Here is a 57671-nt window from a genome sequence, read left to right on the forward strand (position 1 = left end):
GCGTTCCTCCCCGCCGACCACGCCGGTCTCCCCCAGCAGCAACGCCGTGGCGGTGGCACCCAGCCCGGCCGCGTCCGAACCGGCGCGGCCCGCCAGCCCGAGCAGCGCCGCCCCGACCGACAGGATCGAGCGGTCCGCGCCGTCGAACCGCGCGACCCGGCCGACCACGACCAGATGCGACGCCGTCGCCTGCGGGTACACCGGCTGCGCGACGACGGGCGTGCCGTCGGCCAGTTCCGTCGTCGCGCTGCGGATCCCCCGGCCCGCCCGCAGCGTGGCGACGAGTTCCCGGACCTCGGCGGGCAGCGGCGACGGCGCCCCGTGCTCGGCGGCGAGGACGTCGCCGACGCCGACCAGCGCCACCCAGGCCCCCAGCCGCCCGGCCAGCGCGCTCGCCAGTTCGCCGAGTCCGTCACCGGCCGCCCTGGTCAGCGCCTCGCGCGCGACCGCGATCCGCCGCTGTTCCCGCTGCCCGGCCTCGGCGAGCGCGACCGACACCGCCCGGCTGATCGCCAGGAACGGTGTCCGCGGCTGGACGATCAGCAGCGGGAGGCCGTGCCGGGCACACGCGGTCCGCAGCGAAGACGGCAACGTCTCGTAGGCGCCGGGGGTGAGCCCGAACCCCAGCGCGGAGATCCCGCTGCCGGCCAGCCGCCGGACGTAGAGGTCGACTTCGGAAGGCTCCGAGGGCAGGTTCACCCCGGCGGTGAGCAGCAGTTCCGCCCCGAGGAGGTACGGCGCTGGGTCCCGCAGCTCGCTGACGTGCGCCCAGCGCACCGGGGCGTCGAGCGCGCCCGGGCGCAGGGTCTCCACGACCGGGTCGAGTGCCAGTTCCGGGTTGCCGACCACGGCCCGTAACGGGACATTCACATCCGAGTCGAGCGGATCGTGGGTTCGGGTCATTCCATCCTCATTCGCGCCGGAGTTCGGATGGATCATCCCATGTCGTTCAAGGTGCGAACGAACCTACGGTGGCCCGAAGCGAACAAAGCCCCAAGTCAAGGAGGACACCGTGGCCGGTGACTACGCGGTGATCGCGCTCTACATAGCGGGCATGATCGGGGTCGGCTGGTTCGGGCTGCGGCTCGCCAAGACCAAGTCCGACTACCTGGTCGCGGGCCGTCGCCTCGGCTGGTTCATGTACTCGGGCACGATGTCCGCGGTGGTCCTCGGCGGCGCTTCGACGGTCGGCGGCGTGAAGCTCGGCTACACCTACGGCATCTCCGGCGCCTGGCTCGTGATCGCGATCGGCGTCGGCATCCTGGTCCTCCACACGCTGTTCGCGCGACGGCTGGTGAAGCTGCGCGTCTACACCGTCGGCGAGATGCTCGACCTGCGCTACGGCGGCTCCACGAGCGCCATCTCCGGCGTCGTCATGTGGGGCTACACGCTGATGCTGACCGTCACCTCGACGCTGGCGTTCGCCACCATCTTCAAGGTCCTCTTCACCGTGCCGAGCTGGGCGGGCATCGCCATCGGCGGGTCGATCGTGGTGCTCTACTCGGTGCTCGGCGGCATGTGGTCGATCACGCTGACCGACATCGTCCAGTTCGTCATCAAGACCATCGGCATCCTGCTGATCCTGCTGCCGGTCTCGATCGTCTCGGCCGGTGGCTTCGACGGGATGGCCGCACGGCTGGACGAGAGCTACTTCGAGCTGACCGCCATCGGCGGCGACACGATCTTCACCTACTTCCTCATCTACAGCTTCGGGCTTCTGATCGGCCAGGACATCTGGCAGCGCGTGTTCACCGCCCGCACGCCCGGCATCGCCACCGGCGGCGGCGTCATCTCCGGCGTCTACTGCCTGGTCTACGGCCTCGCCGGCGCGCTGATCGGCACCGCGGCCAAGGCGCTGTACCCGAACCTCGCCAGCGCGCAGGACGCGTTCGCGACCATCGTCGAAGACCAGCTGCCCGCCGGGATCCGCGGCCTGGTGCTCGCGGCGGCGCTGTCGGCGATGATGTCGACCGCGAGCGGCGCGCTCATCGCCTGCTCCACGGTCAGCACGTCGGACCTGCTTTCCAAGCTGGGCCTCAAAAAAGCGGTCAACGAGGTCGCGCGGAACCGGGTCACCACGCTGGTCCTCGGCCTCGTCGCGATCGGCATCGCGATGATCGTGGACGACGTCGTCAACGCGCTGACCATCGCCTACGACATCCTCGTCGGCGGCCTGCTGGTCGCGATCATCGGCGGACTGGCGTGGAAACGCGGCACCCGTCAAGGCGCGCTCGCGTCGATGGTCGTCGGTACCGTCGTGGTCATCACGTTCATGTTCGTCGACGGCGTCGAGGCCAACAGCCCGATCTACTGGGGCCTCGGCTCGAGCCTGGCGGTGTACCTGGTGGTCAGCTTCCTCACCCCGCGCACCTCGGACGAAATCCTCACCGTGTGGACCCGCCGCCTGAACGGCAGCGCGGTCGCCGAAGAAGAAGAGGCGAAACTCGCCGCTTCGAAGTCCTGAAACCATCCAAAGGAGAAACAGTGGCTGAGCAAAGCCCGATCGGACCCGTCGACTCTTCGAGGGTGCCCCGGTTCGCCGGTTTCGCGACCTTCGCGAGGCTGCCGCGGCTCGATCAGGTCGAGCACGCGGACGTCGCCGTCGTCGGGGTGCCGTTCGACGCCGGGGTGTCCTACCGCCCCGGCGCGCGCTTCGGCCCCGCCGCGCTCCGTGAGGCCAGCCGGCTCCTTCGCCCGTATCACCCGGAACTCGACGTTTCGCCGTTCGCCGAAACGCAGGTCGTCGACGCCGGGGACATCGCGCTCAACCCGTTCAACATCGGCGAGGCGATCGAGACCCTGCAGGACGAGGCCGAGGCGCTGACCGCGGGCGGGACGCGGCTGGTGACCGTCGGCGGCGACCACACGATCGCGCTGCCGCTGCTGCGGGCGGCGGCGAAGAAGCACGGACCGGTGGCGCTGCTGCACTTCGACGCGCACCTCGACACCTGGGACACCTACTTCGGCGAGCCGTACACGCACGGCACCCCGTTCCGGCGGGCGTCCGAGGAAGGCCTCCTCGACACCGAAGCGCTGTCCCACGTCGGCACGCGCGGCCCGCTGTACGGCAAGCGGGATCTGGAAGAGGACCGCCGTCTCGGATTCGGCATCGTCACCTCCGGCGACGTCATGCGCCGCGGGGTCGCCGAGACCGTCGACGCGCTGCGCCAGCGCATCGGCGGCCGCCCGCTCTACATCTCGGTCGACATCGACGTGCTCGACCCGGCGCACGCGCCGGGTACCGGCACCCCCGAAGCGGGCGGGATGACCAGCCGCGAACTGCTGGAGATCCTGCGCGGGCTGCGGGACTGCAACCTCGTCGGAGCGGATGTCGTCGAGCTGGCCCCGGCTTACGATCATGCCGAGATCACCGCCATCGCGGCTTCCCACGTCGCCTACGACCTGGTGAGCCTGCTCAGTTTGGGGAAGGGCGCATGACCAGCACTGAACGGATAGGCGGCGACGTAGTCGTCGAAACCCTCCACGCGCTCGGCGCGGACACCGTGTTCGGCCTGCCCGGCCAGCACGCGCTCGGCCTGTTCGAAGCGTTGCGGCGCACGGACGACCTGCGTGTCATCAGCTCGCGGGTGGAGAACAACCTGGCGTTCGCGGCCGACGGGCACGCTCGTGCCCGGCTCGCGGCGGACCCCGAGGGCCCGGTCCCGGTGACGCCGATGATCGTGTCGACCGGCCCCGGCGCGCTGCTGACTTTGGCTTCACTGCAGGAATCCCGGGCGGCGTCGGTCCCGGTGCTCGGGATCTCCAGCCAGATCCCGGTCGCCGGGCTCGGCGGCGGACGGCACGGGTACCTGCACGAATTGCCCGATCAGCAGGCCAGTTTCCGCGATGTGGTGAAGTCGGTGCACGTAGTGCGCACCGTCAGCCAGATCCCGACGGCGTTGCGCGAGGCGTGGGAATCGGCGGCGACAGCGCCGTACGGCCCGGTGTGGGTCGAAATCCCGCAGGACATCCTGCTGGCGACGACGGATCTGCCGCAGATCACCTCGGTGACGGCGCGGCCCGCTCCGCTCGCCCCGTTGCCGGAACTCGTCACCGAAGCCGCGAATCTTCTTGGCGCGGCGAAGAATCCGGTGATCCTCGCCGGTGGCGGCGCCCTGCGCTCGGGCGCGAGGGCGGAGCTGAAGGCGCTCGCGGAGGCCTTGCGCGCGCCGGTGCTGTCGACGTTCGGCGGCAAGGGCGTCTTCGGCTGGGACCACGAACTTTCCGGGCGGTCCTGGCTTGAGGACTGGCACAGCACCGAGTTCCTCTCGGACGCGGATGTGCTGCTGGTGCTGGGTTCCGGGCTCGGCGAGCTGTCCAGCAACTATCGCGAGTTCGCCCCGCGCGGCCGGATGATCCAGGTCGAGGCCGATCTCGGGAAGCTGGAGTCGAACTACCCGGCGCTGGGCATCCACGCCGACGTCCGGCTCGCCCTGCATGCGCTGCTGGAGCAGGTGCCGTTCCGCCAGTCCGACGGCGTCGCCGAAAAGGCGGTGGCGGACCTGCTGGCCAAGGTGCGCGAACGCCTCGACGGCCAGCCACTCGAAGTCGAGCGCAAGCTGATCGACGACATCCGCGCGGCGGTGCCCGAAGGCACGCAGACGTTCTGGGACATGACGATCGCGGCCTACTGGGCCTGGTCGGCGTGGAACCCCGAGGGCGCGCCGATCCACACCGCCCAAGGCGCGGGCGGGCTCGGCTACGGCCTGCCCGGCGCGCTCGGCGGCGCCGCGGCGACCGGCGGCCCGGCGCTCGCGGTGTCCGGTGACGGCGGCGCGATGTACGGCGTCGCGGAACTGGCCACGGCGGTCCAGCACGGGCTGAACGTCACGTGGCTCGTCATCGACGACGGCGGTTACGGCATCCTGCGCGAGTACCTGACCGGCGCTTTCGGCCAGTCCACCGCCACCGAACTCGCCCGTCCCGATTTCGCCGCCCTGGCGAAGTCTTTCGGCGTCAGCGCCACCGAGTCCTCTTTGGACACCGTCGGGAAGGACCTGGCCGAAGCACTGGGCACCCCCGGTCCGTCGGTGGTCGTCCTCCCCGCCCTCCTGAAGATGTTCGAGCCGACCCACCTGGAGAAGAAATGACTCAGGTCCTCAATTTCGTCGACGGCGCCGAGGTCCCGGCGGCGGGCTCCCGGACGCTCGACCTGACGAACCCCGCCACCGGCGAGATCTTCGGCACCAGCGTCCTGTCCGAGCAGTCCGATGTGGACGCCGCACTGGAGGCCGCCGGACGCGCGTTCAAGGTGTGGCGCAAGAGCACACCCGCGCAGCGGCAGCTCGCGCTGCTGAAGATCGCCGACGCCGTGGAGACCCGCGCGGAGGAGTTCGCCGAGCTCGAAATCCGCGAGACCGGCAAGATCCGCGCCGTCGTGCTGGAGGAGGAGATCCCGGAGTGCGTCAGCGCGCTGCGGTTCTTCGCCGGCGCGGCGCGGCAGCTCGAAGGCACCGCGTCCGGGGAGTACCTGCCGGGGCACAGCTCGGCGATCCGCCGCGAACCGGTCGGCGTGTGCGCGCAGATCGCGCCGTGGAACTACCCGCTGATGATGGGTGTCTGGAAGATCGCCCCGGCGCTGGCGGCGGGCAACACCGTCGTGCTGAAGCCCGCGGAGACCACGCCGTCGACGGCCGTCCTGCTGGCGAAGGTCGCGGCGGAATTCCTGCCGCAGGGCGCTTTCAACGTGCTGTGCGGCGACCGCGACACCGGCCGCGCGCTGGTGAAGCACCCGATCACCGAACTGGTGTCGATCACCGGATCGACCCGCGCGGGCATCGACGTCGCCACCGTCGCGGCGGCCGACCTCAAGCGCACGCATCTGGAACTCGGCGGGAACGCGCCGCTGCTGGTCTTCGGCGACGTGAACCTCGCCGAGGCGGCCGAGGGCATCGTCGGCGCGGCGTTCTACAACGCCGGGCAGGACTGCACCGCGGGGAGCCGGGTACTGGTGGACGCGGCGATCCACGACGAGTTCGTCACGGAGCTGACCAAGGCCGCCGCCGCGCAGAAGCCCGGCGCGGACTTCGGCCCGCTCAACAGCGAGGCGCAGTTCGGCCGGGTCCGCGGGCTCGTCGAGCGGCTGCCGTCGCACGCCCGCGTGGAGACCGGCGGCACCCCCGCCGGTGACCGCGGATTCTTCTTCTCCCCCACCGTGATCTCGGGCCTGAAGCAGGACGACGAGATCGTGCAGGAGGAGATCTTCGGCCCGGTGATCACCGTCCAGTCCTTCGCGGACGAGGACGAGTCGGTGCGCCTGGCCAACGGCGTCCCCTACGGGCTGGCGTCGTCGATCTGGACTCACGACCTGTCACGCGCGACCCGCGTTTCGGGCGAACTCGACTTCGGCTGCGTCTGGGTCAACACCCACGGGCCGCTGGTCTCGGAAATGCCCCATGGCGGCTTCGGGCACTCAGGCCACGGGAAGGACCTCTCGTCCTACTCCTTCGCCGAGTACACCCGCGTCAAGCACGTCATGACCCGCTTCGCCTGACCGCGTTTCGTCCTCTGAACGCGGTAGTTGGCAGTACGAACCACCGCATTCAGAGGACGAAACGCGCACTTGGAGGTCCCCATGGGTGACAAGGTCACCGAAGTCGAGCAGCACGGCATCGCGCCGATCCCGCCCGAGGAACAGACTTCGCGTCCGCGCGACCTGTTCCGCATGGCGTTCGGCGGCGCGAACACCTTCGCCACCATCATCCTCGGGACCCTCCCGATCGCCTTCGGCCTGAGTTTCCGGGCGGCGGTGGCCGCCACCGTCGCGGGCGTGGTCGCCGGCGCGCTGGTGCTCTCGCCGATGTCGTTGTTCGGCCCGCTCACCCGGACCAACAACGCGGTCTCCTCCGGCGCGCACTTCGGCGTCGTCGGCCGCTGTGTCGGCTCCTTCCTCTCCCTGCTGACGGCGATCACCTTCTTCGCCATCTCGGTCTGGGTGAGCGGCGACGCCGTCGCCGGTGCGGCGCAACGGCTTTTCGGCTTCGACGGCGGCGAAGTGCTGCGCGGTGTCGCGTACGGCGTCATCGCGATCGCGACGCTGGTGGTGTGCATCTACGGCTACCGGTTCATGCTGCTGGTGAACCGGGTCGCCGTGGTGCTGGGCACGGCGATCATGCTGCTCGGGATCATCGCCTACGGCGGCACGTTCGACCCCGGGTTCGCCGGCACCGGCACGTACGCGCTCGGGGACTTCTGGCCGACCTGGATCCTCGCCGCGCTCACCACGATGGCGAACCCGATCTCGTTCGGCGCCTTCCTCGGCGACTGGACGCGCTACATCCCCGCGCGCCACAGCCGCCGTTCCCTGCTGGCGGCGCCGTTCCTGGCGCAGGTGGCGACGCTGCTGCCGTTCGGGTTCGGCATCGCCACCGCGACCCTGGTCGCGGATCCGGCCGACTACATCACCGGCCTGACCGCGATCTCCCCGCTCTGGTACGCGATCCCGCTGATCGTGGTCGCGCTGATCGGCGGGCTGTCCACCGGCACGACGTCGCTCTACGGGACCGGTCTCGACTTCAGCTCGATCTTCGTGAAGCTGAGCCGGGTCCAGGCGACCCTGCTGATCGGCTCGCTCAGTGTCGTGTTCATCTTCGTCGGCAATTTCGTGCTGGACATGGTGTCCAGCATCAACGCCTTCGCCACGCTGATCGTGCTGTGCACCTCGCCGTGGATGGTGATCATGATGATCGGGTTCGTGCTGCGGCGCGGGTTCTACGACCCGGACGACCTCCAGGTGTTCAACCAGGGCCGCAAGGGCGGGCGCTACTGGTTCACCCGCGGGGTGAACTGGCGCGCGATGGCCGCGTGGATCCCGGCGACGACGCTGGGCCTGCTGACCGCCAACACGCCGATGATCGCCGGGCCGCTCAAGGACGTCGCGGGCGGCGTCGACATCAGCATGGTCGTGACGCTGTGCACGGCGGCGATCGCGTATCCGGTGCTGGTGAAGCTCTTCCCCGAGCCCCGCGAGGTCTACCGGCCCGGGAACGCCGCGGAGCCCGCGCCCGGGCCGGACCTGGAACCTCAGCCGCAGTCGGCCGCCTGACGCGGATCGGCCGGGTACCGCAAGGAGTTCCGGCCGACCGCGCCGGTCAGGTTGTCCCAGAACCGTCCCGCGGTGAGCGGGGCGCGGACCGAGTCCAGCATCTCGCGTACTTCGGGGCACTGGACGGCCTTGCGCGCCGCGAGGATGTCTTCGGCGGCGAACCCGTTGGCGTCGCCGGTCGCGTCGACCTCCGTCCTGCCCGCCTCGCCGATCGCCCACGTCGGGCTGATGTCCTTCTCGTGTCCGCTGCGGCTGGCGAAGACGAGCGTGGTGTGGGAGGCGATCGAGTTCACCAGTCCGTACCCGTCGTGCACACGGACGTCCCGCGGCATGACGAGCCCGAAGGCGCCGATGCTGCCGGAGAACACCGTGCTGTACGGCTTGTCGGAGGCGTACTGACGCCAGGCCCCGGCGCGATACACCAGCACCGAGGGGCCGGGCAGGTTCCGGACGGCCGCCATCGCGACGGGGAGGTCCAGGTCCGGCGACCGCATGTAGTCCTCGATGGTCACCGGATGCTCGTGCCGGGTGACGGCGGACCAGTAGCCGCGCTCGTCCGCGATGCCGGAGGCCTTGTTGTACGCCTTGGGGGCGTCCTCGTACGGCACCCGCAGCCAGCCCAGCGCGACGACACCCCAGACGCCCACCCCGGCGAGGACGACGGCCGTCCAGCGGGTGAACGGCAGGGCCATGACCGGGAGCAGGGCCGCGAACAACGCGGGCAGCAGCATGCGGCCGTGCATGAAGTCCCCGCCGAGCCGGATGACGTACAGCGCCAGCGCCAGCCCGGAGAGCAGCGGGAACGCGATGAGCGCCCACAGCGCCCGGTTCCGCGGCACCCGGCGCAGCAGCAGCACCAGCCCGGCCGCCAGCAGCAGCACCGGTACCCAGAGGTAATACGGGGAGACGAGATCGGCGAGGTACCGCCAGCCACGGCCCCAGTGCGCGGAGGACGCTTCCTTGGCCAGCGCAGTGTTCGGCGTGAGCAGCCCGTAGTAACCCATGCGGAAGATCTGGTACGCCACCGGCAACGCGCCCGCGACCGCGAGGAGGCCGAGCAGATGCTTCCAGCCCCGCCACCCGGCGACCATCATCCCGATGAACGCGAGCGCGCTGAACAGCGCGAGGTCCGGGCGAACCAGCGGGCCGAGCCCGATCACGAGCGCGACCGGCCAGGCCCGCACCGTGTCCCCGTCGAGGGCGAGCCGGACGACGAGCCACCACGTGAGGCCGAGCCAGAACGTGATGAGCCCGGTTTCCAGCCCGGAGGTGGCGAAATCACGGAAGGGCGGCAGCACGCAGACCAGCAGGGCGCCCGCCGGGACGGCCAGCCCCGATCCGGTGGGCCGGTGGAACCTCCGCGCGCCGTCCATGGCGAACCAGAGACCCGCGACGGCCAGCACCAGCCCGGAGAGCACGGCGGCCCATTCCAGCTTGATCCCGAGCAGCCCGAGCCCGGCCACGATGAACGTCCACAGCGTGCTGGTGTTCGCCTCGACCCGCTCGCCGGCGTTGAACACCGGTCCGTCGCCTTCGAGGAGGTTCCGGACCGTCCGCAGCACGATGAGGCCGTCGTCGCTCATCCACCGGCGGCGCCAGGCCAGTTCGGCGAACACCACCGCGGCCAGACCGAAGAGAATCCAGGTCCATACGCGCGGCCTGCGATACCAAGCCCGGGTCACGTCGGATTCCGCCTCGAGCAGGCCCGTAGTCGACACTGGTCGTCCCCTTCTCGGCCGGTGAAACGGCCACGTCAAAACCAGGGGATCACCCTATTGGGCGGGCAGGTGACGGCGGAGCCCGACCCTAGGCGAAGCGTCGCAGCACTCCGAGGAACAGCGCGTCGAAGGCGCGGTCCGGGAGCACCCGGCGCACGAACAGGATCGGCTTCGCCCCGAGACCCGCGGCATAGCGGGTCTTCGGGCGCCGGGCCCGGACCGCCTTCAGGACGACGTCGGCGATCACCTTCGGGTGGGAGCCTCGCTCGGCCTGGCCGAAGAACTTCGCCAGCGCCTTGGCCTGTGGCGCGTAGGCGGTTTCCCCCGAGGTCTTGAGCAGGTTCTCGACGGCGATGCCGCCCCATTCGGTCTTGATGGCGCCGGGTTCGATCACCACGACGTCGACGCCGAACGGCTTGAGCTCCAACCTCAGCGAGTCGCTCAGTCCTTCGACCGCGAACTTGGTCGAGTGGTACCAGCCGCCGAGTGGTTCGTAGATCTTGCCGCCGATCGACGAGACGTTCACGATCTTGCCCGAGCCTTGGGCGCGCATATGCGGCGTGGTCAGCTGGACGAGCCGCGCGAGACCGAACAGGTTGACCTCGAACTGGTACTTCCCCTCCGAGAGCGGCACGTCCTCGAAGGCGCCGTACGAGCCGTAGCCCGCGTTGTTGACCAGGACGTCGATGCGGCCGGACTCCTCGATGATCTTTTCGATGCCCGCGACCATCGACGCGTCGTCGGTGACGTCCATCGCGAGGACCTTGACCCCGCGTTCGGCGAGCCCGGTCATCCGCTCGACGCGCCGCGCGGCGCCGTAGACGGTGTAGCCCGCGTCGCGCAGAGCGAGGGCGGTGGCTTCGCCGATTCCCGCGGAAGCGCCAGTGACCAGTGCGACCTTCATGTCCCGCTCCTAACTAACTGGTTGGTTGCAAATTCAGGCTGCCACGGCCCCCGCTAGCTGTCAACCAACCAGTTAGTTAGACTGGGTCACATGGTCAGGGACAAGGAAGCGACCAAGCGGAAGCTGCTGGACGCGGCGACGACCGAGTTCGCCACGTACGGCATCGCGGGCGCGCGGGTGGACCGCATCGCGAAGAACGCCGGCGCCAACAAGGCGCTGATCTACGCCTACTTCTGCAGCAAGGAGCACCTGTTCGAGACCGTCGTGCAGGAGCAGGTGGACGCGGCGATCAAGGCGGTCCCGATCACCCCCGACGACCTGCCCGGCTACGCGGGACGGCTGTTCGACCGGTACCTGGAGCATCCCGAAGTCCTGCGGCTCATGGGCTGGCTGCGGCTGGAGAACGGCTTCGACGCCGTTCCGGAAGCGGAGGTTCGGGCACACGCGGACAAGGTGGCCGCGATCCGGGCCGCGCAGCGTTCGGGTTCCGTGCCGGGCCACTTCGACGCCGAGGAACTGCTGAGCCTCGTCCTGCACCTGTCGTTCCTGAGCTTTTCCTCCCCCGCCGCGACCCGCGACCTCGTCGTCCGCTCGGTCGCCCGGCTCACGGGAACCTGAGGCGGTTTTCGCGCGACCACTGGGTTACATCACCTGGGAGGTCGTCTTGCAACGCCGAACTTTTCTGCGTGCTTCAGCTTTGTCCGCCGGTCTGGCGGGCGTGGCCGCGCCCGCCGCTTCCGCCGCCACCCCGTTGCGGGTGCAGATCCTGATGTACGACGGCGTGGAGGAACAGGACTTCATCGCACCCGTCGAAGTACTCGGCCTGGCGGGGAAGCTCACCGGCGGGGCCGTGGTCTCGTCACTCGTGGGGCTACGGCCGGGTCCGGTGCGCTGCACCTACGGCACCGTCGTCGAGGTCCCGCGCGGCTGGTCGCCGGGCGAGGCCGACGTTCTCGTGGTGCCCGGTGGCGGCTACACCGACCGGAACGGCCCCGGCGTCCACCGGCTCAACGCGGATCAGGGTTTCCTGCGCCGCCTCGCCGCTTCGCGGGCGCTGCCGGTCGGGATCTGCACCGGAACGATGGTGCTGTCCGCGGCGGGCCTGACGAAGGGCCGGAACGCGACGACGCACAACGGCGCGAAGGCGGATCTGGCCGCTCAGGGCGCGAAGGTGATCGACGCGCGTGTCGTCGACGACGGCGACCTGATCACCGGCGGCGGGATCACCGCGGGGCTCGAGGTCTCGCTCTGGCTCGTGGAGCGCTTCTTGGGCGCGAAGGCTGCTCAGCGGGCCGAGGTGGTGCTGGAGTACGAGCGCGGGGCACCGTCTGGCGGGCCTGACGCGTGCAATGAAAGGCCCCTTCATTGCAAATTTTGCAATGAAGGGGCCTTTCATAGCGCTTGTCAGGTAGCCGGACGCCTACCCTGGTCCCGGAGTGGGGGTGTGTGGAAATAGGGACGTTGAGTGTCCCTGTTTCCACACACCCCTCCGGATCTGGTCGTGACCGGGGCAATTTCACGAGCCCGGTCGCCACCCCGGGCTCGCGCGATGACGCGGCTCACGATCGACGGTCGCTGACGTGACACGCGTGCTTGTCAGCGGTGCGTGTCCTCCGGAGCGGGCGTCCGGCTCGCCAGGTTCGCCGACCACTCGGTCACCCGTCGCGCCACGTCCTGCGCGGTCAGCCCGACCCGGGCCAGCACCTCCTCGCGCGAACCGTGGTCGTGGAACACCTGCGGCACCGCGAGGTCCCGCAGCGGGACGTCGCATTCGGCGTCGCGGAACAGCGCGGCCAGCGCGGACCCGAAGCCACCGTGGCGGCCGCTGTCCTCGACGGTCACGACGAGTTTGTGCTGCTCGGCCAGCGCGACCAGTTCGGCGGGCGCCGGGACGACCCAGCGCGGGTCCACCACGGTCACACCGATGCCCTGGTCGGCCAGCCGGTCCGCGGCGGCGAGCCCGAGCATGGCGAACGCGCCCACCGCGACGAGCAGGACGTCGGCGTCGCCGGTGGGTTTGCGCAGCACGTCCACCACGCCGACACGCTCGACGGCGGGCACGGAGTCGATCACGCCGCCCTTGGAGAACCGCAGTGCCGTCGGCCCGTCCTCGACCGCGACGGCCTCGCGCAGTTCCTCGCGCAGCGTGCCGGCGTCGCGCGGCGCGGCGACCCGCATGCCCGGCACCATGCCCAGCAGCGACAGGTCCCACATGCCGTGGTGGCTCGGCCCGTCCGGTCCGGTGATGCCCGCCCGGTCCAGCACCAGCGTCACCGGCTGACGGTGCAGCGCGACGTCCATCAGGACCTGGTCGAACGCCCGGTTCAGGAAGGTCGAGTAGACGGCGACGACGGGATGCTTGCCGCCCATCGCGAGACCGGCGGCCGAGGTCACCGCGTGCTGCTCGGCGATCCCGACGTCGTACCAGCGGTCCGGGTACGCCTCGGCGAACTTGTGCAGCCCCGTCGAGCGCAGCATGGCCGCGGTGATCGCGACGACGTCCTCGCGGTCGGCGCCGATCTTGACCAGTTCGTCGGCGAAGACGCCGGTCCAGCTCGGGCCCTTGACCGGCGGCAGGCCGGTCTCCGGGTCGATCGGATCGGTCTGGTGCATCTGGTCGGCCTGGTTGGTGACCGCGGGCTCGTAGCCGTGGCCCTTCTCGGTGACCACGTGCACGATGACCGCGCCGCCGAAGTCACGAGCGCTCTGGAAAGCCTTCTCCAGCGCGACGAGGTCGTGCCCGTCGACCGGGCCGAGGTACTTGAGGCCGAGGTCGGAGAACATCATCTGCGGGCTCAGCGCGTCCTTGAGGCCCGCCTTCGCCGCGTGCAGCGCCGCGTAGATCGGCTTGCCGACGATGGGCGTGTGCCGCAGCAACTCCTTGCCGCGGTCCAGAACGCGCTCGTAGCCCGGCTTGAGCCGCAGCGAAGCGAGGTGGTCCGCGACGCCGCCGATGGTCGGCGAGTAGGAGCGGCCGTTGTCGTTGATGACGATGACGACCGGGCGGCGCGGGTTCGCGGCGATGTTGTTGAGCGCCTCCCAGCACATGCCGCCGGTCAGCGCGCCGTCGCCGACGACCGCGATCGCGTGCCTGCCGCCACCGCCGAGTTCGAACGCCTTCGCCAGACCGTCCACATAGGACAACGCTGTCGACGCGTGGCTGTTCTCGACGAGGTCGTGCTCGCTCTCGCCGCGCGCCGGGTAGCCGGTGAGGCCGCCGAGCTGGCGCAGCTTGCCGAAGCCGTCATGACGGCCTGTGACGATCTTGTGCACGTACGCCTGGTGACCGACGTCCCACACGATGGCGTCGCTCGGCGAGTCGAAGACCCGGTGCAGCGCCATCGTCAGCTCGACCACACCCAGGTTCGGGCCCAGGTGACCACCGGCGAGCCGCACCTTCTCGACCAGGAAGTCGCGGATCTCCGCGGCCAGCTCGCCGAGCTGCTCCTGGTCCATCCGCTTCAAGTCGGCCGGTCCGTGCACGGACTCGAGCAACGTCACTCTCCCACCTCGCCTGGTTCCTCTTCCGCCGTTCCGGCCAGTCTACGGAGGGCGGCTGAGAGTCTTCCGTCCCCCGCGTCACGGGTCACATGTCAGAAAATCACCACACCACACCCGACGGTGTGAACATGGTCTCTTTTGCCAAGTAGCGGTCACGTCGGGTGCCCGCGATAATCCGAAATCGACGGTTGAGCAGGAGCCGGTTTCGGAGGGCTTGATGGCGGACTTTTTCATCGGTGGCGAATGGGTCGACGCGGTCGGCGGTGGTCGCCGGGAGATCCGCTGCCCCGCGGACGGGTCACTGGTCGCGGAAGTCGCCGAAGGCACCCGCGAGGACACCGAAGCGGCCATCGCCGCCGCGAGGAAGGCGTTCGACACCGGCCCGTGGCCCGCCACTCCCGCTCCCGAACGCGGTGACCTGCTGCTGAAGGCCGCCGACCTGCTCGACCGCGACGCCGGGGCGTTCGCCCGCGCCGAGTCGCTCGACACCGGGAAACGGCTGGTCGAGAGCGAATACGACATGGCCGACATCGCCGCGTGCCTGCGTTACTTCGGCAAGCTCGCCGCGAACGACGCCGGCCGCGTGGTCGACACCGGCAACCCGGACGCGTTCAGCCGCATCGTGCACGAGCCGGTCGGCGTCTGCGGGCTGATCACGCCGTGGAACTACCCGCTCCTGCAGACCATCTGGAAGGTCGCCCCCGCGCTCGCGGCGGGCAACACCTTCGTCCTCAAGCCCAGCGAGCTGACCCCGCACACCTCGATCATGCTGATGAAGCTGCTGACCGAGGCCGGGCTCCCCGGCGGCGTCGCGAACCTGGTGCTCGGCGCCGGCGCGCAGGCCGGGGCGCCGCTGTCCGAACACCCGGACGTCGACCTCGCCTCGTTCACCGGTGGCCTGGCGACCGGGAAGATCATCGCCGCCTCCGCCGCGTCCACCATCAAGAAGGTCGCGCTGGAACTGGGCGGCAAGAACCCGAACGTCGTCTTCGCGGACTCGGACTTCGACACCGCCGTCGACTACGCGCTGACCGCGGTCTTCCTGCACTCCGGGCAGGTCTGCTCGGCGGGCGCGCGGCTGATCGTCCAGGAGGAGTGGCACGACGACTTCGTCGCCGAACTCGTCCGGCGCGCGGAGTTGATCCGACTGGGTGGACCTTTCGACCCGAAGGCTGAAACCGGTCCTTTGATCTCCGCAGCCCATTTGGAAAAGATCGAACGATACGTCGCCAGGGCGCTGGAAGAGGGCGCTGTCCTGCGCACCGGCGGCAAACGCCCGGACGATCGCGAACTCGCGAAGGGGCACTACTACCTGCCGACCATCCTCGACAACGTGAAGCAGGGCAGCAGCGCCGTCGTCGACGAATCGTTCGGCCCGGTGCTCACCGTCGAGACCTTCACCGACGAGGACGACGCGGTCCGCATCGCCAACGACACGCACTACGGCCTCGCGGGCGCGGTCTTCACCTCGGACGCCTCCCGCGCCCAGCGGGTCGCGAACCGGTTGCGGCACGGCACGATCTGGATCAACGACTTCCACCCGTACCTGCCGCAGGCCGAGTGGGGCGGCTACAAGCAGTCCGGCTTCGGGCGCGAGCTCGGCCCGACCGGATTGGCCGAGTACGTGGAGGCGAAGCACATCTACCAGAACCTCCGGCCCGCACCACAGCGCTGGTTCTCCGGGGAGCCTGCCGCATCCAACTGAAGACGGGAAACTGCCGATGAGCACTCCTTCCGATGACGGCCTGGCCGGTTTCGGCTACAAACAGGAACTCGAAAGAACACTCGGCAACTTCCACACCTTCGCCGCCGGGATCAGCTACATCTCGATCCTGACCGGCACCTTCCAGCTGTTCTACTTCGGCTTCAGCTTCGGCGGCCCGGCCTACTGGTGGTCGTGGCCGATGGTGTTCGCCGGCCAGCTGATGGTCGCGCTGTCGTTCGCCGAACTGGCGGCGCACTACCCGGTGGCGGGCTCGATCTACAACTGGTCGAAACGGCTCGGCAGCCCGCATGTGGCGTGGCTGGCGGGCTGGATGATGCTCACCGCGTCGATCGTCAGCATCGCGGCCGTCGCGCTGGCGTACCAGATCACGCTCCCCCAGATCTCGTCGTTCTTCTCCTTCTCCGGCGACAGCGCGGTGAACGCGGTCATCCTCGGCACCGTCCTGATCCTGTTCACCACGCTGGTGAACGCGTGGGGCGTCAAGCTGATGGCGCGGATCAACAGCGCCGGAGTGTTCATCGAACTGGTAGCCGCGGTCTTGCTGATCGTGGCGCTCGCGGTGAACATCACGCGCGGGCCCGAGGTCGTCATGCAGACCAACGACACCGGCGCCGACCAGCCGTGGGGCTATTTCGGGGCGTTCCTGGTCGCCTCGCTCGCGTCGACCTACGTCATGTACGGCTTCGACACCGCCAGCTCGCTCGGCGAGGAGAGCCACGACCCGCGCAAGAACGCGCCCAAGGCGATCCTGCGCGCGCTGATCGCGTCGTTCGTCATCGGCGGGCTGATCCTGATCCTGGCGCTGATGGCCGTCGGTGACATCGACGACCCCCAGATCGCCACGGGTGGCCTCCAGTTCATCGTCCTCGACGTCCTGGGCAGCACGATCGGCACGATCTTCCTGCTGGCGGTCGTCATCGCCATCACGGTGTGCAACCTGGCCGTCCAGTCGGCGTCGATCCGGATGATGTTCGCGATGGGCCGCGACAACAACCTGCCCGCCGGGAAGCATCTCGCGCGAGTGTCGCCGAAGACGAAGACGCCGGTGATTCCCGCGATCGTGTCCGGGGTCATCGCGGTGCTGATCCTGGTGGTCAACGTCGGGCAGCCGCAGATCTTCACGGTGATCACCAGCATCGGCATCATCATGATCTACCTGGCTTACCTGCTGGTCACCATCCCGATGCTGGTCAAGCGTCTGCGCGGGCAGTGGCCGCCGCCGAAGGTGGAGGGCGCCAAATACTTCTCCCTCGGCAAACTGGGGCTGCCGGTGAACATCCTCGGCGTGCTCTGGGGCGGCGCGATCGTGGTGAACCTGGCTTGGCCGCGGCGCGAGGTCTACAACGCGACCGAGCCGTATCACTGGTACCTCGAATGGGGGGCCGTGCTGTTCGTCGGCGCGGTGGCGGTCGTCGGTTTCGCGTATTACTGGTTCGTCCTGCGGCACAAGAGCGGCGTCCTGGCCGATCACGCCGCGGAAGCACATCCCGAGGAGGCAGCACAGTGACCGGAGAGTTCGACTACATCGTCGTCGGCGGCGGGACGGCGGGTTCGGTGGTCGCGGCGAGACTCTCGGAAGACCCGGACGTCACCGTGGCGCTGCTGGAGGCCGGACCGTCCGATGTGGACGATCCGGCGGTGCTGGAACTGACGAAGTGGATGGGCCTGCTGGAATCCGGTTACGACTGGGACTACCTGGTCGAACCGCAGGCCTCCGGCAACTCGTTCCTGCGGCACGCCCGCGCGCGGGTGCTGGGCGGCTGCTCGTCGCACAACTCGTGCATCGCGTTCTGGGCGCCGGCGGAGGATCTCGACGAATGGTCGTCACTCGGCCTGCCCGGCTGGTCGGCTCAGGACATTTTCCCGCTGTACAAACGTCTTGAGACCAACGACGGGCCTGGCGACCACCACGGCCGCTCGGGCCCGGTGACCATCCGGTCGGTGCCGCCGAACGACCCGACCGGTGTCGCGCTGCTGCAGGCCTGCGAGCAGGCGGGTATCCCGCGGACGCAGTTCAACTCCGGCAAGACCGTGACACACGGCGCGAACTGGTTCCAGATCAACGCGCGCGAGGACGGCACGCGCTCGTCGGCGTCGGTGTCCTATCTGCACCCGATCATCGGCAAGCGGCCGAATCTGGAGATCATCACCGGCGCCCGGGTCCGGCGCCTGCTGTTCGACGGCAAACGCTGCACCGGCGCGGAATATCTGGCCGACGACCTGATCCACGGTGTTCCGTTGCGGGCGCGGCGCGAGGTCATCCTGTCCTCGGGCGCGATCGACACGCCGAAACTCCTGATGCTGTCCGGAATCGGCCCGGCCGCGCATCTGCGCGAGGTCGGCGTGGACGTCCTGGTGGACTCCCCCGGCGTCGGCGAGAACCTGCAGGATCACCCGGAAGGCGTCATCCAGTGGGACGCGCTGCAACCGATGACCACGGAGTCGACGCAGTGGTGGGAGATCGGCATCTTCACCACCACGGAGGAGGGCCTCGACCGCCCCGACCTGATGTTCCACTACGGCTCCGTGCCGTTCGACATGAACACCCTGCGGCACGGCTACCCGACGACGGAGAACGGCTTCTGCCTGACGCCGAACGTCACCCGGTCGCGGTCGACCGGCACGGTGCGGCTGCGCAGCCGTGACTACCGGGACAAGCCGAAGGTGGACCCGCGCTACTTCACCGACGAGCACGACATGCGCGTGATGACCTACGGCATCAAACTGGCCCGCAAGATCGCCGAACAGCCTGCCCTGGACGAGTGGGCGGGCACGGAACTGGCGCCCGGGCGGGACGTCAAGACCGACGACGAGATCGCGGACTACCTGCGCAAGACGCACAACACGGTCTATCACCCCTCGTGCACCGCCAAAATGGGCGGCGACGGGGATCCGCTGGCCGTACTGGACGCGCGGCTGCGGGTGCGCGGCGTCGAAGGCCTGCGGGTCGCCGACGGTTCGGCGATGCCGTTCCTGGTCGCGGTGAACCCGTGCATCACGACGATGGCGATCGGCGAGAAGTGCGCGGACATGCTGAAGGAGGACGCGCGCGCCTAGTTCTGCGTCGAAGGCCCCCTGGCTTCGGTCAGGGGGCCTTCTCTTTGCCCGAAAACCAGTGGAGCGGTCTTTTGGGCGCCGCTACCGTGCTGCCGGACCACGTCGCCGAGCCGAGAGCCTGCCGTTGTACACCCTGTGAGACCTCCCCAGAGCTGATTCGTCGCGCGTCGCGCCTTCGCGTCGCGCTTCCTTTGCTGCGGCTTTCTCACTGAAACGGGTGTATTCCTGTGCTCGAAAACTGGGTGGTCGTTCCCACCTGCCTGCCTGTCGTCCTCCGCCGTTGCCATGTTTGCCCGTCCGGGCGTTTCCGGGCGAACGGCAAGTTCCGTGTCAACGCCAACCACAAGCTCCTCGATGCCTGGCTCCTCGTGCGCTGCGTCGCGTGCGGGGACACCGCGAAGCTCACGATCCTGGAGCGGGTGAACGTGCGCTCCGTACGGCCCCGGCTTTTGGTTCGACTGCACGAGAACGACCCTGCTCTGGCCGCCGAACTGCTCGCCGATCCGGTCGTGCTGCGCCGTAACCGCGTCGCCCTCGATTGGGAGGGCGCCTGGCGGCTCTCCACCGGTGCCCCGGGTCACCAAGACTTTCGTGACGTCTCGGTTCGGTTCGCGGCGCGGATTCCGGTCCGGCCGGTGCGGTTGATCGCGGAAGGTTGCGGCCTTTCGCGGGCCGAAGTCGAGAGATTGATCGAAGAGGGGAAGGTGGTTTCGGCGGTGCGGTTGCGGGGGAAGGTCTCGGGCGACTTCACCTTCACACTGAAACGCCCTCAAGGAGGCCTTCACGGACCGGTGTTCGGTGGCGAGCGACGGGGTGAAGGGGGCCGGCGGCGTTGTGAAAGCCACTTTCACAACGTTGAAGGTTGCGAAAGTGGCTTTCACAACATCCGGAGCCGGAACACCCGCAAGCGACCATGAACTCTTTGCCCTGCCTCAATAGCAGCCCCTGCGTGCGTCACCCCAAGACCATCAGATGGAAACAACGGCCGGAGTACCCCGGCTCCCGGAGATCTGGTTCAACGCCCACGCCTGCCCGAACTCGGCCAGCGCGGTCCCCGACCAGTATTCAGGAATACTGACGCCCTTCCACAACTGCATCTTCGGTCCTGCCAAGGTGCCGTGACTGACCTGAACCTGGACAGCGCCCTCGACCCAGACGAAAACGAAGTGGGCGTACATGAACATCCACGCCTGCCTGCCCAGCAGGTCCCGGGTGAGGAGGGGCCCTTCGGACGCGTAAGGCGCCGTGTAGATGACCTGCTTCCGGTCGTTCCGATAGGTGATCTCCTGCGCGGTCACACCGGGTGGGAGCATTGAAGGAAGCACTGGATCGAAATTCCCCGCCGTCATGAGATTTCGCTTTATCGAAACTCAAGTTAGCGAGCACTCCGGCGCCCGGACAAGGCGCACGAAACCGATCCATTCCGACGGTCTAAAAAGATACCGTTATTGCAACAATGCAACACATTCGACGTGGTGCGTCATCGGGAAGGCGTCGAAAGCACGCAAGTCCACCAAGCCGTAGCCGTGCTCCTTGAACAGCGCGATGTCCCTGGCCAGCGCCGCCGGGTCGCAGGCCACGTAGACGATCCGGTCCGGCGAACCCTCCACAATGGACTCGACGACGGCTTTTCCGGCGCCCTTGCGCGGCGGGTCCAGGACGACGACATCGACCGGCTTCGGGGCGTCGGCCAGCAGGTGTTCGACGCGGCCGGAGCGCCAGCGGACCTGCGGGAGGTCGGCCAGGTTCTCCTCGCCGTCGGTCACGGCGCGGCGGCCGGACTCGATGGCCAGGACCCGTCCCCTCGGGCCGACCTGCGAAGCGAGCACGGACGCGAAGAGGCCGACACCGGCGTAGAGATCCCACGCCACGCCGTCACGCGGCGCCTCGGCCCATTCCGCGACGACGGCGGCGAGCACGTCCGCGGCGGCCGGGTGGACCTGCCAGAAGCCGTGGGCGTCGAGCCGCCAGTCGCGGCCGGCGGCGTGCTGCACGGCGAGGCCGCCCGACAGTTGCCGCGACCGGGTCTTCCCGTGGACCGTCGAAAGATCACGAAGGTGCACCTGACCTTCGCCGTCCTTGGTGACCTCGATTTCGCTGCCGGGCCGCCAGTTCCGCGACACGACGTCGTCGAGCGCGCCGGGGACGGTGATCGGGCAGTCGTCGATCGGGATCACCCGGTGGCTGTGGTGCGCCCGGAACCCCGCGCGGCCGTCCTTGCCCGCGACGAGCCGGACGCGGCTGCGCCAGTCCAGCGGACCGCCGTCGAGCGCTTCGACGACGACTTCGCGGTCGATCCCGGCCAGCCTCTTCAGCTGCTCCATGACCACCGCGGCCTTGAGTTCACGCTGGTACCCCGGAGCGGCGTGCTGCCAGTCGCAGCCGCCGCACTCCCCCGGCGCCGCGAGCGGGCACGGCGGCTCCACACGTTCCGGTGACGCCTCCAGGACCTCGATCGCGTCGGCGCGGCAGAAGGAACCGCCCTTGTCCTCGGTGACCGAGGCCAGGACCCGCTCGCCGGGCAGCGCGTGCCGCACGAAGACGACCCGGCCTTCGGTCCGCGCGACACAGTGCCCGCCGTGCGCGACCGCGCCGACCTCCAGCTCGATCGTCCGGCCGAGCCAGGTACCGGTCGACGCGTCCACACTCATTCTGCTTTGTCCTTCGTTTTCTCGGGTTGTTTGACGACCGGGGAGAAGCCGCGCCGCACGTCGCCCGCCGCCGGACGTGCCTTCCGGTCGCGTTTGATCGCCTTTTCCGACGATTCGAGCTGCCACGGCACGCTGGTCACCATGACACCGGGCTGGAACAGGAGCCGCCCCTTGAGCCGCAGCGCGCTCTGGTTGTGCAGGACCTGCTCCCACCAGTGCCCGACCACGTACTCGGGGATGAACACGGTCACCACGTTGCGCGGATTGTCGCCGCGGACGCGCTTCACGTAGTCCAGTACGGGTTTCGTGATCTCGCGGTACGGCGATTCGATCACCTTCAGCGGCACCTTGAAATTGTGGTCGTCCCATTCCTGGACGAGTTTGCGCGTCTCGACGTCGTCGACGTTCACCGTGACGGCCTCGAGGACGTCCGGCCGCACGGCCTTGGCGTAGGAAAGCGCGCGCAGGGTCGGCAGGTGCAGTTTCGAAATCAGCACGATCGCGTGGTTGCGCGACGGCAGGACGGCCGGTTTCCGGTCCATCTCGCGCAATTCCTCGGCGACCCGGTCGTAATGCTTGCGGATCGCGGTCATCAGCGCGTAGATGGCCACCATCGCCGCGATGGCGATCCAGGCGCCGAGCAGGAACTTCGTGACCAGCACGATGATCAGCACGGTGCCGGTCATGGTGAGGCCGATCGCGTTGACCGTCTGCGAACGCCGCATCCGCCGCCGCACCGCCGGATCGGTTTCCCTGGCCAGCAGGCGGTTCCAGTGCCGGATCATGCCCGCCTGGCTGATCGTGAAGGACACGAAGACGCCCACGATGTAGAGCTGGATGAGCTTGGTGACCTCGGCGTCGAACGCGATGATCAGCACGAGCGCGAACGCCGCGAGGAACAGGATGCCGTTCGAGAACGCCAGCCTGTCGCCCCGGGTGTGCAGCTGCCGCGGCAGGTAGCGGTCCTGCGCGAGGATCGAGCCGAGCACCGGGAAGCCGTTGAACGCGGTGTTCGCGGCCAGCAGCAGGATGATCCCGGTGACGAACGAGATGTAGTAGAAGCCCGGGGTGAAGTCGGCGAACACCGCGTGCGCGATCTGCGCGACGATCGTCTTCTGCTCGTACCCCGCCGGCGCGCCGGAAAGCTGGGTCTCCGGATGTTCGGCGAACTTGACCTCGGTGACGATCGCCAGCGTGATGATGCCGACCAGCATCGTGACCGCGAGCACGCCCATCATCAGCAGCGTGGTCGCCGCGTTCTTCGACTTCGGTTTCCGGAACGCCGGGACACCGTTGCTGATGGCCTCGACACCGGTCAGCGCGGCCGCACCGGAGGAGAACGTCCTCAGCAACAGGAAGAAGAACGCGAAACCGGTCAAAGAGGCTTCTTCGTGCAGTCCGAAATCGGCGCTTTCGGCGCGCATGTCGGCACCCGAGGCGGCCTCGATCAGCCCCCAGACGACCATCCCGAGAATGCCGATGATGAATCCGTAGGTCGGGATCGCGAACGCTTTGCCCGATTCGCGCACTCCGCGCAGATTCAGCGCGGTCAGCACGACCACGATGATGACCGCGGCGATCACCTTGTGCTGCGCCACCCACGGAATCGCGGAACCGATGTTCGCGACGCCGGAAGACGTCGAAACCGCGACGGTGAGCACGTAATCGACCAGCAGCGCGCTGGCGACGGTGAGGCCGAATTTGCCGCCGAGGTTGGTGTTGGCGACTTCGTAGTCACCGCCGCCGCTGGGATAGGCGTGCACGTTCTGCCGATAGGAGGCGACCACGACCAGCATGACGAGCGCGACGGCGACGCCGATCCACGGCGCGAACGCGTACGCGGACAGGCCCGCGACACTGAGGGTCAGAAAGATTTCCTCAGGCGCGTAGGCGACGCTCGACAACGCGTCGGACGCGAAAATCGGCAGCGCGATGCGCTTCGGCAGCAGCGTATGCGAGAGGCGGTCACTCCGGAATGGACGTCCGAGGACGAGCCGCTTCAATACGGTCGGGAACTTCGACACCTGGGAAGACTAGCTGTGACGCGCAGCGTCTCCGTTGAGGGTGGCGGCGGGGAGGACGGTGGAGTAACGGTCGGTCCCCACGGTAGGTTCGGCGCTGGTATGTCTGGGTACCTGCGGACGGGTGAACGTCCGAAGACTAAGGAGGCAGGGCGTGCACGTGGTGATCATGGGATGCGGCCGGGTCGGCGCATCCCTTGCCGCGGCGCTGGAGCGGCTGGGGCACGAAGTCGCCATCATCGACAAGACCCAGCAGGCGTTCCGGCGGCTCGGCAGTGATTTCCACGGTCAGCAGGTGGTCGGCGTCGGCTTCGACCGGCAGGTGCTGATCGAGGCCGGGATCGAACGCGCGGGTGCTTTCGCGGCGGTGTCCAGCGGCGACAACTCCAACATCATCTCGGCTCGCGTGGCCAGGGAGAACTTCGGCGTCGACAAGGTCGTCGCCAGGATCTACGACCACAAGCGCGCGGCCGTCTACGAACGGCTCGGCATCCCGACCGTGGCGACCGTGCCGTGGACGACCGACCGGTTCCTGCGCACCCTGCTGCCCGACGGCGTCGCCTCGGAGTGGCGGGATCCCTCGGGCAGCGTGGCGCTCCTGCAACTCCCCCTGCACGAGGGCTGGGTCGGGCACAGCGTGCGCGACCTGCAGGACACCACCGGCGCGCGGGTCGCGTTCATCATGCGGTTCGGCACCGCCGTCCTGCCCGACACCAAGGCCGTGATCCAGGCGGACGACGTCGTGTACGTCGCCGCGAAATCAGGCACCGTCAGCGACGTGACCAGCGTCGCCGCTCGCGAACCGGAAGAGGAGAACTGATGCGGGTCGCGATTGCCGGGGCCGGCGCGGTCGGCCGGTCGATCGCCGCGGAGCTGATCGACGGGCGTCACCAGGTGATGCTCATCGAACGCGAGGCCGACCAGTTCGAGCCGCACACCGTGGAGCAGGCCGACTGGGTGCTGGGCGACGCGTGCGAGGTGTCGATCCTGGAGGAGTCCGGGATCGAGCAGTGCGACGTCGTGATCGCCGCGACCGGCGACGACAAGGCGAACCTGGTGGTGTCGCTGCTGGCGAAGACCGAGTTCGCGGTGCGCCGGGTGGTGGCGCGGGTGAACAATCCGGCCAACGAGTGGCTGTTCAACGACGCCTGGGGCGTCGACGTCGCCGTGTCGACCCCGCGGATGCTCGCGGCGATGGTCGAGGAGGCGGTGAGCGTCGGCGATCTGGTGCGGCTGATGACGTTCCGGCAGAGCCAGGCGAACCTCGTCGAACTCACCCTCCCGGAGGAGACCCCGCTGGCGGGCAAGGCCGTCAGCGAGATCAACCTGCCGAGGGACGCGGCGCTGGTGACGATCCTGCGCGGGGACCGGGTGATCGTGCCGCAGCCCGAAGACCCGCTGGAGCCGGGTGACGAGCTGCTGTTCGTGGCGACGTCGGACGTGGAGCCGGAGATCCGGACCGCGCTGGGTTATTAGAAGCGGGGTTACTAGTTCTCCGTGACGGGCGCCTGCGCGTACTTCGCGCGCAGGCGAGCCTCGACCTCTTCGTCGGTCTCCTCGGCGGGGGCCTCTTCGGCCAGCGCCTTGAGGTGCTTGTCCGACCGCCGGACCGCCCAGACGACGGTGAGCAGGCCGAGCGCGTACAGCGGGTAGCCCATCGCGATCTTCGCGAAGGCCAGCCAGCCGGTGTAGTCCTCGTCGTAGAGCCAGCGCTGCACGACGAACCGGGCACCGAAGATCAGCGCCATGGCGCCGGTCGCGATCGAATAGGCGATCAGCGACTTCTTGTCCTTGCGCCAGGCTTGACCGCTGCCGTTGAGCGCGTTCCACACCACCCCGGCGAGCGGCCAGCGCACGACGATCGACAGCACGAAGACGCCGAAGTAGACCAGGCTCGTCCAGATGCCGAACAGGAAGAAGCCCTTGGCCGATCCGGTCCGGTACGCGATGAACGCCGCGATCGCCACGCCGAAGAACCCGGAGATGGCGGGCTGCAGCGGCTCCTTGCGCACGATCCGCAGCACGGTGATCGCCACCGCGCTGCCCACCGCGGCCCAGATCCCGACCGTGAGGCCGAAGATGGAGTTCGCGATGACGAACACGATGACCGGCAGCGAGGAATAGAACAGTCCCGACAGCCCGCCCATCTGTTCCAGCAGGGTGGGCTGCGGCTTGTCGGCCTCGTCCGGTTCCCCGGTCTTCTTCTGGTCGCCGCCGGCGGGTTCAGTCACGATGCGGGATCAACTCACAGGGCTCTGAAGTTCGTAATACGGGTTGTAAAGCACCTTCTGACCATCACGTTCGGCCATCCGGCCGCGCACCTTGATGGTTCGCCCGGGTTCGATCCCGGGGATCCGGCGGCGTCCGAGCCAGATTAGCGTCACACCCTGTGTGCCGTCGAACAGCTCGGCCTGCAGTGTCGCCGCTTCGTTGGTCGGGCAGAGCTCCACAGTGCGGAGTCTGCCGAGCACCGTCACCTCTTGACCCGACCGGCAGTCGCAGGCGCGCTGCGCTCCGCCGGCCTCGGATTTTTCGGAGAGGTCGTCGGCGTCGAGATCCTCGACGTCGCTGGTCAGCTTGCGAACCAACCGGCTGAAGTAGCCGCCGTCTTTGGCGGGCATAACGGTGCTCCTGTGCTCCGGGGCCCCCGACTGAACGGCCCGTGCGTGATCCAGCGTAACTGTGTCCGGACCAGGACAACCTGTTTGGGAGAAGATCGCAACGTGACCTCCGCTATTCCGCCTACGACGGCAGTCGTACTCCCCGGCACCGGGTCCGACGAAGTGTTCGCGCGCAGCGTGTTCTCCGGTCCGCTGCGGGCACTCGGCGTCCGGTTGCTCACCCCGCCGCCGCCCCCGGGAGACCGGCTCGCGGACGGCTATCTCACGGAGCTGGACAGGCTGTCGGGCGAGCACGGTCCGCTGCTCGTCGGCGGCATCTCGTTCGGCGCGCACCTCTCGGCGGAGTGGGCCGTCCGCAATCCGGGGCGCTGCACCGGCCTGCTGGCCGCGCTCCCGGCCTGGAACGGCCCGGCCGGGCGAGCACCCGCGTCGCTCGCCGCGCGGCTGTCAGCGGATCTGGTGGCCGGAAACGGGGTCGACGGCGCGCTGGCGAAATCGTCGGACGGCGTCCCGGACTGGCTCTCCACCGAACTCGGCCGCGCGTGGCGGCGGCACGGCGAGGGACTGGTGGCGAGCCTGCGGACGGCCGCGTCACATCCCGCGCCGTCGCTCGAAGACCTCAAGGGCCTCGACGTGCCCGCGGGGATCGGCGCCTGCGTGGACGATCCGATCCATCCAGTGGAAGTCGCCCGGGTGTGGGCGGACGCCCTGCCGCGCGCCGAGGTCGGCGAGTCGACGCTCACCGCCCTCGGCGCGGACCGGGAATCCCTGGGCCGGGCGACCGTGCTGGCCTGGCTGAAGGCACGGAACCGCTAACCGGCGTCGGCAGGGCGACCGGTGGCGCACGGTCTCCCCAAGGGCGCCCCGCGCCCGACGGAGACTTCACCGTCGCGCGCCCTCTTTCGGGCCGAAGGCCCACGAAAACGCGATGAAGGGGCGCCTCCGCACCCAACGTGAGTTACGTACGAAACGGCGCCCCTTCGGCGCGCTTTTCGTCAGCGCGCGACAGACTAGCTCTGCTGCTCGGCGATGTGCTGCGCGACCGCGTCGGGCAGCGTGATGGTCAGCGGGGTGCGGACCGGCATCGGCGCGTCACCGCGGTCGACGATGGTGTGCCGCACGATCTCCCGCAGCACCGCCGGCGCCTGCGACGCCTGGGACTGCGGCCCGGCGATGACGCCGCGAAGCATCCAGCGCGGGCCGTCGACCCCGACGAACCGCAACGCGACGTCGCCGACGATCGCGGACAGCTCCAGCCCCCACTCCCCCATGCCGACCGAGACCTTGGCACCGTCGGCCCGCAGCTGCTCGGTGAGCTCGGTGCTGACGTCCTTCCACAGGCCGCCGGACCGGGGCGCCGCGTAACCGCTGACGGTGATCTGGCCCTGCTCGGTGACGACGTGCACCGCGCGGACGCCGCCGCTCTCCGGGTCCATCTCGACCTGGACCTGGGAACCGTCGGGCACCGGCACCTTCACCGAACCGAGGTCGATCCTCGGGATGCCGTCCTCGGGCGCGTCGGCGAGGTCGAACGGGCCGTCCGCGGTCTCCGACAGCTGCGACTCGATCTCCTCGGCGTCGTCGGCGGCGCTGTCGGGGCGCTCCTCGACCTCGGGCGCGGCGTGCCGTCCACTCGGCTTCGCGTCGCGCTTGCGTCCGAAAATCCCCACTAGTTCTCCGTTCCTTCCCTGGCTCCGGCTCCCAGTGTGGCGTGTCCGCCCGTGGAGCCATACCCACCCTCGCCGCGCTCGGACGACTCGAGCTCGGCGACCTCGACGAACTCGGCCTGTTCGACCCGTTGCACGACCAGTTGCGCGATCCGGTCGCCGCGGGTGAGCACGACCTTCTCGGAGAGATCATGGTTGATCAGGCAGACGCGGATCTCACCGCGGTACCCGGAGTCGATAGTGCCCGGGGTGTTGACGACCGAGAGGCCGACCCGGGCCGCGAGACCCGACCGCGGATGGACGAAGCCGGCGTAGCCGGGTGGCAGGGCGATCGCGACGCCCGTCCCGACCACGCCGCGTTCGCCGGGCGCGAGCACGAGATCCGAAGTGGTGACGAGGTCGGCGCCCGCGTCACCGGGGCGCGCGTAGGCGGGGAGGGGGACCGAAGGATCGATCCGGGAAAGCAGTACCTGAACGGTGGACACGGGCGGCGAGACTACCCTGAACACGTGGGTGAAAGCGTGAACACGGCCGAAGGCGGCACCGTCGGGCATTCAGAGCGGCTCTACGTCCCTTGGTGGGGCTGGCCGTTGCCGCTGCTGGGCGGCGGGCTGCTGGCGGCGGAGATCGACATGGGCTATCCCGGGCTCCGCGGCTGGCTGCCGTATGTGGTGCTGATCCCCGCGGTGATCGCGCTGATGATCTCGCTCGGCCGGTCTCGCGTCCGCGTCACCGGAGGCGCCGAGCCCGAACTGTGGCTGCGAGACGCGCACCTGCCGCTGAAGTTCGTCGGCGACGTCGAGGTCATCGACAAGGAAGCGAAGCGCAAGGCGCTCGGCCGCGACGCCGATCCGGCCGCCTTCGTGCTGCACCGGGGCTGGGTCGGCCCGGTCGTGCGGGTCTGGCTCACCGACCCCGATGACCCGACGCCGTACTGGCTGTTCAGCACGCGCAATCCGGAGAAGGTGGCGGCGCTGCTGCGCCGGACCGCTTCGAAGTCTTCGGAGTAGCGGATCCCGGACACGGGAAAGGGGGCCGGCCATGTGGCCGACCCCCTTATTCCTGTTCAGTCCCCGAAACCCCTGTCGCGCCGTCCCCTGTGCCCGTAGGCTCAGGCGCAGTCGCGGCAGATGAGCCGTCCGCCACTCTCCTCCGCCAGCCTGCTGCGGTGATGCACCAGGAAGCAGACGGAGCAGGTGAACTCGTCGGCCTGCTTGGGCACGACCTTGACGGTCAGGTCCTCCCCGGAAAGTCCGGAGAGGTCCGCGCCCGGCAGCTCGAAGTTCTCGGCGGTCGCGTCCTCGTCGACGTCCACGACGCCGGACTGGTTTTCGTTGCGCCGTGCCTTCAGCTCTTCCAACGAGTCTTCGGCCAGCTCGTCGGCTTCGCTGCGGCGCGGAGCGTCGTAGTCGGTCGCCATTAGTCCCTCACCCCTGCGATGCTTTCGATGTCAGATGGCCCGGACACACGAGCGCGCGGCTCGTGAGTCCTTCGTGCCGCTGGTTAACGTCCCAGCGCCCCTGTTTGTGCCCGGCTGGGCAGTGAGCGAGGTCTCTCTTTTGCGCCTCTTACTGCCGCCTGAGCCCGCGAAGGGTAGCTCACCTCGATACCGGCTCTGCAACGAGTCAGACATTGCCGCGATTACGTCACCCAACAGGGGGAACCTGTCTTCAAGACGTCTGTCCTCCGAATGGGTTGCCCCCACGTCGGGTACCTCACCGCATGGGCCCGGCCGCTTGCCCGGAGTGGCCATCGCGTGGTGCTATCCGGAGGCCCGCGCCGATCGCTTCCGCCGCAACGCATAGGCTGATCGGACACGATGGTGAGATAAAGCACCGTCCGGGGATCCGGGCTTTGGGGAAGGGACTGGCAGGTGGCGTCGGGGAACGGCATCGGGGACCGCGGGGCGAGGCCGTATCGCAAGCACAAGCCGCTGCCCGCACTCATCGTCATCGGGGTGCTGGCGCTCGGCGCGGTGATCGTCTGGGTGAACGTCGTGGCGAGCAACGCCGACATCGACGCCAAGATCCGCTGCTCTCCTCCGCCCATCGCCCAGGAGGGCGTCACGTACACGCCCCTGGCGCACGACGGTCTCGACGACCGCGCGCCGGTGCCGCCGGACAAGGTCGCCCTTCAGGTGCTCAACGGCTCGCAGGTCCGCGGCCAGGGCGGCATCGCCACCAACACGCTCCGGGAAATCGGCTTCACCCAGGTGCTCGAACCCGCCAGCGACCCGGCTTACAAGAACGCCGAAGCCAAGTGCCGCGGCCAGATCCGCTTCGGCGAGAACGGCGCGGCCGCGGCCCGCACGCTGAGCCTGGTGGTCCCGTGCGCCGAACTGGTCAAGGACAACCGCAAGGACGCTTCGGTCACGCTCACCACCGGCACCCTGCTCGGCGACATCCGCCCGAAGGCGGAGGCCCGCAAGGTCCTCGACCAGCTCACGCACTGGTCGAAGGCGCAGCAGGGCAACGGCGGCGGTGAGCAGTCCGCGGGCGGCGGTGCCCCGGTCATCGACCAGGCCCTGCTGAAGGCCGCCCGCGAAGCGCCCTGCTGACCCACCCTCAAGCGCTATGAAGGACGCTTTCATTGCAAATTTTGCAATGAAAGCGTCCTTCATAGCGCTTACCGGGAGCTCAGATCGTGCCCACACCCGAGTCGATCAGCGCCTGACGCAATGGCGCCGCGATCGACGGCGCCACCGCGAACGTCGCGTCCGGCCCCAGCTCGGCGTCCTCCCCCGGCACCGACACCAGGGCACCCGCCTCGGCGGCGATGAGAGCGCCGGCGGCCCAGTCCCAGCGTCCGAGGCCGTGTTCGACATAGGCGTCCAGCCAGCCCGCCGCGACAGCGCACAGATCCAGTGAGGCGGCCCCGTTGCGCCGGACATCCCGCACCCGCGTCGCCAGTTCCGCGACGAACCGGGCCTGCTTCGCGCGCCGTTCGACCTTGTAGGCGAATCCGGTGCCGACGAGCGTCAGATCCAGCCGGGAAGGGGTGTTGACCGACAACGGCCGCCCGTCGAGGAACGCGCCCTGCCCGCGCGCGGCGGTCCAGCGGCGCCCGCTGACCGGTTCGATCACGGCTCCCGCCACTGACACCCCGCCGACCTGGGCGGCCACCGAAACGGCGAACCACGGCAGCCCATAGAGGAAGTTCACCGTCCCGTCGATCGGGTCGACCACCCAGGTCACCCCGTCGCCGGCGATCCCGCCGCCCTCCTCACCGAGCACGGCGTCGTCCGGGCGCAGTTCGGCGAGCCGGGCGCGCACCAGCCGTTCCGACTCGTGGTCCACCGCGGTCACCACGTCGGTGTCGGCGGATTTGGTGTCCACCCGCACCTCGCGGCCCGCGTTCATCCCGGTCCAGGCCTCGTGGACCAGTTCGGCGGCCTCGCCCGCGACACGCTCGGCGACACTCTTCAGCAACGTCTCGTCAACTCCCACGTCCGCCATGTCACCACATCCGGTTAAAGTCTCCGAGGCAGGCTTCTGAATCGTGCGAGAAGGGACCACGTCCGTGGTGGAGGCGACCCGAGGTTTCGGTATCGACATCGGTGGCAGCGGGATCAAGGGGGCGCTGGTCGATCTGGCGCAGGGACAGCTGATCGGCGACCGGATCCGCATCGACACGCCGAAGCCGTCGACCCCCGAGGCGGTGGCGGACGTCGTCGCCGAGATCACCGGCCAGGCGGGCTGGGACGGCCCGGTGGGCGTCACCCTGCCCGCGGTGGTCAAGAAGGGGGTCGCGCACACCGCGGCCAACATCGACCGCAAGTGGATCGGCACCGACGCCGACGCCCTGTTCGCCAAGCGGCTCGGCCGCGGCGTGGACCAGGTCGCGATGCTCAACGACGCGGACGCCGCCGGAATGGCCGAGATCCGCTGGGGCGACCCGGTGGCCCGGCGTGGCGTGACGGCGCTGCTGACCTTCGGCACCGGCATCGGCAGCGCGGTCTTCCAGGACGGCAAGCTCGTGCCCAACACCGAGTTCGGCCACATCGAGGTCGATGGTCACGATGCGGAAAAGAAAGCCGCGGCGTCGGTGAAGGACAACGAGGAACTCTCGTATCCCGAATGGGCGGAACGGGTGAACAGGTATCTCTCCGTGCTGGAAAACCTGATCTGGCCGGATCTGTTCATCGTCGGCGGCGGCGTCAGCAAGAAGTCGCACAAATGGGTTCCGCTGCTGGACATCCGCACGCCGGTCATCGTCGCGTCCCTGCAGAACAACGCGGGCATCGTCGGCGCGGCGGCCGCCGCCGCGGAGGGCATCGAGCACTGACGCGACCGGGCTGACATCCGCGCCATGGATGTCACTTCGGCGGGTCGCACGGCGTGTCGCGCCCGCCGGGTGGTGGTCCGCGCCGCGACGCTGTCACGTATCGTCGTTACAATGGAACACGGCCCACGGCGGCGGCACCCATGAGAACGAGGGAAACCGCAGGCCGAGGGGTGTTCCCCGAATTTGAGGCAGCCGAGACCATCACGCCTCGGCTCGTCATGATCGACCGCTGCGAAAGGGCGTAAGTGGCAGCCGCAAGAACCGCAACCCGAAGCGGGACGAAGACAGCGACCGCAGCCGGCGAGCCGGCCGACGAGGCAGCCACCGACGCGGCGAAGCCCGCGGCGCGCAAGACCGCCGCCAAGGCGGCCGGCGCGAAGAAGGCCCCGGCGAAGAAGGCTCCGGCCAAGAAACCCACCACCAAGGGCGCCAAGACCGAAGACGGCGATCCGGAAGACGGTCCCGGCGAGCTCGACGAAGCCGACCTCGAAACCCCGGATCTCTCGGACCTCGAAGAGGTCGAGGTGGACGTCGTCGACGCTTCCGTCACCGAGGAGACGGAAGAGGACGCGGAGTCCGAGGAGGACGTCGAAGAGACGCCCGCCCGCGGACGCCGCACGTCGACCGACAAGAACGCCGGCAAGACCTCCGACAACCCGGACTTCGTCTGGGACGAGGAAGAGTCCGAGGCGCTGCGCCAGGCCCGCAAGGACGCCGAGCTCACCGCTTCGGCCGACTCGGTCCGCGCGTACCTCAAGCAGATCGGCAAGGTCGCCCTGCTGAACGCCGAGGAGGAGGTGGAGCTCGCCAAGCGCATCGAGGCCGGGCTCTACGCCGCCGAGCGCGTCCGCAACGCCGAGGAGGAGGGCGAGAAGCTCGTCACCCAGATGCGGCGCGACCTCAAGTGGATCGTGCGCGACGGTGAGCGGGCGAAGAACCACCTCCTGGAGGCGAACCTCCGGCTCGTGGTCTCGCTGGCCAAGCGCTACACCGGCCGTGGCATGGCGTTCCTGGACCTGATCCAGGAAGGCAACCTCGGTCTGATCCGCGCGGTCGAGAAGTTCGACTACACCAAGGGCTACAAGTTCTCCACGTACGCCACCTGGTGGATCCGGCAGGCGATCACCCGCGCGATGGCCGACCAGGCCCGCACCATCCGTATCCCGGTGCACATGGTCGAGGTCATCAACAAGCTCGGCCGTATACAGCGTGAGCTGTTGCAGGACCTCGGTCGCGAGCCCACTCCCGAAGAGCTCGCGAAGGAAATGGACATCTCCCCGGAGAAGGTCCTCGAGATCCAGCAGTACGCCCGCGAGCCGATCTCGCTCGACCAGACCATCGGCGACGAAGGCGACTCGCAGCTCGGTGACTTCATCGAAGACTCCGAGGCTGTCGTCGCGGTCGACGCGGTGTCGTTCACGCTGTTGCAGGACCAGCTCCAGTCGGTGCTGCAGACACTGTCCGAACGTGAGGCGGGGGTGGTGCGGCTGCGGTTCGGCCTCACCGACGGCCAGCCGCGCACGCTCGACGAGATCGGCCAGGTGTACGGGGTGACCCGTGAGCGCATCCGGCAGATCGAGTCGAAGACGATGTCGAAGCTGCGTCACCCGTCGCGTTCGCAGGTGCTGCGCGACTACCTGGACTGAGTTTCAGGTTCACGGAGAACCCCGTCACCGTTTCGGTGGCGGGGTTTTTCGTGTCCGGTGTCGAAACGCGGCCCGCCCGTTCGACGCGTGGGTATGACGAAACCTCACGCGACCGAGAACCTCGACCGTTACGGCTCCGCGGAGCTGCCGTGGAGCCGTCCCCGCGACATCCTCGCCGAGGACACGCCCACCGCCGACCTGACCTTCTTCGTGACGACCGTGCGAGCCGACGGGCGTCCGCACTCGGCGGGCGTCGGGGCGGTCTGGGTGGACGACGCCCTGTACTTCAAGGGCGGACCCGGCACCCGCCGATCCCGCAACCTGGCCGAGAACCCGGCGTGCGCCGTTTCGGTGCGCCTGCGGGGTATCGACCTCACGCTGGAAGGCGAGGCACACCGCGTTACCGACCCGGCGACCCTGGAGCGGGTGGCGGCGGTCTACCGGACCGGCGGCTGGCCCGCCTCGGTGGAGGGCGACGCGCTCACGGCCCCCTTCAGCGCGCCCAGCGCCGGGGCGCCGCCCTGGCACCTGTACCGCCTCACCCTGCGTCGCGCCATCGGTGTCGCGGGTGCCGAACCGCACGGCGCCACCCGCTGGGACTTCACCCCCTGACCCCGTGACTCGCGTGCTCAAACCCGTGACTCGCGTGCTTGGAAACGTGACTCGCGTGCTTGAACCCGGAACTCACGTGATCAGACACGGAACTCACGTGATTGGGCGGCGAACTCGGGTGCGGCAGCCAGTCCCGCGAGTTCCGGCTCCAAGCACGCGAGTTCCGGCTCCAAGCACGTGAGTTACGGGTCTAAGCACGTGAGTTACGGGTTCAAGCACGCGAGTTCCGGGTCTGATCACGCCCGGCCGGTCAGGGTGGTCCAGGGGACGTGCACGGTCACCCGTTCCCGCAGCTGCTCGTTCATCAGCCACAGCTCCCCCGTCGCGGGCCAGTACGACAGGTTCTGCGAGTTCACCGGCGCCTGGCCGCTCAACCGTGACGTCGAGGTGCCGCCGACCCCGCCGTGCAGGCACGACGGATGGTCGCCGGCCACCCCGGCGTACTCCGGGCACACACCGGTCATCACGAAATACCCGTTGCGCGCCACCGCTCCCTGCATGCCCCACACCGGCGACACGAACCCTTCCTTCGCGTGCACGGTCCCGTCGGCCGACACCTTGGGCAGACCGGTCGCGCGGTCGAACGGCCAGCGCAGCACCCGGCTCCCGGCCGCGTTGGAGATGTGCTCGGAGGTCACGATCGAACCGTCACTGTGGTCGAAGGACATCGTCGAGAGGCACGGGCGTGGCCCTGGCGCGTTGGTGCAGGCGCCGCCGCCGGGATACCAGTACGCGCCGATCTGCGGCATCGCGTAGTCGTAGTACGCCGCGTGGTACTTGCCGTCCGAGCCCTTGCCGACGACACCGGAGCTGTCGTCGACCTTCCAGAAGTGTGTCGTGTCGAAGACCCGCACCACGCCGCCGGTAGTCGCGACGAACAGCCGGTTCCCGATCCAGGTCATGCCGTGCCCGTGCCCCTGCACGACGGCGAAATTGTCGTTCGACGTCGGTTCGACGAGCAGCACGTGCCGGTAGCCCAGTCCAGTCGCGTCCACAAAGGACAGACGGACCATGGTGTCGCCGGGAGTGTGCCAGGACGCCGCCATGACCCGCTTGCCGCCGACCTTCCCGGTCGCCGCGTCGGCGTCGCCGGAACCGGTCAGTCCCTGCGGGATCCAGTCGTTGGTCTTGTCGTCATTGGCGTCCTCCCAGCAGAATCCCGCCGGTTTCAGCGCCGCCGCGAGGTACGTGCCGTGACACAGCGGCCGTGCCTTCCGGTTCGCCGACGACAGGATCTCCGGCAGGCCGCGTGCCGGGAGCTGCCTCTCCAGGGCGGCGATCCGCGCGCCGTAGGTGTCGAAGGTCGTCCCGGACGTCCAGCGGAAGCCGTCGACCGTGGCCGCGTCCATCCGGGGGAAGGCGGCCGCGGCGGAGGCGGCCCCGGGGATGAGCGCGAACACCAGCAGGAGTGAAGCGAGAAGTCCCAGCCTCTTCATGCCCGCGAGCTTCCCGGCCACGCGCATACTTTCGATACAAACCGCGTCAGGACACGGAAAGTCCGCGCTCCGCCAGGGATTCCTCGACACGCAGCCGTTCGATGCCGCGGTCGAAACCCTCCGGCAGTTCGTCCAGCCGATGGTCGACTTCGACCTCGCGGCAGGCCTGGACGAGCAGCGCGTCGTACGCCTGCCTGGTGCCGTACCGGCGGACGGCGGACGCCCCGGAAGGAAGTTCCGCCAGAAGCCGGTGAACGCGACGGAGGTCGGCTGCGAGCTTTTCGATGGGCGGTCCGATCGGGACTGCCGGCTCGCGGCGACGGTGCCACCGGCGCAGAACGACGGGCGCTTTCAGCGCGCACCAGAAAAGAACCGACGGCGCCACGGCGACAACGGTGTACAGCGCGACAGGCCCGGTGGCCACGACTCGATGGTAACCCCCGGGCGGACCACCGGAGAATCCGTGAATCCGGGCTATATTCGCGGCTGTGCTGACCGAGAGCTACCGCTATCCGGACACCGGCGACCACGTCACCGGGATGTTCATCCGACGGCACGAGCCCTACGACGGCTACTGGACGGCCAGCGAGGACCGCGCTCTCGGGAAGGTCGCCGAACAGCTCACCGCGTCCCTCGGCCGCCGCGATCAGGTCAAGTCGCTCGACGCGGGCTGCGGCGAGGGCCGGCTCCTCCCCTGGCTCGCCGGGTTCTCGGCGGACGTCACCGCCGCGGACCCCGACCCGGACAGGCTGGCGAAGGCCCGCGAGACCGTCGTCGAGGACACTGAGTTCTCCTTCACCGTCTCGCCGATCACCGAACTCGACGGCGGCCCGTACGACCTCGTGCTGTGCAGTCACGTCGTCCAGCACGTGCCGACCCCGGACGTCGCGCCGATCCTGCGGCGGCTGGCCGAGGTCACCGCGCCCGGCGGCACCCTGGTGCTGGCCTACAGCCGGTCGCCGATCGGGCGGGGCGCGTTCAGTCTCGACAGTGTCGAAGCCGGTGGCGAGGTCCGCTCGCGCCGCGTGTCCCGCGACGAGTTCGACAAGGCGCTGCGTGACGGCGGCCCGGCGCTTCCGGTGCACTACCTCGACCCGGTGGAGGTCGCCGCCGAAGCAGCCGACGCGGGCTGGCGCACCGACTGGGAGTGGACCTACCACGTCCTCGACGATCTCGGCCCCGCCGACGAGCACATCGACCGCGACGAACTCGTCAACGCCTCCGGCCCGCTGCGCCGCCACCTCGGCCGGGACCTGATCACCCTGCTGCGCCGCGCATGACCGCGGTACTCCTCACCTTCGCCTGGGCCGTCCCGCTGTCCGAGCGGGAAGCGGAGAAGGTGCTGGACGGCGGCCGGGACCGGGGGTTGCTGGCCCACCTCGACGGGAAACTCGGCGAGGAGTGGACGGCCGCGGAGAACTTCCTCGCCAACTACACGACGCCACCGCGGAGACGGGTGCTGCGCAAACGCACCGGCGGCTCGCGGCTGTCGATCCGGATCGGCGCGGTCAGCCTGCCGTGCGAACTGATCGTCACCTGGCATCCGGCCTATCACGCGATGACGCTGGTCCTCGCCACCACGATCACCGGGCGGGCGGCGGACGGGCCCGCCGCCGAGTTCGATCTCGCCATCGCCGTCCTGCAAAGCCTTCAAGGCCGCGAAACGGTGAACGGAACGAACGGACTGCACGGCGGCTACGGCGAGCAGACCTTCCCCTCGCTGCTCAAGGCCGTCACCCACATCTTCGAGGACCTGACCAAGGGCTGCGGACTGACCGAAGGGCTCGGCCGCAAGGGCTGGTGCGTCGAACTGCGGTCCCACGACGGTCATCCGCCCGCCCAGCGGGTCGCCACCGACCCTCGCCCGTTCTACGGGATGGCGACCAGCGACGAGGGCTGGCGGTTCGTGCCCCGCGAGGTCGCCAGGGAGGCGCTCGGCCCGTCTTGGGGCACGCGCTCGTTCGTCGCCGCCTACACGATGGCGGGCGGGATCGTCTGCCTCAACAGCAAGGATTCCGACTACGTCGAGCGGCAGGACGAGCTGATGCGCGGCCCGTTCGGCGCGGCCGAACCGTACTTCGGCATCGACAGCGACGTCGGCGGGCTCGACCACGGGATGCTCTTCATCCTCGAACGGGTCCTGATCCGGATGGCGCTGGCCGACCAATGGCTGGCGTCGATGAAGCAGGCCGGGAGCCGCACCCGGCTGCTGCGGGGATCGCTCGACGACATCCTCGAAATGCTGCATTCCGTCCTGCCGCCCGAGGTCGACTCGCTGGAGCGCCGCCTGGTGACGAGCATGGGCGTGGAGCGGATCATCGCCCAGCTCGACCGTCAGGCCGAGGCGATGGACGAGGAGACCCGGTACTCCTACGAGAACACGGTGAGCGCGCGGGTCACGCGGCTCACCGTGGTGACCGTCGTGCTGACGGTCGTCACCATCGTCCTCGGCGTCCTGCAGGTGCTCGTCTCACTCTGACCGGCGGCGCTGCTTGCGGGAGCGTTCGGCGAACAGCAGCCCGACGCCCGCGGCCACCATCAGCGCGCTGGCCACCACGTGCATCCCCGGCGGGAGCAGGTGGAGCTGGACGAACCAGCTCGGTTCGGTACTGCCCAGCAGCCGGTTGATCAGCCCGCCCCCGCCCTGCACCAGGAGGAGGATCCCCAGTAGTTCGATCATCGTCGCGCCCCTTCCTTGACCCGGTCGTCGTTCTTGGAGAACTCCTGCCAGAGCGGTCCGGTGGCGAACCAGATGGCCGTCACGACCCCCATCCTCGGCAGCCAGTCCCACAGCGGCGCGACCTGCTCGGTGTCGCCGACCATGAAGATCAGCAGGAGCAGCACGCCCGAGGCGAGCCCGCAGGCCAGCACGCATTTGAACCAGTCACGCCATTCGGCGCGCAGCTTCGCCCGGCCCGTCGGCTTGGGCGGCGGTGGCGGCCCGCCCGCGAACCGGTGGGCGAAGCGCACGTCGGCCCACTTGATCATCGAGTGGCCGAACACCACGCTGAAGCCCAGGTACACCGCGGCGAGGCCGTGCACGAAGTTCGCCGTCGCGCCGTTGCGCAGGTCGATGACCGTCGCGACCAGCACGACCAGGTCGATCACCGGCGTCAGGAGCAGCAGGAACACGCTGGTCCGCTTCAGCTTGAGCAGGTAGCGGGCCACCAGGCCGGCGACGATGGCGACCCAGAAGCCGATCTCCCCGCCGGCGACCACGGCCGCCATGGGGTTTTCCGCGATGAAGTCCCAGATCTTGTTCACGGTCCGAGTCTCGCCGGGATCCGGCGCGCCCGCGTCGGCGTACGGACCGAGATCACCGTCATCAGTTAGTAGGACCCCGCCACGCGTCCGGGTGTGCTGGGATGGGACGGTGCCCACGTTCGTCCCGCGCCTGAACCACCTCGCCGAATGGAAACAGGACCTCGTCATCGCCTTCGGTACGTGGGTCCTCGGCGTGCTGGTCTATGTGAGCGGGATGCAGGTGCTGCTGGCGGGCCGCGACGACACTCCGCTGTGGATCCGCCTGAGCGAACTGACCGCGATCTGCGCGCTGGAGATGCTGCGCCGCAAGATCCCGCTGGCGCTGATCTGCGCGCTGGCCGTGCTCGCCGTGGACATCACGTTCGGCCCCTCACTCCCGATCCTCATCGTCTTCACCGACTTCCTCTACGCCACGACGCTCTACGGTTCGCGGCGCACCAGCAGGCTGATGATCGGCGTCGCCTCGATCGGGACGCTCGCGGTGGTCTGCCTGGCGCTCATCTTCGCCGACCAGTGGCGCATGGCGGTGCTGGCCGCGTTCGCCCTCCTGCCGTTTCTGGTCACCCCGGTGTGGTGGGCGGCCAACGTGCGCCAGCAGCGGGACATCGCCGAGAACGAACGGGCGAACGCGGTGCAGCTGGCCACGATCGGCGAACTGGACCGCAAGGCCGCCGTGGCGGGGGAACGCTCGAAGATGGCGCGCGATCTGCACGACGTCATCGCCGGGCATCTCTCGGCGATCGCGATCCAGTCCGAGGCCGCGCTGTCGATGGCCACCGCCGACCCGAAACTGTCCAGGAAGGTCCTGGAATCGGTGCGGGAGAACAGTGTGAGCGCGCTCGACGAGATGCGCGCGATGATCGGGCTGCTGCGCGCGGATCCCTCCACAGGGGACAGTGAGATCGAACCGACCGCGCCCGCCCGGCTCGCCGAACTGTCCAAACTGGTCGAATCGGCGCGGGCGAGCGGGCTGGAGGTCGAGATCGGTTCCGTCCCGGTCCTGTCCCCTCATCTCCCCGCCGCTGTCGATCTGACCGCGTACCGGATCGCGCAGGAGGCACTCACCAACGCGGCCAAGCACGCCGCGGGTGGCCGGGCCGTGCTCGACATCCGTGCCGACGGAGGCATACTCACCGTCGAAGTGCGCAACGATCTCCGTCCCGGCTCCGGCTCGGGGGACGACGGCGGGACCGGACTCGGCCTGCTGAACATGCGGGAACGCGCCGCCGCGGTGGGCGGCACTCTCGCCGCCGGGCCGTCCGGCGGTGGCTGGCTGGTCCGCGCCGAACTGCCTCTGGAGGGGTCTTGAGCGACGGGAACATCAAAGTGCTGGTCGCCGACGACCACGGCGCGATCCGCGCCGGGTTGATGATGATCCTCGGCAACGCCGAGGGCATCGAGGTGATCGGCGAGGCCGCGGACGGCGCCACCGCCGTCCGCCAGGCGAAGGCGCTGAGGCCGGACGTCGTGCTGATGGACGTCCGGATGCCCGGCGTCGACGGCATCGCGGCGACGCGGGAACTGACCGCCGAAGGCCTGTGCGAAGTCCTCGTGCTGACCACTTTCGACCTCGACGAATACGTCCACGCCGCGCTGCGGGCCGGTGCGGCCGGGTTCCTGCTGAAGTCGGTCGAGGCGTCGCGGCTGATCGAGGCGGTGAAACTGGTCGCGGCGGGCGAAGGGGTGCTCGCGCCGCAGGTCACGCGGAAGCTGATCGCCGCTTTCGCCGCCGGGACCCGCGAACCCTCGCTCGTCCCCGACGGGCTCGACGAGCTGACCGACCGAGAGCGCGAAGTGCTGGCGTGCCTGGGCGGCGGCCTGTCCAACGCGCAGATCGGCACGCGGCTGCACATCGGCGAAACCACGGTGAAGACGCACGTCTCGCGGGTGCTGACGAAACTGGAGCTGCGGTCGCGGGTACAGGCGGCGATCCTGGCGCAGGAGAACGGCGTCGTCCTGGAGGGCTGAAGGGGCCCTTCACCGCATGCGACGGGGCGAAGGGAGCTTTCACCGCGTCTCGTGCGGGGAAAGTCCCCTTCGGCTGCCACCGATCTGCGAGGTGGGCGGCGATCTTCTAGCGTGACTTTTCATGCGGCGAACTCTGGACGTGGACGAGGTCCTGAAACGGCAGGACTCGGGCGAGCTGAAACGCCGTCTCAAAGGGCGTGACCTGATCGGCTTCGGGGTCGGGATCATCATCGGCACCGGGATCTTCACCCTCGCCGGTGTCGAGGCGAAGTCGCACGCGGGCCCGTCGGTCACGCTGTCGTTCGTGCTCGGCGCCGTCGTGGCCGGGATGGCCGCCCTGTGTTACGCCGAACTCGCGTCCAGCGTGCCGACGGCGGGAAGCGCCTACACCTACGCGTTCGCCACCCTCGGCGAGACCTTCGCCTGGATCATCGGCTGGGACCTCCTGCTGGAGTTCGCGCTCGGCGCGGCCGTCGTGTCGCGCGGCTGGTCCGGCTATCTCGCGAATCTGATGGGGCTCTCCCCCGAGTGGTTCGGCGAAGACGCGAAGGTGAACATAGGCGCGGTCGCGATCATCGCCGTGCTGACCGTGATCGCCGTCATCGGGATCAAGGAGTCGGCGCGGGTGACGAATCTGCTCGTGCTGGTGAAGGTCGCCGTGTGCGTGCTGATCCTCGCGGTCGGCGTGTTCTACATCCGCGGCGAGAATCTCACGCCGTTCATCCCCACCGCCCAAGCGCCGACGGAGACCGCCGGGACGCTGCACCAGCCGATCGTGCAAGCCGCGCTCGGGCTCGAACAGTCCGTCTACGGCATCGCCGGGATGGTGACGGCCGCCGCCGTCGTCTTCTTCGCCTACACCGGTTTCGAGGCGCTCGCCAACCTCGGCGAGGAGACCGTGAACCCCAAGCGCGATCTGCGGGTCGGCATCCTCGGCGCGCTCGGGGTCTGCGCGCTGCTCTACATCGGGGTCTCGCTGGTGCTGACCGGGATGGTGCCGTTCACCGAGATCGACACGGGCGCCCCGCTCGCCGACGCCTTCGACCGCGTCGGGCAGCACTGGGTGGGCGCGCTGATCTCGCTCGGCGCGGTCACCGGACTGACGTCGGTGATGATGGTGGAACTGGTGACGATCGGCCGGATCGGGTTCGCGATGGGCCGCGACGGCCTGCTGCCGAAGAAGTTCGGCACGGCGCATCCGCGCTGGGGCACCCCGCACCGGATGACCATCGCCGGAGCCGTGCTGATCGCGGTGCTCGCCGCTTTCGTCCCGATCTCCGAACTCGCCGACATGGTCAGTATCGGCGCGCTGTCGGCGATGATCATCGTCGCGCTGGCCGTCCCGGTGCTGCGCAAGCGCCGCCCGGACCTGGAACGCCCGTTCACCGTGCCGTTCTCGCCGTATCTGCCGATCGTCGCGGCGCTGGCGTGCTTCTACCTGATGCTGAACCTGGACGTGATGACCTGGCTGCGGTTCGCCGCGTGGCTGCTGCTCGGCCTGCTGATCTACGTCTTCTACGGGCGCAAGCATTCCCGCTTCGCGAAAGACGACCTCAGCTCCACAGACCTGCCGTCGTGACCGCGGCGACGGCGGCCTCGGTGTCACCGTCGTCCACCACGACCAGCATCCGTTTCAGCGCCGCGGCCAGCCATTCCACCGGCTGGTCGTGCAACCCGTGCCGACTATCCATAATAGACACCAGCGTTCCCTCGGCGCCGATCCGCATCCCGGCCACCAGAACGAATTGCGTCTCGGCCGGCCGCCAGCGGGACGACCACAGTGGTGGGATCCCGGTGTCGAGGTAGTCGAGCAGCGCCCGCTCGGGTGTGTCGTGCGCGCCGAACTCGGCCGGGTCGACCTCCGCGATCACGGCGACCCGCGTCAGCCTCCACAGCTCGGCCAGGAGCATGAACAACGACTGCGGTGACCGATTCCCGGTCGCGGGCACCGCCACGAGCCGTCCACCCGAGAACGACTCGATCGCCCGCGACAGACCCTCCATCGTGGTTCCCGACAGAGCCGCGACCTCGTCCTGGCCCCCGACGGCGAACCCGGCCGCGCGCAGGGCGGCCAGCGCCGTGAACGGCCCGGCGAGTCCGTCCTTCTGCGGGAGTTCGGCCCGCGCGACGGCGACGAGATGCTCGCCGCCGGGCAGCCAGCGGCGACCGGACAGCCCCGTCCGGTCGCCGTCGATTCCGGAGGACATCAGTCTTCGAACGTCCACGACTGCATGATGAACGGCCCTTCGTTCGCCGCCCCGGCCGCGGCGTAGGTCGCCAGCGCGGCCTCGTTGTCCGTCTCGACGCCGACCCACATCCCGCGGCAGCCACGCTCCCGAGCGAGCCCGGCCAGCGCGTCGACCAGGTCGCGGCCGATCCCGCGCCGCTGGTAGTCCGGGCTGACGTCGAGCTCGTTGAGGAACATCTCGGTGCCCTTGTCCGGATGCGTCACCTCGGTGCCGGTGATCATGCCCGCGGGTTCGCCGTCCTCGTACGCGATCAGGAGGTGGTTCTCCTCCCCCGCGAGGAACTTCTCGGACGCCGTCCGCCGCGCGGGTCCGTCGAACAGGTGCTGGGCGGCGACGACCTCTTCGACGGTCTTGGCCCGCCGGATCTCGGTCACGTGTCCTCCCGGTGCTCGAAGCGCCACAGACTGGTCAGTATCCCGTTCAGAGGGGCGCCGAGTCATCACGTTTCCCCGGAGAGCGCAGCGCCACCCCGGCGACGACGGCCAGCGTGCCGAGCGCCTCGGGCAGGGTGGGGACCTGGCGGAGCCAGAGGAAGCCGATCAGCCCGGCCGTGACCGGCAGCAAGGCGAGCAGCAGCGCGAACCGCGCCTTCCCGGCCTTGCGCAGCACCACCTGATCGAGTGCGTACGGCACGACGGTCGAGAGCACCCCCACGCCGATGCCGAGCAACAGCAGGCGTGGCGAACCCCACACCGCCCCCGTGCCGAACGCCAGCGGCGACAGCACCACGGTGCCCACGGCGAACCCGACGGCCAGCCCGTCGATCCCGTTCCCGCCGACCGCGACCCGCTTCCCGAGCAGGATGTACCCGGCCCACGCCGCCGCCGCGCCCAGCGCGAAGAGCACGCCGAGCAGGCTGCCTTCCAACCTGACGTCCGCGATGGCGATCACCCCGGCCGCCACCAGCAGCAGCGCGAAGACGTCGCGGCGGGTCCGCGACCCGAAGGCCGCCACCACCACGGGCCCGGCGAATTCGAGGGCGACCGCTGTCCCGAGGGGCAGCCGCGCGATCGCCTCGTAGAAGAGCACGTTCATCCCGGCGGTGACGACCCCGAACGCACCCGCGAGCAGGAACGTGCGCCCGGTCCAGGCCGAGCGGGGTGGCCTGCGCCACGCGAGGAGGACGATCGCCGCGCCGAGGCAGCGGAGCCAGGCCACCCCCGCGGGGGAGGCGACCGAAAAGAGACCTACGGCGACGGCCGCACCGGCGTACATCGAAATTCCGCTGAGAACGAACAAGATCGGTGCCGGCACGCTGGGGAGACGGTTCCGGACGACTGCGACAACCACCCCTGCATGGTGCCTGACGTGGGAAAAGTCGGTTCGACGGGGAGTCTTCTCCTACGTTGCGTGATTACGCTACGGCATCCGAGGTAATTACCAGTGACAAATGAGACACCCGCACGGGAACACTTGCGGGTCGCCAAACGTCTGGAAGAGTGGAAGCACGAACACGGCGGGGCCGGGAACGAACGTTTCCGGTATCAGTGCCGAAGTGGTCGTAGCTGGATCGATGGCACCGGGCGACCGGTGCCGGGACGGAGGGAGACTCCAATGACTTCGCCGACGCTCACCCGCCCCGAACTGACCGCTGCCGACCGATGCGACCGGTGTGGAGCGGCAGCTCAGGTTCGAGCCATTCTCAGCACCGGTGGCGAGTTGCTCTTCTGTGGTCACCACGCCCGCGCACACGAAACGAAGCTCAAGGAAATGTCCGCGGACATTCAGCGGTAACCCACCAGTCCACGACCACCGGCGGCCGGCTACTCCCCAGGGAGAGAGCCGGCCGCCCTGTTTTTGCCTGCTGCCGCCCTGTTTTTTGCCTGCTGCCGCCCTGTTTTTCGCCTGCTGCCGCCCTGGCTCTGCCCCGCTGACGCCCCAGGCACACGATCCGATGTCCCCAATGTGGCATTGGGGACGCTCAGTGCCCCCAATGCCACATTGGGGGCACTCCCGGCAGGCGACTCCGACTGCCCAGGCGGAAGACTCACCCTCAAAAACATACAGACTGCATGTATGTTGAGGGTATGACGACCAGTGAGCTCTTGGGCGAGACGCACGAGGTGGACCTCGGCGGCGCCCGCATCCGCTACCGCGACCGTGGTGAAGGCCCTCCTGTGGTCTTCGTGCACGGCCTGCTGACCAACGGCTTGCTCTGGCGCGAGGTGGCCCCTGCGATCGCCGACGCCGGCTTCCGCTGCCTGACCCCGGACTGGCCACTGGGCTCACACGAGATCCCGGTCCCCGGCGCCGACCTGAGCCCGCCCGGGGTCGCCGCGCTCATCGCGCGGTTCCTCGAGGTACTGGACCTGACCGACGTCACCGTGGTCGCGAACGACACCGGCGGCGCGCTCACGCAGCTATTGATGACCACGTCCCCGGAACGGGTGGGCCGCGTCGTGCTGACGCCGTCGGACTGCTTCGAGTACTTCCTGCCGCCGGCGTTCTCGGCGCTGGGCCCGCTGGCGCGGATCCCCGGTGGCACCCGGACGGTGGTCCAGGCGTTGCGCTGGCGATGGCTGCTGAAGACCACGGACTTCCTGTGGCTGACCAAACGGCCGGTCCCGGACCACGTCCTGGACGCGTACCTGCTGCCCAGCAGGCGGAGCCCGGAGATCCGGGACGACCTGCGCCGGTTCATGGTGAGTGTCGACAAGCGCTACACGCTGACCGCGGCCGAGCGGCTGCCCGCGTTCGAGAAGCCGGTGCTGCTGGTCTGGGCGCCCGAGGACCGGCACTTCCCGCTGTGGCTGGGCCGCAAGCTCGCGGGTGTGCTGCCCGACGCCGAACTGAAGACGATCGAGGACTCGTACACCTTCGTGCCGGAGGACCAGCCGGAGCGGCTGAGCGGCATGGTGGTGGAATTCATGCGTGCCCACGCCACGACGTAGCCAGACCGAACGATCGCAGTCGACGCAGGCCGCGTTGATCACCGCGGCACGGAAGCTGTTCGCCGACCCGGGTTACGCCGCCGTGCCCGCCGACGAGATCGTCCGGGCGGCGGGCGTCACCCGGGGTGCGCTGTACCACCACTTCGGGGACAAGCAGGGCCTGTTCCGCGCCGTGATCGAGCAGATCGAAACGGAGATCACCGAGGAACTCAAGGCGTTCGGGCAGTCGGTAGACGATCCGTGGGCGGCGGCCATCGGCGCGCTGAGCCACTTCCTGGACGTGTGCCTGCGGCCCGAAGTGGTGCGGATCTCGCTCACCGACGCCATCTCCGTCCTCGGCTGGCCTGCCTGGCGCGAGCTGGAGAACCGCTATGGGCTGGGCCTGATCACGGAGTTCCTGGAAGGTGTCGCCGCGGAGGGGCGGCTGGTCGACGGGCCGATCCCGGAGCTGGCGCAACTGGTGCTGAGCGCCTGCGCCGAAGCGGCGTTGATGATCGCGCACGCCGAAGACCCCGAAGCGGCGAAGGAGAAGTCCCTCGCCGCCCTGGTGGCCCTGCTTTCAGGCCTCGCGAAAGACCGCGTTTAGTCCTCTAGATGCTGTAGTTGCACACGCAAGGACCGCATCTAGAGGACTAAACGCGGTCCTAGACCGTGTCGAGGATCATCTCGAACGCCGCTTCGGCCGCGCCCAGCAGTTTCACGTCCGCGCCGAGCGCCGAGCTCACGATCTGAGTCCCGCCCACGGCACGGCTGACGAGGCTCCGCCGCCGGACCTCGGCCGCCACCGACTTCACCACCGAGTCGGGCAGCACGGTGAGCAGGTCGCCCAGCACAACCAGCTGCGGGCCGAGCAGGTTGACCACGTTCACCAGGCCCAGCGTCAGCCATTCCGCGAACTCCGAGAGCCGTTCCTCGGCCGCGTGCGGGTCCCGGCCCAGCTCGCGCAGCTCGAACAGGATCGCCCCGCGCGGGGTGTCCTCGGGCAGGTCGAGCGCACGGCACAGGGCCGCTTCGCCCACCTCGGTCTCCCAGCAGCCGCTGGATCCGCAGTAGCAGGGACGGCCGCCCGGCCGGATCGCCATGTGCCCGATCTCGCCGACGTAGCCGGAGCCACCGCGCAGCGCCGAACCGTCCGCGATGATCCCTCCCCCGACACCGACGTCCGCGGAGACGTACACGGCGTCGGACGAGCCCCGCGCGGCACCGCGCAGGTGTTCGGCGATGGCCCCGAGTTCGGCGTCGTTGCCGACCAGGATGGGGATGCGCAGCACACCGCCGAGCCGTTCCCCGAGCGCCACGTCGGTCCAGCGCAGGTTGGGCGCCTCGTGGACGTGCCCGTCCGCCCGGCGGACGACGCCGGGCACGGACACCCCCGCGGCGATCGGCTGCACGCCGAGGTCGCCCGCCAGTACGGTGGTCGACTCGATCACGTGTGTGATCACCTCGTCGGCCTCCCGCATCCGGCCGCGGAGGTTCCAGCTGTTGCGCCCGAGGATCTGGCCGCCGAACCCGACCAGCGCGATCGCCACGTGTTCGACCTGGAGGTCGACCGCGAGCACCACCGCCGCGTGCGGCTGCGGCAGGACCAGGAGCGAGGGGCGGCCCGCCCCTCGTCCCGGCCTCGGGACCCGCTCCTCGACGACACCCGCTTCCGCGAGGCCGTCGACGAGGGTCTTGATGGTGCTGCGGTTGAGCCCCAGCGAGGTGGCCAGGGTCGCCCTGGTGCTCGGGCCGCTGACGTGCAGCAACCTGAGCAGGGTCGTGCGGTTGTGCCTGCGCACCTCGTCTGGTCGTGCAACGGGTGTGCTGGTCACGGACTTCATCATTCCATGCGGACTCAGCGCGGCGACGCAGCCGCGCGGCGCCGGGACAGCGCGTCCACCGTTGCCGCCAGCAGCAGCACCAGACCGGTGACGATGTTGACCACCGCCGCCGACTGCTTGAGCAGGCCCAGCGCGTTCTCGACGACCGCGAGCACGAGGCCACCGATCACCGCGTCGACGACCCGGCCCTTGCCGCCGAACAGCGACGTACCACCGATGACGGCGGCACCGACCGCGAACAGCAGCGTGTTGAGGCCACCGGCCTGCGGGTCGACCGAACCGACCTTCGACGAGTAGACGATCGCGCCGACCGCCGCCACCGCCGAGCAGATGACGAACACCGACGCGCGGATCTTCTCGACGTTGATCCCGGCGCGGCGGGCCGCCTCGCGGTTGCCGCCGACGGCGTAGATGTGGCGGCCGTACTGGGTGCGGTTGAGCACGTAGGTGCCGAGCACCAGCAGCGCGAGCACGATCGGCACGACGTACGGGACACCCGAGATCACGATGTTCGGGTTGGGCGCGCGGTTCAGCGTCAGCAGGTACGTGGCGATCGCGGCGACCACGCCGATCGCGCCGACCTTGAACAGCACCATCGGCGTCGGCTGGGTGACCAGTCCGCGCTTGAGCCGCGAGAAGTGCTGACCGAGGCTCACTGCGGCGAAACCGCCCGCGAAGATCAGGAAGAGGATCCAGCTGCCCAAAGTGGACAGGTTGCCGTTGGCGACCTTGAACAGCACGTCCGAGGTGCTGATGCCGAGCGTGCCGCCCTCGCCGATGAACTGGAGGATGACGCCTTGCCAGGCGAGGAAGAGCGCCAGTGTCACGACGAACGACGGCATGCCGATCTTGGAGACGAGGAAGCCGGTGAGGACACCGATAGCGCCACCGACACTGATCGCGAGAAGGATCTCGATCCACGGGTTGGCCGCGGTTCCCGAAAGCACCAGCGCGATCGCGAGCACGGCGAATCCGACACCCGCCCAGATCCGCAGGATCACCCCGAGCAGGCCGGCGATCGCGAGCACCACGAGGAACGTGATGAACACGCCGTTCCCCATACCGCCCAACAGGTTTCCGTTGCGCACGTAATGCATCGCCAGCACCGCGGCGGTGACACCGGACGCGGTACCCGCGGACAGGTCGATCTCGCCGAGCAGCAGCACGAACACGATGCCCATCGCGATGATCGCCTTGCCGGCGCCCTGCGCCATCAGGTTCGCGATGTTGTTCATGGTCAGGAAGGTGTCCGACAGCGAGGCGAACACGATCACCAGCACGAGCAGGCCGAGCAGCGCCGGGAGCGAACCCAGCTGTCCCGCCTTGAGCCGGGAGAAGTAGTCACCGACGGCCTCGCGCGTTGACATCGATGTCGTGTCGATGCCGAAGTCCGTGATGGCCGCCGACGGGTTCAGCGCTGCGGCCGCGGACTTGCCCCCTTCCGGCGAAGCGGGCTTTGCAGGTGTCTCAGTCATTTCCGGTTCTTTCTCGCCTCGTACTAGAGGACGGCGGCTTCGGGGCGGGCAAGGCCGAGGTCGCCGGAGCGGCCGGCGGTGATCAGTTCCACGACCTGGCCGTGGGTGACGTCCTTGGTGTGCACCTCGGCGACGAGACGGCCGAGGTAGAGCACCGCGATGCGGTCGGCGACCTCGAAGACGTCGGCCATGTTGTGGCTGATCAGCACCACACCGAGGCCTTGTTCCGCGAGGCGGCGGACGAGGTCGAGCACCTGACGGGTCTGCGCGACACCGAGCGCGGCGGTCGGCTCGTCGAGCAGGACCACCTTCGAGTCCCACAGCACGGATTTGGCGATCGCGACGGTCTGCCGCTGCCCGCCCGAGAGAGCCGAAACGGGCGTACGGACGGACTTCACGGTGCGGACCGAAAGCGAGGCGAGCGTCTCGCGGGCCGCCTTCTCCATGCTGGCCTCGTCGAGCAGCCATTTGCTGCCGCGTTCCCGGCCGAGGAACATGTTCTGGACGATGTCGAGGTTCTCGGCCAGGGCGAGGTCCTGGTAGACGACCTCGATGCCCAGATCCGCGGCGTCACGCGGGCCGTGGATGTTCACCGGCTTGCCCTGGAAGGTCACCGTGCCCGAGTCGTAGCCGTGGATGCCGGCGATCGACTTGACCAAAGTGGACTTGCCGGCACCGTTGTCGCCGACCAGCGCGGTGACCTCGCCGGCGCGCACGTTGAAGTCCACGTCGTGGAGGACGTGGACCGGCCCGAAGCTCTTGTTCAGCTGCTTCAGTTCGAGGATGGGTTCACTCATTGGGGGTTCTCCCGGCTGGATACCGGGCCGGGGCGCGCTGTGTCCGAGTGCGCCCCGGCCCGGTGGTCTGGGTTTGACGGGTCAGGAGATACCGAGCTGCGTGCACGCCGCGGCCAGGTCGCCGCCGCAGATCTCGGCCGCCTTGACGTAGCCCTGCGTCACGACCTCCTTGACGCCTTCCTTGGTGGTCAGCTTCGGCTCGAGGAGCACGGACTTGACCTCGCGGTTGCCCTTCGGGTCCTTCGCCTTGCCGGTGGCCAGCGCGTCGGCGCCCGCCTTGTCACCCTTGGCCAGCAGGACGGCGAGCTTCGCGGCGGCCTCGGCCTCTTCCTTGATCGGCTTGAAGACCGTCATGTACTGGTCGCCGCGCAGGATCGCCATGAGGCCGTCCGCGGTGGCGTCCTGGCCGGTGACCGGGACCTTGCCGTTGAGGCCGTTCTTCTTCAGCACGGTGATGACCGCGCCGGCGAGACCGTCGTTCGCGGCGACGACGCCGTCGACCTTGCCCTTGTTGTCGGTCAGGATCTGCTCGAAGGTCTGACCGCCCTTCTGGTTGTCCCAGTTGTCGATGGCCTGCTCACGCACGAGCTTGAGGTCGTTGCTGGCGAACTTCGGCTGCAGGACGGACTTCTGGCCGTTCGCGAACAGCGTCGCGTTGTTGTCGGTCGGGGCACCCTCGATCATGACGACCTCGGCGCCCTTCTTGTCCTTCAGCGCGTCGGCGAGGCCCTGGCCCTGCAGCTGGCCGACCTTCTCGTTGTCGAACGAGACGTAGTAGTCGGAGCTGCCGCCGAGGTTCAGGCGGTCGTAGTCGATCGTCGGGATACCGGCGGCCTGCGCCTTCTTGGCGACCGCCGAACCGACCTCGCCGTTGATGGCGGCGATGATCAGGACCTTGACGTTCTGCGCGATCATGCCGTCGGCCAGCGTGGTGAACTTCTGGACGTCGCCCTGGGCGTTCTGGACGTCGGCGTCGAAGCCCGCGTCCTTGAGCGCCTTGGTCAGGAACGGCTTGTCGAAGGACTCCCAGCGCGCGGAGGTCGCGGTCTCCGGCAGGATGACGCCGACCTTGCCGCCGGCGGCGGCACCACCCGGGGCGGGCGCGGACTGCGAGGAGTTGCCGCTGTTGCCCGAGTCGGCGGTGTTGGCGCCGCACGCGGAGAGCACCAGGCCGGCGCCCACCGTCGCGGCGAGGAGGGTAAGGGTTCTGCTGCGCATCCTCGTTCCTTCCGGATCTTGCTCGCGGGCGGCGATCCTGAGGGACCGGTCGCACCATCGCGCATATGTTGTGGGCGACAACATATGCCGCCGAACGTGTTTCGCGGAAGATGGCTGGATCGATTAAGCCTCATCAAATGGACACGGTTTGGCAACGTGGCCGTAGCAAGGCGTATGAAGTCTAGGTCCGCTGACGGTGTGACCGCCACCACTCACTCAGCGTGATCGGCGCAGCTGATCGCGGTGTGAGGACCGGCGGGATCGCCGATGCCCCCTGGACCGACCTGGCGGCTTCGCGTGACTGGATGGACGACACTCGTGATCGGATGGACGGCTCATGTGATTGGACGGACGACACGGCGTCCGGCCGCCTCCCGCGGCGAGTCGTCCGCCTGATCACGCGTGTCGTCCATCCGAGCACGCGTGTCGTCCGATCACCGCACTGCACACCAGGGCACTCACGACCCTGTGCTCTCGCGCCGGATGTCATGAGGGGTCCCCTTAAGACGAAATTTGTCTTAAGGGGACCCCTCATGACGTTCTCGGGTACGGGGCGGTCACCAGGAACGCAGGGTGACGATCCGCTCTTCCAGCTGTTCCACCGAAGCCATCGCGGTCGGCGGTCCGCCGCAGACCCGGCGCAGTTCGTTGTGGATCGCGCCGTGCGGCTTCCTCGTCCGGTGGTGGTGCACGCCCACCAGCGCGTTCAGCTCCTTGCGCAGCGCGCCGAGCCGTTCGCTGACCGACTGCGGCCGCGCGACCGGCGCGGCCTCTTCGGCCTTGGGCTTGCGCCGCTTTTCGTCGGAGAGCTGCTCCTCCTGCCGCTTCCGCAGCAGGGCGCGGACCTGGTCCGGTTCGAGCAGCCCAGGCAGGCCGAGGTACTCCTGCTCCTCGTCGGAACCGGAGAACACCGCGGTACCGAAGGAGTTGCCGTCGTAGATGACCTGGTCGAGCTCGGCGGAGGCACCCAGCGAGGTGAACGCCTTCTCCTCTTCGCCCGGCTCGTCCTCGGTGCGGTTGGCCTGGGCGAGGAGTTCGTCCTCCCAGCCGTCCTTCTCGCGGTGCGGCTTGCCGAGGACGTGGTCGCGCTGAGCCTCCAGCTCGCTGGCCAGCTCCAGCAGCACCGGCACGCTCGGCAGGAAGACCGAAGCCGTCTCGCCGGGTTTGCGCGAACGCACGTACCGGCCGATGGCCTGCGCGAAGAACAGCGGAGTCGACGCGCTCGTGGCGTAGACGCCGACGGCCAGACGGGGGACGTCGACGCCCTCGGACACCATCCGGACCGCGACCAGCCAGCGGTCGGTCGAATCCGAGAACTCCTTGATCCGCCCGGACGCCTTCGGGTCGTCGGAGAGGACGACCGTCGGGTTCTGGCCGGAGAGGCGCTCCAGGATCTTGGCGTAGGCGCGCGCGGACTCCTGGTCGGTGGCGATCACCAGGCCACCGGCGTCCGGGATGCCGTTGGCGCGGAGCTGCGCGAGACGCGTGTCCGCGGCCTGCAGCACCGAGGGGATCCACTCGCCCGCCGGGTCGAGCGCGGTGCGCCAGGCACGGGCGTTCTGCTCGGCGGTCAGCGGCTCGCCGAGCCGCGCGGTGAACTCCTCCCCCGCGCTCGTGCGCCAGGAGGCCTCACCGGAGTAGGCGAGGAAGACGACCGGGCGGACCACGCCGTCGGCGAGCGCGTCGGCGTAGCCGTACGAGTGGTCGGCCTTGCTGCGCTGGAAGCCCGAACCGTCGGGCTCGTAGGTGACGAACGGAATCTGCGAGTCGTCGCTGCGGAACGGGGTCCCGGTCAGCGCGAGACGGCGGACGGCGGGCGTGAACGCCTCGCGGACCGCGTCGCCCCAGGACTTCGCGTCACCGCCGTGGTGGATCTCGTCCAGGATGACCAGGGTCTTACGGTTCTCGGTGCGCACGCGGTGCAGCGTCGGATGCGCCGCGACCTGCGCGTAGGTCACCGCGACACCTTGGTAGTCACGCGAGGTGACGCCGGTGCCATTGCGGAAGTTCGAGTCGATCGCGATCCCCGCGGCCGCGGCCGAGGCGGCCCACTGGTGCTTCAGGTGCTCCGTCGGCGCGACGATGGTGATCTTCTCGATGGTCCGGTCGCTCAGCAGCTCGGCGGCGATCCGGAGACCGAACACCGTCTTGCCCGCGCCCGGCGTCGCGACGGCCAGGAAGTCTTGCGGTTTCTTCGTCAGGTACTTCGTCAGTGCTCGCCGCTGCCACGCACGCAACGGGCGGGCAGTGCTGTCCTTCGCCGCGGGAGGCGCACCCAGCTCGCCTCGACCACGTTCAACCGTTTCCGCCATGCCGGTTCCCCACCTCCCTCACGGTAAAACCGCTGGTCAATCGCCTAGCCACAAGCGAAAACCCCCACTTGGGTATCCGGCTGCGACGCCGGCGCCTGAGGTGAGGGCACTCCGGAGAGCCTACCTGCCGGGCCCGTGGAACGCCTGAAGCGCCACCCCCGTTGTCGGTTTACTCACCCGAAAACCCAGGGGTGGCGAGCCGAATGCCGCAGCATGGACCATGCTGGACACCGTCAAGGGCGCTCGGCGCCGGCGGAGGAGCTGCATGAGCGAGGAGAACGGCCGTCCCGAAGCGGCCGCGGAGGTCGCGAAGGCCCGCAGAGGTCCATTGCGCCTGCTCAGCCGCACGCTCAACAAGGCCTGGGAAGGCAACATCTTCTCCGAGGCCGCCGAAGCCGCGTTCTGGCAGACGCTGTCGCTGCCGCCGCTGCTGCTGGGCCTGCTCGGTTGCCTCGGCTTCATCGGCGACTGGTTCGGCCAGGAGGTCGTGGTCGCGGTCCACGACCGGATCATCACCTTCAGCAAGACGATCTTCAGCGACAACGCCGTCCACGACATCATCGAGCCGACGGTCAACAGCATCCTGTTCGTCGGCAAGGGCGAGATCGTCTCCGTCGGCTTCCTGATCTCCCTGTGGGCCGGCTCGTCGGCGATGTCGTCGTTCGTCGACGCGATCACCGTGGCGCACGACCAGTACGGCGTCCGCAACGACGTCTGGCAGCGGATCTTCGCGCTGCTGCTGTACCTGGCCGGGCTGGTGATCCTGGTGGTCGGGCTGCCGCTGCTGGCGATCGGGCCGGACCTGCTCCCCCAGTTCTTCCCGAACGCCTGGCGCGACACGGTGTCGTTCTGGGTCGGCACGCTGTACTACCCGGTGCTGGCCGTGATGATCGTGCTGGCGCTCACCACGCTCTACAAGCTCTCGCTGCCGCGACGGCTGCCGTGGCACCGCGGGCTGCCGGGCGCGATGCTCGCCATGGTCGTCTTCCTGCTCTCCAGCATCGGGCTGCGGATCTACCTGAACTGGATCACCAAGACCGGCTACACCTACGGCGCGCTCGCCGCGCCGATCGCGTTCCTGTTGCTGATGTTCTTCATCGGGCTCGCGGTGGTCGGCGGCGCGTACTTCAACAGCGCGATCCAGGAACTCTGGCCCGCCAGGGCGACGAAACGCCAGCGCCGGAAATGGCGACGGCTGGAAATGGAACGTGCCGGGGAACGAATCCGCGCCGAAGAGGGTCGCAAACTGTGGGAACGGACGACCGTCCCGCTCCGCCGTCCCCGCCAGAACGGCGATTCTCCCGAAAGTGACGGCGAACACGTGCCGGAACAATCGGTGAACGAAGAAACGCAGAGCGAAACCGATCAGGTGACCGAACGGCGAAGTTGACTCCGTTCGGTCGACGACCTCATCCCGAAGTCGTACTCCGATTCCACCCGTGGTGTGAATCCAATCCACCCCCCGCCATGAAAAGCTCCCGGTAATCCGCACGTTCCCGAGTTGTCTTTCTGGGGGATCCCGTCATGTCCACGCTGGCCAGATTGAGCCTGCGCAACCGAAGTCTCATCGGGCTGCTCGCCCTGGTGGTGATCGGCTTCGGGGCCTTCGCCCTGCCGCAGCTGAAGCAGCAGTTGTTCCCGTCACTGCAATTCCCGCAGGCGCAGATCATCACGCCGTACGCGGGCGCGTCGCCGGACGCGGTCGACCGCCAGGTCACCGAGCCGCTCGAAGGCGGTCTCCAGGGCCTCAAGGGCCTCGAAGAGCTGAGCTCGACGTCGTCGGAAGGGCTGTCGCGGATCACCGCGCAGTTCGAGTTCGGCACGGACATCGACGCGGCCGTCGGCCAGATCCAGCGCGTCGTCGACGGGCTCAAGGCTCGGCTGCCGCAGAACAGCGAGACGTCGGTGTCGGCGGGATCCACCGACGACCTCCCGGTCGTCCTGCTCGCCGCCGGGACCACCGGTGACCCGCAGACCCTCGCGCCCGCGCTGACCGGGGAGGTCGCGCCGGAGCTGCGCAAGATCGACGGCGTCCGCGACGTCGAGGTGACCGGCGCGCGGCAGGCGAGGGTCACGATCGCGCTGGACTACGCGAAGCTGGCCGCCGCGGGGGTCGACCCGTCGTCGATCGCCACCACCTTGCAGACCGCCGGCGCCGCCGTCCCGGCCGGGACGCTGACCGAGGGCGACAAGACGCTCACCGTCCAGGTCGGCGGCGGACCGACCACAGTGGACACGATCAAGAACCTCTACCTGACACCGTCGGCCACCGCGGGATCGCGCCCCGGCGCGCAGGCGCCCAAGCCGGTGAAGCTCGGTGACGTCGCCGACGTCCAGGCCGGGTTCGCGCCGGCGACGTCGATCACGCGCACCAACGGCAAGCCGAGCCTCGGCCTGTCGATCACCATGGTGGAGAACGGGAACGCGGTCGCGATCTCGGAAGCGGTGCGGGACAAGCTGCCCGAGCTGTCGAAGAAGATCGGCGCCGAGATGAGCGTCGTGTTCGACCAGGGCACCCCGGTCAAGGACGCGATCAGCGGCCTGACCACCGAAGGGCTGCTGGGGCTGGCGTTCGCGGTCGTGGTGATCCTGCTGTTCCTGATGTCGCTGCGCTCCACGCTCGTGACGGCGGTGTCGATCCCGCTCTCGGTGGTCGTGGCGCTCCTGGCGTTGTGGACCGGCGACCTGTCGCTGAACCTGCTCACCCTCGGCGCGCTCACCATCGCCATCGGCCGGGTCGTCGACGACTCGATCGTGGTGCTGGAGAACATCAAACGACATCTGGCGTACGGCGAGGAGAAGCAGCGCGCGGTCCTCGACGGCGTGCGCGAGGTGGCGGGGGCCGTGACCTCGTCCACCCTCACCACCGTCGCGGTCTTCCTGCCGATCGCCTTCGTGGGCGGGTTCGTCGGCGAGCTGTTCTCACCGTTCGCGATCACGGTCACCGTGGCGCTGCTGGCGTCGCTGCTGGTCTCGCTGACGATCGTGCCGGTGCTGGCGTACTGGTTCCTCAAGCCGCCCAAGACCCCCGCGAACGAGCACGAAGCCGAGCTCACGCGGCAGGCTGCCGAGGACAAGGAACGTCGTGGGCCGCTCCAGCGCGGATACGTGCCGGTGATCCGGTTCGCCACCCGGCGCCGGGTGACCGTGGTCCTGCTGGCGCTGATCATCTTCGGCGGCACGGTCGGACTGGCGTCACAGCTGAACACGAACTTCCTCGACCAATCCGGCTCGACGACGTTGAGCCTTTCGCAGAAGCTGCCGCCCGGCACCAGCCCCGAGGCCAAGGAGAAGGCCGCCGGCGCGGTGGAGCAGGCGCTCGCCGCCGAACCGGCCGTCGAGACCTACCAGGTCAGCATCGGCGGCGGGAACTTCTTCGGCGGTGGCGGGACGGCGACCAGCATCCAGGTCACCGTCGCCAAGGACACCGACCTCGACGCGCTCTCGGAGCGTTTGCGGGGCAAGCTGGACAAGCCGGAACTCGGCGAGGTCAAGATCGGCGCCGAAGCGGGCGGGTTCAACTCGGACCAGGTGTCGATCACCGTCACCGCCCCCGACGAGGCCGCGCTGAAACCGGCCGCCGAGCAGATCCGCCAGGCCCTGTCCGGGGTGCCGGACCTGACCGAGGTGACCAGTGACCTCGCGCAGGGCGCGCCGCGCGTGCAGGTCGAGGTCGACGCCGCCAAGGCCGCCGCGAGCGGGCTTTCGGCGACCACGATCGGCCAGATCGCGAACCAGGCGATCGCCGGCCGCACGGTGACCCAGCTGCCGGTGGACGGTCAGCGC

Annotated in this window: 54 protein-coding genes (1 of these 54 running past the window's edge); 29 read left to right on the forward strand and 25 right to left on the reverse strand. The window is 69.0% G+C overall.

Annotated elements, in window-relative coordinates; all coding sequences use genetic code 11:
• The coding region (locus CFP71_RS04480) for a PucR family transcriptional regulator ligand-binding domain-containing protein (protein WP_208635880.1) at positions 1–903 on the reverse strand (903 nt) is incomplete at its 3' end.
• Positions 904–1012: 109 nt separating this feature from the next.
• On the opposite strand from CFP71_RS04480, the gene CFP71_RS04485 reads away from it, so the two are divergent.
• The 5 genes from CFP71_RS04485 to CFP71_RS04505 all read left to right on the forward strand — a co-directional run bounded on the left by CFP71_RS04485 (position 1013) and on the right by CFP71_RS04505 (position 8044).
• Positions 1013–2464 carry a sodium:solute symporter family protein gene (locus CFP71_RS04485; RefSeq protein ID WP_093932560.1) on the forward strand — a complete coding sequence of 484 codons (1452 nt, stop codon included), beginning with the start codon at positions 1013–1015 and terminating at the stop codon, positions 2462–2464.
• 20 nt (positions 2465–2484) lie between these two features.
• Entirely contained in the window at positions 2485–3438 is a 954-nt protein-coding gene (gene speB / locus CFP71_RS04490) for an agmatinase (protein WP_167405996.1), read from the forward strand.
• Positions 3435–5090, forward strand: coding sequence for a thiamine pyrophosphate-binding protein (locus CFP71_RS04495; RefSeq protein WP_093932561.1), 1656 nt, complete (start codon positions 3435–3437; stop codon positions 5088–5090). The genes speB and CFP71_RS04495 overlap by 4 nt, the downstream gene beginning before the upstream one ends.
• On the forward strand, positions 5087–6493 hold the full coding sequence (locus CFP71_RS04500) for an aminobutyraldehyde dehydrogenase (RefSeq protein ID WP_093932562.1): 1407 nt from the start codon (positions 5087–5089) through the stop codon (positions 6491–6493). The genes CFP71_RS04495 and CFP71_RS04500 overlap by 4 nt, the downstream gene beginning before the upstream one ends.
• An 81-nt stretch (positions 6494–6574) precedes the next feature.
• Positions 6575–8044, forward strand: a complete 1470-nt coding sequence (locus CFP71_RS04505) for a purine-cytosine permease family protein (RefSeq protein ID WP_093932563.1) — start codon at positions 6575–6577, stop codon at positions 8042–8044.
• On the opposite strand, the gene CFP71_RS04510 is transcribed toward CFP71_RS04505, so the two are convergent.
• Both CFP71_RS04510 and CFP71_RS04515 read right to left on the reverse strand, forming a co-directional pair.
• The gene (locus CFP71_RS04510) at positions 8023–9762 is read right to left on the reverse strand and encodes an arabinofuranosyltransferase AftB family protein (RefSeq protein WP_093932564.1); all 1740 of its coding nucleotides are present in this window, start codon (positions 9760–9762) and stop codon (positions 8023–8025) included. The genes CFP71_RS04505 and CFP71_RS04510 overlap by 22 nt on opposite strands.
• An 88-nt stretch (positions 9763–9850) precedes the next feature.
• Positions 9851–10666, reverse strand: a complete 816-nt coding sequence (locus CFP71_RS04515; RefSeq protein ID WP_093932565.1) for an oxidoreductase — start codon at positions 10664–10666, stop codon at positions 9851–9853.
• Positions 10667–10756: 90 nt separating this feature from the next.
• Between CFP71_RS04515 and CFP71_RS04520 the strand changes: the two genes are divergently transcribed.
• Together CFP71_RS04520 and CFP71_RS04525 are read left to right on the forward strand one after the other, a co-directional pair.
• The gene (locus tag CFP71_RS04520; RefSeq protein ID WP_093932566.1) at positions 10757–11284 is read left to right on the forward strand and encodes a TetR/AcrR family transcriptional regulator; all 528 of its coding nucleotides are present in this window, start codon (positions 10757–10759) and stop codon (positions 11282–11284) included.
• 79 nt (positions 11285–11363) lie between these two features.
• Positions 11364–12122 carry a DJ-1/PfpI family protein gene (locus CFP71_RS04525; RefSeq protein WP_244199551.1) on the forward strand — a complete coding sequence of 253 codons (759 nt, stop codon included), beginning with the start codon at positions 11364–11366 and terminating at the stop codon, positions 12120–12122.
• Positions 12123–12262: 140 nt separating this feature from the next.
• Here CFP71_RS04525 and dxs read toward each other — a convergent pair whose 3' ends face one another.
• Positions 12263–14167, reverse strand: a complete 1905-nt coding sequence (gene dxs / locus CFP71_RS04530) for a 1-deoxy-D-xylulose-5-phosphate synthase (RefSeq protein WP_093932567.1) — start codon at positions 14165–14167, stop codon at positions 12263–12265.
• Positions 14168–14384: 217 nt separating this feature from the next.
• Here dxs and CFP71_RS04535 point away from each other — a divergent pair, with 217 nt between their 5' ends.
• From CFP71_RS04535 to CFP71_RS04550, 4 genes are all read left to right on the forward strand, one after another.
• Positions 14385–15872, forward strand: coding sequence for an aldehyde dehydrogenase family protein (locus CFP71_RS04535; RefSeq protein ID WP_093932568.1), 1488 nt, complete (start codon positions 14385–14387; stop codon positions 15870–15872).
• Positions 15873–15888: 16 nt separating this feature from the next.
• Positions 15889–17400, forward strand: coding sequence for an APC family permease (locus CFP71_RS04540; RefSeq protein WP_093932569.1), 1512 nt, complete (start codon positions 15889–15891; stop codon positions 17398–17400).
• A complete protein-coding gene (locus tag CFP71_RS04545; protein WP_093932570.1) occupies positions 17397–18950 on the forward strand; it encodes a GMC family oxidoreductase in 1554 nt (517 codons plus the stop codon). Before CFP71_RS04540 ends, CFP71_RS04545 begins: the two co-directional genes overlap by 4 nt.
• A 227-nt stretch (positions 18951–19177) precedes the next feature.
• Positions 19178–19867: a DUF1062 domain-containing protein gene (locus CFP71_RS04550; RefSeq protein WP_093932571.1), complete on the forward strand. Its 690-nt coding sequence runs from the start codon at positions 19178–19180 to the stop codon at positions 19865–19867.
• 51 nt (positions 19868–19918) lie between these two features.
• Here the strand turns inward: CFP71_RS04550 and CFP71_RS04555 are convergent, their stop codons facing one another.
• The 3 genes from CFP71_RS04555 to CFP71_RS04565 form a co-directional block, all read right to left on the reverse strand.
• A complete protein-coding gene (locus CFP71_RS04555) occupies positions 19919–20263 on the reverse strand; it encodes a hypothetical protein (protein WP_093932572.1) in 345 nt (114 codons plus the stop codon).
• Positions 20264–20395: 132 nt separating this feature from the next.
• Entirely contained in the window at positions 20396–21601 is a 1206-nt protein-coding gene (locus CFP71_RS04560; protein WP_093932573.1) for a class I SAM-dependent RNA methyltransferase, read from the reverse strand.
• Complete coding sequence (locus CFP71_RS04565) at positions 21598–23625, reverse strand: APC family permease (RefSeq protein ID WP_093932574.1); 2028 nt, start codon at positions 23623–23625, stop codon at positions 21598–21600. Before CFP71_RS04565 ends, CFP71_RS04560 begins: the two co-directional genes overlap by 4 nt.
• Positions 23626–23776: 151 nt before the next feature.
• On the opposite strand from CFP71_RS04565, the gene CFP71_RS04570 reads away from it, so the two are divergent.
• Both CFP71_RS04570 and CFP71_RS04575 read left to right on the forward strand, forming a co-directional pair.
• Positions 23777–24442, forward strand: a complete 666-nt coding sequence (locus CFP71_RS04570) for a potassium channel family protein (protein WP_093932575.1) — start codon at positions 23777–23779, stop codon at positions 24440–24442.
• Entirely contained in the window at positions 24442–25098 is a 657-nt protein-coding gene (locus CFP71_RS04575; RefSeq protein WP_007033567.1) for a potassium channel family protein, read from the forward strand. Before CFP71_RS04570 ends, CFP71_RS04575 begins: the two co-directional genes overlap by 1 nt.
• Before the next feature lie 11 nt (positions 25099–25109).
• Here the strand turns inward: CFP71_RS04575 and CFP71_RS04580 are convergent, their stop codons facing one another.
• Positions 25110–25853 carry a DUF3159 domain-containing protein gene (locus tag CFP71_RS04580; RefSeq protein WP_093932576.1) on the reverse strand — a complete coding sequence of 248 codons (744 nt, stop codon included), beginning with the start codon at positions 25851–25853 and terminating at the stop codon, positions 25110–25112.
• A gap of 9 nt (positions 25854–25862) precedes the next feature.
• The gene (locus CFP71_RS04585; RefSeq protein WP_093932577.1) at positions 25863–26243 is read right to left on the reverse strand and encodes an OB-fold nucleic acid binding domain-containing protein; all 381 of its coding nucleotides are present in this window, start codon (positions 26241–26243) and stop codon (positions 25863–25865) included.
• Positions 26244–26345: 102 nt separating this feature from the next.
• Here CFP71_RS04585 and CFP71_RS04590 point away from each other — a divergent pair, with 102 nt between their 5' ends.
• The gene (locus CFP71_RS04590) at positions 26346–27059 is read left to right on the forward strand and encodes an alpha/beta fold hydrolase (RefSeq protein ID WP_167405998.1); all 714 of its coding nucleotides are present in this window, start codon (positions 26346–26348) and stop codon (positions 27057–27059) included.
• Positions 27060–27253: 194 nt separating this feature from the next.
• Here CFP71_RS04590 and CFP71_RS04595 read toward each other — a convergent pair whose 3' ends face one another.
• The gene (locus CFP71_RS04595; RefSeq protein ID WP_093932579.1) at positions 27254–27913 is read right to left on the reverse strand and encodes a DUF3710 domain-containing protein; all 660 of its coding nucleotides are present in this window, start codon (positions 27911–27913) and stop codon (positions 27254–27256) included.
• Positions 27913–28395 carry a dUTP diphosphatase gene (gene dut / locus CFP71_RS04600; protein ID WP_026467910.1) on the reverse strand — a complete coding sequence of 161 codons (483 nt, stop codon included), beginning with the start codon at positions 28393–28395 and terminating at the stop codon, positions 27913–27915. Before dut ends, CFP71_RS04595 begins: the two co-directional genes overlap by 1 nt.
• A gap of 24 nt (positions 28396–28419) precedes the next feature.
• On the opposite strand from dut, the gene CFP71_RS04605 reads away from it, so the two are divergent.
• Positions 28420–28920, forward strand: a complete 501-nt coding sequence (locus CFP71_RS04605; RefSeq protein ID WP_093932580.1) for a DUF3093 domain-containing protein — start codon at positions 28420–28422, stop codon at positions 28918–28920.
• A gap of 101 nt (positions 28921–29021) precedes the next feature.
• Here the strand turns inward: CFP71_RS04605 and CFP71_RS04610 are convergent, their stop codons facing one another.
• Positions 29022–29330, reverse strand: a complete 309-nt coding sequence (locus CFP71_RS04610) for a DUF4193 domain-containing protein (RefSeq protein ID WP_005164528.1) — start codon at positions 29328–29330, stop codon at positions 29022–29024.
• A 453-nt stretch (positions 29331–29783) separates the two neighbouring features.
• On the opposite strand from CFP71_RS04610, the gene cei reads away from it, so the two are divergent.
• Positions 29784–30467 carry an envelope integrity protein Cei gene (gene cei / locus CFP71_RS04615; protein ID WP_093932581.1) on the forward strand — a complete coding sequence of 228 codons (684 nt, stop codon included), beginning with the start codon at positions 29784–29786 and terminating at the stop codon, positions 30465–30467.
• A 79-nt stretch (positions 30468–30546) separates the two neighbouring features.
• On the opposite strand, the gene CFP71_RS04620 is transcribed toward cei, so the two are convergent.
• Positions 30547–31365: an inositol monophosphatase family protein gene (locus CFP71_RS04620; RefSeq protein WP_093932582.1), complete on the reverse strand. Its 819-nt coding sequence runs from the start codon at positions 31363–31365 to the stop codon at positions 30547–30549.
• A gap of 67 nt (positions 31366–31432) precedes the next feature.
• On the opposite strand from CFP71_RS04620, the gene ppgK reads away from it, so the two are divergent.
• The 3 genes from ppgK to CFP71_RS04635 all read left to right on the forward strand — a co-directional run bounded on the left by ppgK (position 31433) and on the right by CFP71_RS04635 (position 34452).
• Entirely contained in the window at positions 31433–32194 is a 762-nt protein-coding gene (gene ppgK / locus CFP71_RS04625) for a polyphosphate--glucose phosphotransferase (RefSeq protein ID WP_167406000.1), read from the forward strand.
• Positions 32195–32439: 245 nt separating this feature from the next.
• Positions 32440–33840 carry an RNA polymerase sigma factor gene (locus CFP71_RS04630; RefSeq protein ID WP_005164520.1) on the forward strand — a complete coding sequence of 467 codons (1401 nt, stop codon included), beginning with the start codon at positions 32440–32442 and terminating at the stop codon, positions 33838–33840.
• A 93-nt stretch (positions 33841–33933) separates the two neighbouring features.
• The gene (locus CFP71_RS04635; protein ID WP_093932584.1) at positions 33934–34452 is read left to right on the forward strand and encodes a pyridoxamine 5'-phosphate oxidase family protein; all 519 of its coding nucleotides are present in this window, start codon (positions 33934–33936) and stop codon (positions 34450–34452) included.
• A gap of 236 nt (positions 34453–34688) precedes the next feature.
• Here CFP71_RS04635 and CFP71_RS04640 read toward each other — a convergent pair whose 3' ends face one another.
• Both CFP71_RS04640 and CFP71_RS04645 read right to left on the reverse strand, forming a co-directional pair.
• A complete protein-coding gene (locus CFP71_RS04640; RefSeq protein ID WP_244199552.1) occupies positions 34689–35888 on the reverse strand; it encodes a hypothetical protein in 1200 nt (399 codons plus the stop codon).
• 46 nt (positions 35889–35934) lie between these two features.
• Positions 35935–36312: a hypothetical protein gene (locus CFP71_RS04645; protein WP_093932586.1), complete on the reverse strand. Its 378-nt coding sequence runs from the start codon at positions 36310–36312 to the stop codon at positions 35935–35937.
• A gap of 64 nt (positions 36313–36376) precedes the next feature.
• Between CFP71_RS04645 and CFP71_RS04650 the strand changes: the two genes are divergently transcribed.
• Together CFP71_RS04650 and CFP71_RS04655 are read left to right on the forward strand one after the other, a co-directional pair.
• Positions 36377–37168: a class I SAM-dependent methyltransferase gene (locus tag CFP71_RS04650; RefSeq protein WP_093932587.1), complete on the forward strand. Its 792-nt coding sequence runs from the start codon at positions 36377–36379 to the stop codon at positions 37166–37168.
• The gene (locus tag CFP71_RS04655) at positions 37165–38367 is read left to right on the forward strand and encodes a hypothetical protein (protein WP_093932588.1); all 1203 of its coding nucleotides are present in this window, start codon (positions 37165–37167) and stop codon (positions 38365–38367) included. Before CFP71_RS04650 ends, CFP71_RS04655 begins: the two co-directional genes overlap by 4 nt.
• Here the strand turns inward: CFP71_RS04655 and CFP71_RS04660 are convergent.
• The gene (locus tag CFP71_RS04660) at positions 38359–38568 is read right to left on the reverse strand and encodes a hypothetical protein (RefSeq protein ID WP_093932589.1); all 210 of its coding nucleotides are present in this window, start codon (positions 38566–38568) and stop codon (positions 38359–38361) included. The genes CFP71_RS04655 and CFP71_RS04660 overlap by 9 nt on opposite strands.
• Positions 38565–39152, reverse strand: a complete 588-nt coding sequence (locus CFP71_RS04665) for a hypothetical protein (protein ID WP_093932695.1) — start codon at positions 39150–39152, stop codon at positions 38565–38567. Before CFP71_RS04665 ends, CFP71_RS04660 begins: the two co-directional genes overlap by 4 nt.
• Before the next feature lie 109 nt (positions 39153–39261).
• Here CFP71_RS04665 and CFP71_RS04670 point away from each other — a divergent pair, with 109 nt between their 5' ends.
• The 3 genes from CFP71_RS04670 (at position 39262) to CFP71_RS04680 (ending at position 42699) form a co-directional block, all read left to right on the forward strand.
• Complete coding sequence (locus tag CFP71_RS04670) at positions 39262–40461, forward strand: sensor histidine kinase (protein ID WP_093932590.1); 1200 nt, start codon at positions 39262–39264, stop codon at positions 40459–40461.
• Positions 40458–41120, forward strand: a complete 663-nt coding sequence (locus CFP71_RS04675) for a response regulator (protein ID WP_093932591.1) — start codon at positions 40458–40460, stop codon at positions 41118–41120. Before CFP71_RS04670 ends, CFP71_RS04675 begins: the two co-directional genes overlap by 4 nt.
• Before the next feature lie 139 nt (positions 41121–41259).
• Positions 41260–42699: an APC family permease gene (locus CFP71_RS04680; RefSeq protein WP_093932592.1), complete on the forward strand. Its 1440-nt coding sequence runs from the start codon at positions 41260–41262 to the stop codon at positions 42697–42699.
• On the opposite strand, the gene CFP71_RS04685 is transcribed toward CFP71_RS04680, so the two are convergent.
• From CFP71_RS04685 to CFP71_RS04695, 3 genes are read right to left on the reverse strand one after another with little or no spacing between them, the layout of a single operon-like run.
• Positions 42674–43327 (reverse strand): DUF6885 family protein, encoded by a 654-nt coding sequence (locus CFP71_RS04685; protein ID WP_093932593.1) that lies wholly within the window; start codon positions 43325–43327, stop codon positions 42674–42676. The two genes, CFP71_RS04680 and CFP71_RS04685, sit on opposite strands and share 26 nt — an antisense overlap.
• On the reverse strand, positions 43327–43743 hold the full coding sequence (locus CFP71_RS04690) for a GNAT family N-acetyltransferase (protein WP_093932594.1): 417 nt from the start codon (positions 43741–43743) through the stop codon (positions 43327–43329). Before CFP71_RS04690 ends, CFP71_RS04685 begins: the two co-directional genes overlap by 1 nt.
• A gap of 46 nt (positions 43744–43789) precedes the next feature.
• Positions 43790–44584, reverse strand: coding sequence for an EamA family transporter (locus CFP71_RS04695; RefSeq protein ID WP_093932696.1), 795 nt, complete (start codon positions 44582–44584; stop codon positions 43790–43792).
• A 339-nt stretch (positions 44585–44923) separates the two neighbouring features.
• Here CFP71_RS04695 and CFP71_RS44800 point away from each other — a divergent pair, with 339 nt between their 5' ends.
• The 3 genes from CFP71_RS44800 (at position 44924) to CFP71_RS04710 (ending at position 46846) form a co-directional block, all read left to right on the forward strand.
• Positions 44924–45103 (forward strand): DUF7455 domain-containing protein, encoded by a 180-nt coding sequence (locus CFP71_RS44800; protein ID WP_016332937.1) that lies wholly within the window; start codon positions 44924–44926, stop codon positions 45101–45103.
• Between the two features lie 293 nt (positions 45104–45396).
• Positions 45397–46260, forward strand: a complete 864-nt coding sequence (locus CFP71_RS04705) for an alpha/beta fold hydrolase (RefSeq protein ID WP_093932595.1) — start codon at positions 45397–45399, stop codon at positions 46258–46260.
• Complete coding sequence (locus CFP71_RS04710) at positions 46241–46846, forward strand: TetR/AcrR family transcriptional regulator (protein WP_093932596.1); 606 nt, start codon at positions 46241–46243, stop codon at positions 46844–46846. Before CFP71_RS04705 ends, CFP71_RS04710 begins: the two co-directional genes overlap by 20 nt.
• 58 nt (positions 46847–46904) lie before the next feature.
• Here CFP71_RS04710 and CFP71_RS04715 read toward each other — a convergent pair whose 3' ends face one another.
• From CFP71_RS04715 to CFP71_RS04735, 5 genes are all read right to left on the reverse strand, one after another.
• Positions 46905–48086, reverse strand: coding sequence for an ROK family transcriptional regulator (locus CFP71_RS04715; protein WP_093932597.1), 1182 nt, complete (start codon positions 48084–48086; stop codon positions 46905–46907).
• Positions 48087–48097: 11 nt separating this feature from the next.
• Positions 48098–49558, reverse strand: coding sequence for a sugar ABC transporter permease (locus tag CFP71_RS04720; RefSeq protein WP_093932598.1), 1461 nt, complete (start codon positions 49556–49558; stop codon positions 48098–48100).
• 23 nt (positions 49559–49581) lie between these two features.
• Positions 49582–50355, reverse strand: coding sequence for an ATP-binding cassette domain-containing protein (locus CFP71_RS04725; protein ID WP_020637409.1), 774 nt, complete (start codon positions 50353–50355; stop codon positions 49582–49584).
• An 81-nt stretch (positions 50356–50436) separates the two neighbouring features.
• Entirely contained in the window at positions 50437–51573 is a 1137-nt protein-coding gene (locus CFP71_RS04730; protein WP_093932599.1) for a sugar ABC transporter substrate-binding protein, read from the reverse strand.
• Between the two features lie 557 nt (positions 51574–52130).
• Entirely contained in the window at positions 52131–53885 is a 1755-nt protein-coding gene (locus CFP71_RS04735; protein WP_093932600.1) for a DEAD/DEAH box helicase, read from the reverse strand.
• Between the two features lie 265 nt (positions 53886–54150).
• On the opposite strand from CFP71_RS04735, the gene CFP71_RS04740 reads away from it, so the two are divergent.
• Together CFP71_RS04740 and CFP71_RS04745 are read left to right on the forward strand one after the other, a co-directional pair.
• Positions 54151–55275 (forward strand): YihY/virulence factor BrkB family protein, encoded by a 1125-nt coding sequence (locus tag CFP71_RS04740; RefSeq protein ID WP_093932601.1) that lies wholly within the window; start codon positions 54151–54153, stop codon positions 55273–55275.
• Positions 55276–55409: 134 nt separating this feature from the next.
• Positions 55410–57671: the 5' portion of an efflux RND transporter permease subunit gene (locus tag CFP71_RS04745; RefSeq protein ID WP_093932602.1), read on the forward strand. It continues 879 nt past the right edge of the window; the window shows 2262 of its 3141 coding nt (coding positions 1–2262); its start codon is at positions 55410–55412; its stop codon lies beyond the right edge, outside the window.

The sequence above is a fragment of the Amycolatopsis thailandensis genome, assembly GCF_002234405.1.
Taxonomy (GTDB): domain Bacteria; phylum Actinomycetota; class Actinomycetes; order Mycobacteriales; family Pseudonocardiaceae; genus Amycolatopsis; species Amycolatopsis thailandensis.

Excerpts from the sequence above, each read along its gene's own strand:
- CFP71_RS04495 (WP_093932561.1), top strand. The coding sequence starts at position 3,435 with ATGACCAGCACTGAACGGATAGGCGGCGACGTAGTCGTCGAAACCCTC.
- CFP71_RS04500 (WP_093932562.1), top strand. The coding sequence starts at position 5,087 with ATGACTCAGGTCCTCAATTTCGTCGACGGCGCCGAGGTCCCGGCGGCG.
- CFP71_RS04505 (WP_093932563.1), top strand. The coding sequence starts at position 6,575 with ATGGGTGACAAGGTCACCGAAGTCGAGCAGCACGGCATCGCGCCGATC.
- CFP71_RS04515 (WP_093932565.1), bottom strand. The coding sequence starts at position 10,666 with ATGAAGGTCGCACTGGTCACTGGCGCTTCCGCGGGAATCGGCGAAGCC.
- CFP71_RS04520 (WP_093932566.1), top strand. The coding sequence starts at position 10,757 with ATGGTCAGGGACAAGGAAGCGACCAAGCGGAAGCTGCTGGACGCGGCG.
- CFP71_RS04535 (WP_093932568.1), top strand. The coding sequence starts at position 14,385 with ATGGCGGACTTTTTCATCGGTGGCGAATGGGTCGACGCGGTCGGCGGT.
- CFP71_RS04540 (WP_093932569.1), top strand. The coding sequence starts at position 15,889 with ATGAGCACTCCTTCCGATGACGGCCTGGCCGGTTTCGGCTACAAACAG.
- CFP71_RS04555 (WP_093932572.1), bottom strand. The coding sequence starts at position 20,263 with ATGCTCCCACCCGGTGTGACCGCGCAGGAGATCACCTATCGGAACGAC.
- CFP71_RS04560 (WP_093932573.1), bottom strand. The coding sequence starts at position 21,601 with ATGAGTGTGGACGCGTCGACCGGTACCTGGCTCGGCCGGACGATCGAG.
- CFP71_RS04575 (WP_007033567.1), top strand. The coding sequence starts at position 24,442 with ATGCGGGTCGCGATTGCCGGGGCCGGCGCGGTCGGCCGGTCGATCGCC.
- CFP71_RS04585 (WP_093932577.1), bottom strand. The coding sequence starts at position 26,243 with ATGCCCGCCAAAGACGGCGGCTACTTCAGCCGGTTGGTTCGCAAGCTG.
- CFP71_RS04610 (WP_005164528.1), bottom strand. The coding sequence starts at position 29,330 with ATGGCGACCGACTACGACGCTCCGCGCCGCAGCGAAGCCGACGAGCTG.
- CFP71_RS04620 (WP_093932582.1), bottom strand. The coding sequence starts at position 31,365 with ATGGCGGACGTGGGAGTTGACGAGACGTTGCTGAAGAGTGTCGCCGAG.
- CFP71_RS04635 (WP_093932584.1), top strand. The coding sequence starts at position 33,934 with ATGACGAAACCTCACGCGACCGAGAACCTCGACCGTTACGGCTCCGCG.
- CFP71_RS04640 (WP_244199552.1), bottom strand. The coding sequence starts at position 35,888 with ATGAAGAGGCTGGGACTTCTCGCTTCACTCCTGCTGGTGTTCGCGCTC.
- CFP71_RS04655 (WP_093932588.1), top strand. The coding sequence starts at position 37,165 with ATGACCGCGGTACTCCTCACCTTCGCCTGGGCCGTCCCGCTGTCCGAG.
- CFP71_RS04660 (WP_093932589.1), bottom strand. The coding sequence starts at position 38,568 with ATGATCGAACTACTGGGGATCCTCCTCCTGGTGCAGGGCGGGGGCGGG.
- CFP71_RS04685 (WP_093932593.1), bottom strand. The coding sequence starts at position 43,327 with ATGTCCTCCGGAATCGACGGCGACCGGACGGGGCTGTCCGGTCGCCGC.
- CFP71_RS04695 (WP_093932696.1), bottom strand. The coding sequence starts at position 44,584 with ATGTACGCCGGTGCGGCCGTCGCCGTAGGTCTCTTTTCGGTCGCCTCC.
- CFP71_RS44800 (WP_016332937.1), top strand. The coding sequence starts at position 44,924 with ATGACTTCGCCGACGCTCACCCGCCCCGAACTGACCGCTGCCGACCGA.
- CFP71_RS04705 (WP_093932595.1), top strand. The coding sequence starts at position 45,397 with ATGACGACCAGTGAGCTCTTGGGCGAGACGCACGAGGTGGACCTCGGC.
- CFP71_RS04715 (WP_093932597.1), bottom strand. The coding sequence starts at position 48,086 with ATGATGAAGTCCGTGACCAGCACACCCGTTGCACGACCAGACGAGGTG.
- CFP71_RS04720 (WP_093932598.1), bottom strand. The coding sequence starts at position 49,558 with ATGACTGAGACACCTGCAAAGCCCGCTTCGCCGGAAGGGGGCAAGTCC.
- CFP71_RS04725 (WP_020637409.1), bottom strand. The coding sequence starts at position 50,355 with ATGAGTGAACCCATCCTCGAACTGAAGCAGCTGAACAAGAGCTTCGGG.
- CFP71_RS04730 (WP_093932599.1), bottom strand. The coding sequence starts at position 51,573 with ATGCGCAGCAGAACCCTTACCCTCCTCGCCGCGACGGTGGGCGCCGGC.
- CFP71_RS04735 (WP_093932600.1), bottom strand. The coding sequence starts at position 53,885 with ATGGCGGAAACGGTTGAACGTGGTCGAGGCGAGCTGGGTGCGCCTCCC.
- CFP71_RS04740 (WP_093932601.1), top strand. The coding sequence starts at position 54,151 with ATGAGCGAGGAGAACGGCCGTCCCGAAGCGGCCGCGGAGGTCGCGAAG.